This window comes from Arthrobacter sp. WCS2018Hpa-7 (assembly GCF_031843805.1).
GTDB lineage: Bacteria > Actinomycetota > Actinomycetes > Actinomycetales > Micrococcaceae > Arthrobacter.
On the sequence record NZ_JAVTJB010000016.1, the window covers coordinates 56,908 to 112,934 of the forward strand.

Annotated in this window: 57 protein-coding genes (2 of these 57 only partly in view); 41 read left to right on the forward strand and 16 right to left on the reverse strand. The window is 63.0% G+C overall.

Features of this window, described 5'->3' with window-relative positions:
* Both dapB and RQH14_RS16465 read left to right on the forward strand, forming a co-directional pair.
* Positions 1–371, forward strand: the 3' end of a protein-coding gene (gene dapB / locus RQH14_RS16460; protein ID WP_311214232.1) for a 4-hydroxy-tetrahydrodipicolinate reductase. Its footprint begins 388 nt before the window's first position; 371 of the gene's 759 nt are visible here — the last part of the coding sequence; its start codon lies beyond the left edge, outside the window; its stop codon occupies positions 369–371.
* A 4-nt stretch (positions 372–375) separates the two neighbouring features.
* Positions 376–864: a hypothetical protein gene (locus tag RQH14_RS16465; protein WP_311214233.1), complete on the forward strand. Its 489-nt coding sequence runs from the start codon at positions 376–378 to the stop codon at positions 862–864.
* On the opposite strand, the gene RQH14_RS16470 is transcribed toward RQH14_RS16465, so the two are convergent.
* Complete coding sequence (locus RQH14_RS16470; protein ID WP_311214234.1) at positions 840–2,075, reverse strand: heparan-alpha-glucosaminide N-acetyltransferase domain-containing protein; 1,236 nt, start codon at positions 2,073–2,075, stop codon at positions 840–842. The two genes, RQH14_RS16465 and RQH14_RS16470, sit on opposite strands and share 25 nt — an antisense overlap.
* 55 nt (positions 2,076–2,130) lie before the next feature.
* Between RQH14_RS16470 and RQH14_RS16475 the strand changes: the two genes are divergently transcribed.
* From RQH14_RS16475 to RQH14_RS16515, 9 genes are all read left to right on the forward strand, one after another.
* The gene (locus RQH14_RS16475) at positions 2,131–3,120 is read left to right on the forward strand and encodes a GDSL-type esterase/lipase family protein (protein WP_311214235.1); all 990 of its coding nucleotides are present in this window, start codon (positions 2,131–2,133) and stop codon (positions 3,118–3,120) included.
* Between the two features lie 114 nt (positions 3,121–3,234).
* A complete protein-coding gene (locus RQH14_RS16480; protein WP_311214236.1) occupies positions 3,235–3,570 on the forward strand; it encodes a hypothetical protein in 336 nt (111 codons plus the stop codon).
* 113 nt (positions 3,571–3,683) lie between these two features.
* On the forward strand, positions 3,684–4,637 hold the full coding sequence (locus RQH14_RS16485; protein WP_311214290.1) for a carbon-nitrogen hydrolase family protein: 954 nt from the start codon (positions 3,684–3,686) through the stop codon (positions 4,635–4,637).
* Between the two features lie 58 nt (positions 4,638–4,695).
* Positions 4,696–5,607: a 4-hydroxy-tetrahydrodipicolinate synthase gene (dapA, locus tag RQH14_RS16490; RefSeq protein ID WP_311214237.1), complete on the forward strand. Its 912-nt coding sequence runs from the start codon at positions 4,696–4,698 to the stop codon at positions 5,605–5,607.
* A 27-nt stretch (positions 5,608–5,634) separates the two neighbouring features.
* Positions 5,635–7,326: a ribonuclease J gene (locus tag RQH14_RS16495; protein ID WP_311214238.1), complete on the forward strand. Its 1,692-nt coding sequence runs from the start codon at positions 5,635–5,637 to the stop codon at positions 7,324–7,326.
* A 12-nt stretch (positions 7,327–7,338) separates the two neighbouring features.
* Entirely contained in the window at positions 7,339–10,263 is a 2,925-nt protein-coding gene (locus RQH14_RS16500) for a DNA translocase FtsK (RefSeq protein ID WP_396136318.1), read from the forward strand.
* A gap of 38 nt (positions 10,264–10,301) precedes the next feature.
* The gene (pgsA, locus tag RQH14_RS16505; RefSeq protein ID WP_311214240.1) at positions 10,302–10,904 is read left to right on the forward strand and encodes a CDP-diacylglycerol--glycerol-3-phosphate 3-phosphatidyltransferase; all 603 of its coding nucleotides are present in this window, start codon (positions 10,302–10,304) and stop codon (positions 10,902–10,904) included.
* Entirely contained in the window at positions 10,901–11,413 is a 513-nt protein-coding gene (locus RQH14_RS16510) for a CinA family protein (RefSeq protein ID WP_311214241.1), read from the forward strand. The genes pgsA and RQH14_RS16510 overlap by 4 nt, the downstream gene beginning before the upstream one ends.
* Before the next feature lie 137 nt (positions 11,414–11,550).
* A complete protein-coding gene (locus RQH14_RS16515; RefSeq protein WP_014921288.1) occupies positions 11,551–11,985 on the forward strand; it encodes a helix-turn-helix domain-containing protein in 435 nt (144 codons plus the stop codon).
* Between the two features lie 98 nt (positions 11,986–12,083).
* Here RQH14_RS16515 and RQH14_RS16520 read toward each other — a convergent pair whose 3' ends face one another.
* Complete coding sequence (locus tag RQH14_RS16520; RefSeq protein ID WP_311214242.1) at positions 12,084–12,635, reverse strand: MarR family transcriptional regulator; 552 nt, start codon at positions 12,633–12,635, stop codon at positions 12,084–12,086.
* 68 nt (positions 12,636–12,703) lie between these two features.
* Here RQH14_RS16520 and RQH14_RS16525 point away from each other — a divergent pair, with 68 nt between their 5' ends.
* The 6 genes from RQH14_RS16525 to dapF all read left to right on the forward strand — a co-directional run bounded on the left by RQH14_RS16525 (position 12,704) and on the right by dapF (position 18,200).
* Positions 12,704–12,901: a DUF3046 domain-containing protein gene (locus RQH14_RS16525; RefSeq protein ID WP_235036351.1), complete on the forward strand. Its 198-nt coding sequence runs from the start codon at positions 12,704–12,706 to the stop codon at positions 12,899–12,901.
* 247 nt (positions 12,902–13,148) lie between these two features.
* The gene (gene recA / locus RQH14_RS16530) at positions 13,149–14,189 is read left to right on the forward strand and encodes a recombinase RecA (protein WP_089594401.1); all 1,041 of its coding nucleotides are present in this window, start codon (positions 13,149–13,151) and stop codon (positions 14,187–14,189) included.
* Positions 14,179–14,721: a regulatory protein RecX gene (locus tag RQH14_RS16535; protein ID WP_311214243.1), complete on the forward strand. Its 543-nt coding sequence runs from the start codon at positions 14,179–14,181 to the stop codon at positions 14,719–14,721. Before recA ends, RQH14_RS16535 begins: the two co-directional genes overlap by 11 nt.
* Complete coding sequence (gene miaB, locus RQH14_RS16540; protein WP_311214244.1) at positions 14,721–16,250, forward strand: tRNA (N6-isopentenyl adenosine(37)-C2)-methylthiotransferase MiaB; 1,530 nt, start codon at positions 14,721–14,723, stop codon at positions 16,248–16,250. Before RQH14_RS16535 ends, miaB begins: the two co-directional genes overlap by 1 nt.
* A gap of 17 nt (positions 16,251–16,267) precedes the next feature.
* Positions 16,268–17,194 carry a tRNA (adenosine(37)-N6)-dimethylallyltransferase MiaA gene (miaA, locus tag RQH14_RS16545; RefSeq protein ID WP_311214245.1) on the forward strand — a complete coding sequence of 309 codons (927 nt, stop codon included), beginning with the start codon at positions 16,268–16,270 and terminating at the stop codon, positions 17,192–17,194.
* 37 nt (positions 17,195–17,231) lie between these two features.
* A complete protein-coding gene (gene dapF / locus RQH14_RS16550; protein ID WP_311214246.1) occupies positions 17,232–18,200 on the forward strand; it encodes a diaminopimelate epimerase in 969 nt (322 codons plus the stop codon).
* On the opposite strand, the gene RQH14_RS16555 is transcribed toward dapF, so the two are convergent.
* The gene (locus tag RQH14_RS16555) at positions 18,181–18,795 is read right to left on the reverse strand and encodes a methyltransferase (protein WP_311214247.1); all 615 of its coding nucleotides are present in this window, start codon (positions 18,793–18,795) and stop codon (positions 18,181–18,183) included. The genes dapF and RQH14_RS16555 overlap by 20 nt on opposite strands.
* 520 nt (positions 18,796–19,315) lie before the next feature.
* Between RQH14_RS16555 and hflX the strand changes: the two genes are divergently transcribed.
* Complete coding sequence (hflX, locus tag RQH14_RS16560) at positions 19,316–20,878, forward strand: GTPase HflX (protein WP_311214248.1); 1,563 nt, start codon at positions 19,316–19,318, stop codon at positions 20,876–20,878.
* A complete protein-coding gene (locus RQH14_RS16565; RefSeq protein ID WP_311214249.1) occupies positions 20,871–22,931 on the forward strand; it encodes an ATP-dependent DNA helicase in 2,061 nt (686 codons plus the stop codon). Before hflX ends, RQH14_RS16565 begins: the two co-directional genes overlap by 8 nt.
* On the opposite strand, the gene lexA is transcribed toward RQH14_RS16565, so the two are convergent.
* Positions 22,928–23,671, reverse strand: coding sequence for a transcriptional repressor LexA (lexA, locus tag RQH14_RS16570; RefSeq protein WP_311214250.1), 744 nt, complete (start codon positions 23,669–23,671; stop codon positions 22,928–22,930). The genes RQH14_RS16565 and lexA overlap by 4 nt on opposite strands.
* Positions 23,672–24,016: 345 nt before the next feature.
* Here lexA and RQH14_RS16575 point away from each other — a divergent pair, with 345 nt between their 5' ends.
* The 8 genes from RQH14_RS16575 to RQH14_RS16610 all read left to right on the forward strand — a co-directional run bounded on the left by RQH14_RS16575 (position 24,017) and on the right by RQH14_RS16610 (position 30,218).
* Entirely contained in the window at positions 24,017–24,376 is a 360-nt protein-coding gene (locus tag RQH14_RS16575; protein WP_311214251.1) for a LysM peptidoglycan-binding domain-containing protein, read from the forward strand.
* 77 nt (positions 24,377–24,453) lie between these two features.
* The gene (locus RQH14_RS16580) at positions 24,454–25,572 is read left to right on the forward strand and encodes a histidinol-phosphate transaminase (protein ID WP_311214252.1); all 1,119 of its coding nucleotides are present in this window, start codon (positions 24,454–24,456) and stop codon (positions 25,570–25,572) included.
* A 46-nt stretch (positions 25,573–25,618) separates the two neighbouring features.
* A complete protein-coding gene (gene hisB / locus RQH14_RS16585) occupies positions 25,619–26,245 on the forward strand; it encodes an imidazoleglycerol-phosphate dehydratase HisB (protein ID WP_089594411.1) in 627 nt (208 codons plus the stop codon).
* Complete coding sequence (gene hisH / locus RQH14_RS16590) at positions 26,242–26,994, forward strand: imidazole glycerol phosphate synthase subunit HisH (RefSeq protein WP_311214253.1); 753 nt, start codon at positions 26,242–26,244, stop codon at positions 26,992–26,994. Before hisB ends, hisH begins: the two co-directional genes overlap by 4 nt.
* The gene (locus RQH14_RS16595; RefSeq protein WP_198318392.1) at positions 26,995–27,153 is read left to right on the forward strand and encodes a hypothetical protein; all 159 of its coding nucleotides are present in this window, start codon (positions 26,995–26,997) and stop codon (positions 27,151–27,153) included. It abuts the gene before it with no gap.
* 47 nt (positions 27,154–27,200) lie between these two features.
* On the forward strand, positions 27,201–27,944 hold the full coding sequence (gene priA, locus RQH14_RS16600) for a bifunctional 1-(5-phosphoribosyl)-5-((5-phosphoribosylamino)methylideneamino)imidazole-4-carboxamide isomerase/phosphoribosylanthranilate isomerase PriA (protein ID WP_311214254.1): 744 nt from the start codon (positions 27,201–27,203) through the stop codon (positions 27,942–27,944).
* Entirely contained in the window at positions 27,944–28,864 is a 921-nt protein-coding gene (locus tag RQH14_RS16605) for an SseB family protein (RefSeq protein WP_311214255.1), read from the forward strand. Before priA ends, RQH14_RS16605 begins: the two co-directional genes overlap by 1 nt.
* A gap of 49 nt (positions 28,865–28,913) precedes the next feature.
* Complete coding sequence (locus RQH14_RS16610; RefSeq protein WP_311214256.1) at positions 28,914–30,218, forward strand: MFS transporter; 1,305 nt, start codon at positions 28,914–28,916, stop codon at positions 30,216–30,218.
* 82 nt (positions 30,219–30,300) lie between these two features.
* On the opposite strand, the gene RQH14_RS16615 is transcribed toward RQH14_RS16610, so the two are convergent.
* Positions 30,301–30,702, reverse strand: coding sequence for a DUF1844 domain-containing protein (locus tag RQH14_RS16615; RefSeq protein ID WP_089597300.1), 402 nt, complete (start codon positions 30,700–30,702; stop codon positions 30,301–30,303).
* Positions 30,703–31,109: 407 nt separating this feature from the next.
* Between RQH14_RS16615 and infC the strand changes: the two genes are divergently transcribed.
* From infC to RQH14_RS16640, 5 genes are all read left to right on the forward strand, one after another.
* On the forward strand, positions 31,110–32,201 hold the full coding sequence (infC, locus tag RQH14_RS16620) for a translation initiation factor IF-3 (protein WP_396136317.1): 1,092 nt from the start codon (positions 31,110–31,112) through the stop codon (positions 32,199–32,201).
* Between the two features lie 121 nt (positions 32,202–32,322).
* A complete protein-coding gene (rpmI, locus tag RQH14_RS16625) occupies positions 32,323–32,517 on the forward strand; it encodes a 50S ribosomal protein L35 (RefSeq protein WP_011774324.1) in 195 nt (64 codons plus the stop codon).
* Positions 32,518–32,636: 119 nt separating this feature from the next.
* On the forward strand, positions 32,637–33,311 hold the full coding sequence (rplT, locus tag RQH14_RS16630) for a 50S ribosomal protein L20 (RefSeq protein WP_089594417.1): 675 nt from the start codon (positions 32,637–32,639) through the stop codon (positions 33,309–33,311).
* A 25-nt stretch (positions 33,312–33,336) separates the two neighbouring features.
* A complete protein-coding gene (locus RQH14_RS16635; protein ID WP_311214257.1) occupies positions 33,337–34,248 on the forward strand; it encodes an RNA methyltransferase in 912 nt (303 codons plus the stop codon).
* 100 nt (positions 34,249–34,348) lie between these two features.
* Complete coding sequence (locus tag RQH14_RS16640) at positions 34,349–35,275, forward strand: cation diffusion facilitator family transporter (RefSeq protein WP_311214258.1); 927 nt, start codon at positions 34,349–34,351, stop codon at positions 35,273–35,275.
* Positions 35,276–35,382: 107 nt separating this feature from the next.
* Here RQH14_RS16640 and RQH14_RS16645 read toward each other — a convergent pair whose 3' ends face one another.
* Positions 35,383–36,591 (reverse strand): MFS transporter, encoded by a 1,209-nt coding sequence (locus RQH14_RS16645; RefSeq protein ID WP_311214259.1) that lies wholly within the window; start codon positions 36,589–36,591, stop codon positions 35,383–35,385.
* Positions 36,592–36,725: 134 nt separating this feature from the next.
* On the opposite strand from RQH14_RS16645, the gene RQH14_RS16650 reads away from it, so the two are divergent.
* Positions 36,726–37,160, forward strand: coding sequence for a (deoxy)nucleoside triphosphate pyrophosphohydrolase (locus RQH14_RS16650; RefSeq protein WP_311214260.1), 435 nt, complete (start codon positions 36,726–36,728; stop codon positions 37,158–37,160).
* Positions 37,161–37,170: 10 nt separating this feature from the next.
* On the opposite strand, the gene RQH14_RS16655 is transcribed toward RQH14_RS16650, so the two are convergent.
* Entirely contained in the window at positions 37,171–38,259 is a 1,089-nt protein-coding gene (locus RQH14_RS16655; protein WP_311214261.1) for an Rv2578c family radical SAM protein, read from the reverse strand.
* Positions 38,260–38,351: 92 nt separating this feature from the next.
* On the opposite strand from RQH14_RS16655, the gene pcp reads away from it, so the two are divergent.
* Entirely contained in the window at positions 38,352–38,993 is a 642-nt protein-coding gene (pcp, locus tag RQH14_RS16660) for a pyroglutamyl-peptidase I (RefSeq protein ID WP_311214262.1), read from the forward strand.
* On the opposite strand, the gene RQH14_RS16665 is transcribed toward pcp, so the two are convergent.
* Positions 38,990–39,619, reverse strand: coding sequence for an SIMPL domain-containing protein (locus RQH14_RS16665; protein ID WP_311214263.1), 630 nt, complete (start codon positions 39,617–39,619; stop codon positions 38,990–38,992). The two genes, pcp and RQH14_RS16665, sit on opposite strands and share 4 nt — an antisense overlap.
* Positions 39,616–40,065 carry a hypothetical protein gene (locus RQH14_RS16670; RefSeq protein WP_311214264.1) on the reverse strand — a complete coding sequence of 150 codons (450 nt, stop codon included), beginning with the start codon at positions 40,063–40,065 and terminating at the stop codon, positions 39,616–39,618. Before RQH14_RS16670 ends, RQH14_RS16665 begins: the two co-directional genes overlap by 4 nt.
* A 105-nt stretch (positions 40,066–40,170) precedes the next feature.
* Here RQH14_RS16670 and RQH14_RS16675 point away from each other — a divergent pair, with 105 nt between their 5' ends.
* From RQH14_RS16675 to RQH14_RS16690, 4 genes are all read left to right on the forward strand, one after another.
* A complete protein-coding gene (locus RQH14_RS16675) occupies positions 40,171–41,097 on the forward strand; it encodes an LppM family (lipo)protein (protein WP_311214265.1) in 927 nt (308 codons plus the stop codon).
* A 192-nt stretch (positions 41,098–41,289) separates the two neighbouring features.
* On the forward strand, positions 41,290–42,351 hold the full coding sequence (gene pheS, locus RQH14_RS16680; RefSeq protein WP_311214266.1) for a phenylalanine--tRNA ligase subunit alpha: 1,062 nt from the start codon (positions 41,290–41,292) through the stop codon (positions 42,349–42,351).
* Between the two features lie 2 nt (positions 42,352–42,353).
* Entirely contained in the window at positions 42,354–44,897 is a 2,544-nt protein-coding gene (gene pheT, locus RQH14_RS16685; RefSeq protein WP_311214267.1) for a phenylalanine--tRNA ligase subunit beta, read from the forward strand.
* A gap of 185 nt (positions 44,898–45,082) precedes the next feature.
* Complete coding sequence (locus tag RQH14_RS16690) at positions 45,083–45,949, forward strand: serine protease (RefSeq protein WP_311214268.1); 867 nt, start codon at positions 45,083–45,085, stop codon at positions 45,947–45,949.
* A gap of 374 nt (positions 45,950–46,323) precedes the next feature.
* On the opposite strand, the gene RQH14_RS16695 is transcribed toward RQH14_RS16690, so the two are convergent.
* The 4 genes from RQH14_RS16695 to RQH14_RS16710 all read right to left on the reverse strand — a co-directional run bounded on the left by RQH14_RS16695 (position 46,324) and on the right by RQH14_RS16710 (position 48,140).
* Positions 46,324–46,716 (reverse strand): hypothetical protein, encoded by a 393-nt coding sequence (locus RQH14_RS16695; protein ID WP_311214269.1) that lies wholly within the window; start codon positions 46,714–46,716, stop codon positions 46,324–46,326.
* Between the two features lie 132 nt (positions 46,717–46,848).
* A complete protein-coding gene (locus RQH14_RS16700; protein ID WP_311214270.1) occupies positions 46,849–47,244 on the reverse strand; it encodes a hypothetical protein in 396 nt (131 codons plus the stop codon).
* A gap of 276 nt (positions 47,245–47,520) precedes the next feature.
* Positions 47,521–47,847 carry an alpha/beta hydrolase gene (locus RQH14_RS16705; protein ID WP_311214271.1) on the reverse strand — a complete coding sequence of 109 codons (327 nt, stop codon included), beginning with the start codon at positions 47,845–47,847 and terminating at the stop codon, positions 47,521–47,523.
* Between the two features lie 158 nt (positions 47,848–48,005).
* Positions 48,006–48,140 carry a hypothetical protein gene (locus tag RQH14_RS16710; protein WP_311214272.1) on the reverse strand — a complete coding sequence of 45 codons (135 nt, stop codon included), beginning with the start codon at positions 48,138–48,140 and terminating at the stop codon, positions 48,006–48,008.
* A 161-nt stretch (positions 48,141–48,301) separates the two neighbouring features.
* Here RQH14_RS16710 and RQH14_RS16715 point away from each other — a divergent pair, with 161 nt between their 5' ends.
* The 3 genes from RQH14_RS16715 to RQH14_RS16725 all read left to right on the forward strand — a co-directional run bounded on the left by RQH14_RS16715 (position 48,302) and on the right by RQH14_RS16725 (position 49,950).
* On the forward strand, positions 48,302–48,583 hold the full coding sequence (locus RQH14_RS16715; RefSeq protein ID WP_311214273.1) for a hypothetical protein: 282 nt from the start codon (positions 48,302–48,304) through the stop codon (positions 48,581–48,583).
* A 92-nt stretch (positions 48,584–48,675) separates the two neighbouring features.
* Positions 48,676–49,119: a barstar family protein gene (locus RQH14_RS16720; protein ID WP_311214274.1), complete on the forward strand. Its 444-nt coding sequence runs from the start codon at positions 48,676–48,678 to the stop codon at positions 49,117–49,119.
* Positions 49,120–49,308: 189 nt separating this feature from the next.
* Positions 49,309–49,950 carry a 4'-phosphopantetheinyl transferase superfamily protein gene (locus RQH14_RS16725; protein ID WP_311214275.1) on the forward strand — a complete coding sequence of 214 codons (642 nt, stop codon included), beginning with the start codon at positions 49,309–49,311 and terminating at the stop codon, positions 49,948–49,950.
* Here the strand turns inward: RQH14_RS16725 and RQH14_RS16730 are convergent.
* The 3 genes from RQH14_RS16730 to RQH14_RS16740 all read right to left on the reverse strand — a co-directional run.
* Positions 49,947–51,290, reverse strand: a complete 1,344-nt coding sequence (locus RQH14_RS16730; RefSeq protein ID WP_311214276.1) for a M1 family metallopeptidase — start codon at positions 51,288–51,290, stop codon at positions 49,947–49,949. The two genes, RQH14_RS16725 and RQH14_RS16730, sit on opposite strands and share 4 nt — an antisense overlap.
* An 11-nt stretch (positions 51,291–51,301) precedes the next feature.
* Positions 51,302–55,258 (reverse strand): Pls/PosA family non-ribosomal peptide synthetase, encoded by a 3,957-nt coding sequence (locus RQH14_RS16735; protein ID WP_311214277.1) that lies wholly within the window; start codon positions 55,256–55,258, stop codon positions 51,302–51,304.
* Positions 55,259–55,378: 120 nt separating this feature from the next.
* On the reverse strand, positions 55,379–56,027 hold the 3' portion of the coding sequence (locus RQH14_RS16740; RefSeq protein WP_311214278.1) for a quinone oxidoreductase. The gene runs 317 nt beyond the window's last position; the window shows 649 of its 966 coding nt (coding positions 318–966); the start codon falls outside the window, past its right edge; it ends in the stop codon at positions 55,379–55,381.

The following is a 56,027-nucleotide window of genomic DNA, read 5'->3' on the forward strand; positions in this document are numbered from 1 at the left end:
TTGAGATCATCGAGTTGCACCACCCGAACAAGGTGGACGCCCCCTCCGGCACGGCGGTGCGTACGGCGCAGCTGATCGCTGATGCACGGCAGGCAGCCGGAGTTCCAGCAAGCCCGGACGCCACGGAAACGTCGTTGGACGGAGCCCGGGGCTGTGACGTGGAAGGTGTCCGCGTCCACAGTGTCCGGCTCCGCGGTTTGGTAGCCCACCAGGAGGTCCTTTTCGGCGGTCCGGGCGAGCAGTTGACGTTGCGCCATGACTCCTTTGACCGGGCTTCCTTTATGCCTGGCGTCCTGCTGGGCTTGCGCAAGGTGGCAGCGCACCCCGGCCTCACAGTCGGCTTGGACGGCTACCTGGATCTGGGGCTCTAGGTTCATGGGAAATTTCTGGACTTCCTTGAAGAAGAACCGCACCAAAATCTGGGTCGGCGCCATCACCCTGCTGTTGGTGCTGTACCTGGTGGTGTCGGTACAACGCTCCTTCCTCCTCCTCGGTGACCCCAACCTGGTAGCGAAGGGCATCGGTGCGGCCTATCTGGTCCTGCCCATCGTCGGTGCGTGGGCGCTCATCCGCGAGCTCCTGTTCGGTGCCCGCACCGAGCAGATGGCCAAGGTCCTGGAAGCCGAAGGCGGTTTGCCCGAGGACACCCTGCCCCGAACGCCCGGCGGGCGGATTGTCCGGGCTGCCGCGGATGCGGAGTTCGAGAAGTACCGCGCCGAGGCCGAGGCAGCGCCGGAGGATTGGCGTTCCTGGTTCCGGCTGAGTTGCGCCTATGACGCCTCGGGGGACCGCAAGCGCGCCCGGGCATCAATGCGCGACGCCGGGAAGCTGTTCCGCTCTCAGCCCACCGCTGCGGGACGGTAGCTGCCCAGCTTCGACGCCGTATGGGCCACCCACTCCAGCGGTCCGCGGCGCCGGAGCAAAGCGAAGCACACACCGATTGCCACGGCGCAGAGTGCCTGGGTCCAATACATGCCCTCTTCTGTCCACCCTGCAGGAAGCGGCTGGTTGGTGAACCCCGAAACCACCCACACATGGGCGGAGTAGAGGCTGAGCGTCATGGCTCCCGGCCCGCTGAGCACTATCAGGATATTGACCTTGATGCGTTCGGTCACCGTACCCAGCAGCAGGAAGAAACCCACCACTGCAGCAGCTGTTCCGCCGGTGTGCAGCAGGTCCAGCGTGGTCCCTGCATGGGGGGAAGCCGTGGCCAACCACCACCACGAACCGGTTTGCTCCAGCCCGGTCAGATTAACCTGGAGCATGCTTTCCAGCGGGTACCCGCGCGTTCCGGGGAGCGCCTCCAGCGCCGCCCGGCCGCCCCACGCTTCCATCGCAAGGAAACCACCCAGCTTCGCCGCCGCAGCCACAGCGATTCCGCCGCCTAAAAGCAGCAACTGCACCTTCGCCGTCGTGAGTGCCAACCGGCCAATCACCAGTCCGATCAGCAGATAAGAGATCCACTGGAACACCGGGTAGTAGCCAGTGAAGAAGAGGTCTGCGAGGAGGCGTGCAGGTGTCCCCAGGTCCTCGCCGTTGGGGTTGTGACCCAGTTGCAGGGGAGGAGCGGCGTCCAACAGCAAGGGCCGGACCAGGTAGGCCAGCACCGGAGATAACAGAACCCAGCCCACCGCCCAGAAACACAGTGCCTGGAGCCGGAGGCCAAGGAACGGCAGGACGCACAGGAAAAGTACGGCGTAATGCACCAGGATGACGGCGACGTTGACGTCCAGCCCTCCCAGAGTGAGACCGACGACCGCAATCACCAACGCGCGCATGGCCACGCCGCCCCTGGCGGACCAAAGATCGCTGCCTGCGCGGGGTTCCTGCTTACCCGTACTCAGCGCCAGTCCAATGCCGGCAAGGACAGCGAAGAGTGCAGCAGACCTGCCCGAGAATACCAGTCCCACATATGTCGGCTCCCACGACGGGGAGGGCCCAAACGTCGGCAGGAGGTGCGTGGACATCATGCCAAGCAACGCTGCGCCCCTGGCGGCGTCGATCCCTGTGAGCCGTGAGGAGATCTGGCCGCCGTCGCCCGCTTTCCGCGGAGGCGCAGTCTCTTGCGAAGTCATGCTGCGATGGTCTCACAGCCAACTGTGAGCTGGACCGGCGGTAGAGTCCTATGCCATGGAATCCGTCAACGCCCAGTGGGCCGGAGCATTCACCATCATCCACGACGCCGATGGCTGGCAGCAGTTCCGACGCCTTGACGGCGGACTCTTCATGCCACCGGCCACAGATGGCCTGGAGGAGCGCGCCCGGATGTGCGCCGGGATCCATGCAAGCTGGTTGGCAACGTCCGGGCACTTGATCATCGAAGCCGAAGGCCCCGAGGACGGGTCGCCCTTCGATGTCCTGGTCAACGGCGTCCTCAGGCATCGTGTCTCGGGCGCCGGCCGCGTCAGTCATGACCTCGATCTTGGCTCCATGCCGGCACAATCAACTGTTCAACTGTGGTTGCCGCAGTACGGTCTCCTCAGAGTGCTGGAGGTGTCGTTGAAGGGCGAAGACGTCAAGGCCGCCGGGGGATCCGGCAAACGATGGATCACCTACGGCAGTTCCATCACGCAATGCAGGCAGGCCGATGGTCCATCCGAGGCGTGGCCGGCTGTGGTGGCCAGGCAATACGGCTGGCAATTGCAATCCCTGGGCTTCGGCGGTGAATGCCAATTGGACCCGGCGGTGGAGAGCACCATCTGCCAGCTGCCGGCAGACTTCATTTCCTTATGCCTGGGAATCAACACCTACAACGTGGCCGCCTTTTCGGGCCGGACCTTCGCGAGCCAGGTATTGGGCTTCCTCAGCGCTATCCGGCGGGCACACCCGGAAGTGCCCATCGCGGTCATCTCTCCAGTTCTTTCCCTTCCCCGCGAGGAGGCGCCCAATGCGGCCGGGTGGACGCTCGCCGACTACAGGAAGGCCGTGGCAGATGTGGTGCGGATAGTCCGCGAGCGGGGGGATAGACGCACTCACCTGGTGGATGGCGAAGCGGTGTTTACCCAGGCCGAGGCAGCCGCCCTGATGCCCGATACCTTGCATCCCAACAATGCCGGCTACCGGCTCATGGCCGACAGGCTGGGTCCACAGTTGGCGGCCGTCGCCAACGCGCACAGCTGACCGGGCTACAGCGAGCTCCGGCTGTGGGCTGTGGGGCTGCCCGTCTGACGGGTTCGGCCCGGCCGTCGCCTTCATAGCCTTGTCTTCGAATATATGTTCGAATAGCATGGCAGGATGAACGATGTTCCTACGCCACCCGAAGGTCTCGCTGGACCCATGAAAGCGATGAGTCCCGGCGTGGTCGACTTCCTGTTCAGGCAACTCGTGGCGGGCGAACCTCCTGAAGACACCCAGTGGCGCCGCGAAGGAACTGTGCTGGCCGAGCAGCCGCCAGGGGCCGAACTCGCCCGGCGGCTGTCCGAGGCGGACCTGGATTCCCTGACACCCCTGGAACTGTTCGAGTACGTACGCGCTTCCCAGCGGTTGGTGACATGGGCCGAACACCTCAAGGAGCGGGCCGTGGCGCAATATTGCTCGGAGCAACCTGCACGGACGTCCGGTCCGGCCTAGCCCGCCCGGACTGAGAGGGCCTGCTGGGGCTGGGAGCTCCCGCCGGGCCTGCAACGTTCCGCCGTGCCCACCCGAAGCTGCGCCCGCCGGAATAGGATGGCGTGGTGACTCTGATGCCCCCGCATGTCCCAACCCAAAAGCCGGCCCAGGACCTTGATGCCACGTCCGTTGAGAGCCCGCTCGCTGGCAGCGCGCCCGCTGGGCCCGGTTTCGTTGAAGTCCGGCGCCGCCCGGGAGACGAGTCCGGCGACCTGACACAGCTTCGCGCCGCCGTCGTTCAGTATGAAGCGCTGCTGCCAGGTGCAGGTGCAGGGGGAGCGGCCGTGGAAGCAAACGTCGCGGCCCATGTTGTGCTGGTGGAGCAGGCCTGCAAACGCGGCGCACGCCTGGTGCTTTTTCCCGAGCTTTCCTTGACCGGGTACGAACTCACTGCATTTGAAGTCCCCGGCGAAGCAGGAAGTCCTTCGCAGGCCGGCCAGCAATCGGCGTGGTTGACCGACGGTGACCCGCGGCTCCGACCCCTGCAGGACGTCTGTGCCCGCACGGGGGCGGTGGTCGTCGTTGGGGCAGGGTGGCGGGAGGCGGATCAGACGCCCCGGCTGGCCTCGCTCATCGTTGGCCCGGACGGTGCTGTAAAGCCGGTCTTCAAAACTCATTTACACGGGCCGGAGCGGGAGCTTTTTGTCCCTGGGAGCGGCCCGGTAGTGGTTGATGTTCACGGATGGCGGGTTGCCTTTGCCGTGTGTGCTGACGCCGCGCATCCTGCCCACGCCGTTGCTGCTGCCGAAGCGAAGGCCGACGTGTACGCCGTGTCTGCGCTGTACACGCGGGGCGATGAACTCAGGCTTGGACTGCACCTGGGCGCCCGTTCCATGGACCACCGGATGTTCGGATTATTGGCGAACCTTGGAGGGAAAACGTCGTTGGGTCCCTCTTGCGGCCTCAGCGGGGGGTGGAGCCCCGACGGCGCTGCCCTGGTCCGCGCAGCCGGTACCGGAACGGAAGTCGCCATGGTGTCGTTGGATCGGTCCCGCCTTGATGCCTACAGATCCGCAGCAGGGGAATGAGGACCATCACGCGGAACCCATTCTTGTAACGAGCCTGTGACAGGGTAACGTTTTTCTTATGTCTGACTTGCGCGCCCATGCTCCCGCCCTTGGTACCCTTCTGACCGCTATGGTCACCCCGTTCACCGAGGACGGCAAGGTGGACTACGACCAAGCCGCTGCATTGGCAGAGAAGCTTGTCCAGGATGGTTGCGATGGGCTCGTAGTGACCGGCACCACCGGGGAGACCTCAACCCTCACAGACGACGAGAATCTTGGTATGTTCCGGGCGGTCAAAGAAGCCGTCGGCGGCAAGGCTGCCATTATTGCCGGAACCGGCACCAACGACACCGCGCACTCTGTGCACCTTTCCCAGCGCGCGGCTGAGGTTGGCGTGGACGGCCTGCTGATCGTCACGCCTTACTACAACAAGCCCAGCCAGGCCGGAGTCCGCGCGCACTTCGAGACGATTGCCTCGTCAACGGATCTGCCCGTCATGCTTTACGACATCCCCGGCCGCTCCTCCATTGCGATTGCTCCCGAGACCATGATCGGCCTGGCCAAGCACCAGAACATCGTGGCCGTCAAGGACGCCAAGGCAGATTTCGCCGCCGCTACGCGGGTCATGGCTGAGACTGACCTGGTCTTCTATTCCGGTGATGACGGATTGACCCTCCAGTGGATGGCGCTCGGCGCCGTCGGCCTGGTGGGCGTCACCACCCACGTGGCCACGCGTCGCTTCCGCGAACTGATCGACGCCGTGAACGCCAGCGACCTCGCCACTGCGAGGGCCATCAACTTTGAACTGGAACCCGTCATTCGCGCAACCATGACGCGGGTCCAAGGCGCAGTAGCCGCCAAGCAGATTCTCAAGTGGCAGGGAGTCCTGCCCAACTCGGTTGTCCGTTTGCCCCTCGTGGAGCCGGACGCGGCCGAGATCGACATCATCCGCGGGGATTTGGCGGAAGCCGGAATGGACTTCAACGTCTAGGACGGTTCCGCCGGAAAGTAGCACAATATGACCCAAACCGCCCTTCCCGGACTGGTTACGCCGCCGAAACTGCCGAAAGGCACGCTGCGGATTGTTCCTCTTGGTGGCCTGGGGGAAATCGGCCGCAACATGGCCGTGTTCGAAATCGACGGCAAGCTGCTGGTCGTTGACTGTGGCGTGCTCTTCCCCGAAGAGACCCAGCCCGGCGTAGACCTTATCCTGCCCGATTTCTCCTACATCGAAGACAGGCTGCAGGACGTGGTTGGCGTCGTGCTGACCCACGGTCACGAGGACCACATCGGCGCGGTGCCCTACCTGTTGCGCCTTAAGGCCGATATTCCGCTGATCGGGTCCCAGCTCACCCTGGCCCTGGTGGAAGCAAAGCTCCAGGAACACCGGATCAAGCCGTACACCCTCACCGTCACCGAGGGCCAGGTGGAGCAATTCGGCCCGTTCGAGTGCGAGTTCATCGCGGTGAACCACTCCATCCCTGATGCCCTGGCCGTTTTCATCCGGACCGAGGGTGGCACGGTCCTGCACACCGGCGACTTCAAGATGGACCAGTTGCCGCTGGATGGCCGTATCACCGACCTCCGCCACTTCGCCCGGTTGGGCGAAGAGGGCGTGGACCTCTTCATGGCCGACTCCACCAACGCGGACGTCCCCGGCTTCACCACGGCCGAAAAGGAAATTGGTCCCACTCTGGACCGCCTGTTCGGCCAGGCCAAGAAGCGCCTCATCGTCGCGTCGTTCTCGTCACACGTACACCGCGTCCAACAGGTCCTTGATGCCGCAGAAAAGCATGGCCGCAAGGTAGCTTTCGTTGGACGCTCCATGGTGCGTAACATGGCCATCGCCGCCAAGCTGGGGTATCTCGATGTGCCGGCCGGCATCCTGGTGGACATCAAGAACATCGACAACATGCCCGATGACCGTGTGGTCCTCATGTCCACCGGTTCCCAGGGCGAGCCGATGGCTGCCCTGTCACGGATGGCCAACGGCGACCACCGCGTCGTGGTTGGCCCGGGCGACACCGTCATTCTGGCCTCCAGCCTGATTCCCGGCAACGAGAATGCGGTGTTCCGCATCATCAACGGTCTCCTCAAGCTCGGTGCGGATGTGATCCACAAGGGCACTGCGAAGGTTCACGTCTCCGGGCACGCAGCGGCAGGGGAGCTCTTGTACTGCTACAACATCCTTGAGCCGCTGAACGCAATGCCTGTGCACGGCGAAACCCGTCACCTTATTGCCAACGGCAACATCGCGCAGGAATCCGGTGTTCCGTCCGAAGGCATCATTTTGAGTGACAACGGCACTGTGATCGACCTCAAGGACCACAAAGCCAACATCGTTGGCCAAGTGGAGGTGGGATTCGTCTACGTGGACGGTTCCAGCGTGGGTGAGATTACCGACGCCGACCTGAAGGACCGTCGCATCCTCGGGGACGAGGGCTTCATTTCCATCATCACGGTCATCAACCGCACCACCGGCAAGATCGTGTCCGGACCGGAAATCCATGCCCGCGGTGTTGCTGAGGATGATTCCGTCTTCGACGAGATCATCCCCAAGATCAACGCCGCACTGGAAGACGCTGTGCTCAATCATGCAGACCACACCAACCACCAGTTGCAACAGGTGGTGCGCAGGATCATCGGCACGTGGGTCAACCGCAAGCTCCGCCGCCGTCCCATGATCATTCCGGTGGTCCTGGAGGCGTAGCCCGAGGGCAACATGCACACCCAAGGGGGCCTGAAATCCGCGGATTTCAGGCCCCCTTGCGGTACCGTGGCACTTATGGCGACCCGTACTACCTCCACGCCACGTGGCAGCTCCAGCAGTAAATCCGGCGGCACAGGCCGAAGCGCAGCCACATCCAAAACCAGTGCCGCCGCGAGCAAAAGCGGGCGGGGCAGTACTGCCCGCACCAAGCAGGCAGCCGCCGTCGTTCCCCAGGCTCCGCTGCCACTGCGCATGCTTTCAGGTTTTTGGCAGGGGATCGGCCATGTGGTCGGCGCCGGCGTCCGCCGCATTGGGTATGACGTCAGCGATCTCGACCCCGCGGACCGCCGTGACGGCGCAGCCCTGTTCAATCTGGTGCTGGGCATCGCGATAGCCACCTTCGCTTGGTGGGGCCTGACAGGTTGGCTCCCGGACGTTGTCTACAGCGTGGTCAACGGGACCTTTGGGTGGATGGCCCTGATCCTGCCTTTCATGCTGTTTGTTTGTGCTTTCAGGTTGTTCCGGAAACCCCAGGACGGCCGCGGCAACAACCGTGTGGGCATTGGCTTTATGATCATGACCCTGGCCGGGTCGGCTTTGGCCCACGTCATCGGCGGCCTGCCCACCGTGGCCGACGGGTTCGATGGCCTCCGTAAGGCAGGCGGCATGCTGGGATTCCTCGCCGCAGCGCCGCTGGCCGCAATCCACGTCGCAGTGCCGGTGGTCCTCTACAGCCTGTTGGCGTTCGTCTCTTTCCTGATCGTCACTGCAACCCCGTTCGGGGCCATTCCCTCCCGAATCCGGGGTGCCTATGAGCACCTCATGGGCGTGGACCTCGTGGACGGTTCCGGCAAGGACGCCCACGACCGCAGCTACCTTTACGAGAACGACGCACCTGTCAAGCCCAAAAAGAAGCGCAGGCGCCTTTTCGGCAAGGACGAAGAACCCGAGGCAGGCCTGGAGGGCTACGTCGGGGACGAAGCTTTCGAACATGCAATAGTCGACGACGACGAAACTCCCGACGAGTCGGAACCGCGTGTTCCGCCGGGGGTTCGTCGCCCAACCCAGGCGGAGATCGCCGTCGGGAAGATCAAGACAGCCCAGGGCCTGGGCGCTGCACCCGGCATCGACAACCCCACCGAAGCCATTCCGGTCATCACTCCTGACATGACCGTGCCCGCGCCCGCTGTGGCCCAGGTCCCTGCGAAGCCTGCCGGTGCGCCGCTCCCGCAAACGCCGATTCCACAGCGCACGGAGCAGCTGTCCCTCGCCGGGGATGTCACCTACACACTGCCGGCCTCGGACTACCTGACGCCGGGCTCCATTCCGAAGGAGCGCACGGAAGCGAATGACGCCGTCGTCGCCGCCCTGACGGACACCCTGACACAGTTCAACGTTGACGCTGCCGTGACTGGCTTCAGCCGTGGACCCACCGTGACGCGCTATGAGATTGAGTTGTCGCCCGGTACCAAGGTGGAGCGCGTTACCGCACTGTCCAAGAACATTTCCTACGCGGTCGCGTCGAGCGATGTCCGTATCCTGAGCCCCATCCCCGGCAAATCGGCCATTGGTATCGAGATTCCCAACACGGACCGCGAAACGGTTTCCCTGGGCGACGTGCTGCGAAGCCAGAACGCCCGCCGGACCGACCACCCCATGGTCATGGGTGTCGGCAAGGACGTCGAGGGCGGCTACGTGGTGGCCAACCTCGCAAAGATGCCCCACCTCCTGGTGGCTGGGGCCACTGGTGCTGGTAAGTCGAGCTTCGTGAACTCCATGATCACCTCCATCCTCATGCGCGCCACCCCGGATGAAGTCCGCATGGTCATGGTGGACCCCAAGCGCGTGGAGCTCACCGCGTACGAAGGCGTCCCGCACCTGATCACGCCCATCATCACCAATCCCAAAAAGGCCGCGGAGGCCTTGCAGTGGGTGGTCCGTGAGATGGACGCCCGCTACGACGACCTCGCCAACTACGGCTACAAGCACATAGACGACTTCAACAAGGCTGTCCGTGCTGGCAAAGTGGTGCCGCCTGTGGACTCCAAACGCATCATCAAGCCCTACCCTTACCTTCTGGTGATCGTGGATGAGCTCGCCGACCTCATGATGGTGGCCCCGCGCGACGTCGAAGACTCGATCGTCCGCATCACCCAGCTTGCCCGTGCTGCCGGTATCCACCTGGTCCTGGCCACCCAGCGCCCGTCCGTGGATGTGGTCACTGGCCTGATCAAGGCGAACGTGCCTTCCCGCATGGCCTTTGCAACCTCGTCCGTGACGGACTCCCGTGTTGTGCTGGACCAGCCGGGCGCGGAGAAGCTCATTGGCCAGGGTGACGCGCTTTTCCTGCCGATGGGTGCGTCCAAGGCAATGCGTGTCCAGGGTGCCTGGGTGACGGAATCCGAGATCCACAAGGTGGTGGAGCACGTCAAGGGACAGCTCCAGGCCGTCTACCGCGACGACGTTGCTGCCGAAGCCCCCAAGAAGCAGATCGACGACGACATCGGAGACGACCTCGAGGTCCTGTTGCAGGCCACAGAGTTGGTGGTCACCACCCAGTTCGGCTCCACGTCGATGCTGCAGCGCAAGCTCCGGGTGGGCTTCGCCAAGGCCGGGCGACTCATGGACCTCCTCGAATCCCGCGGCGTGGTGGGGCCATCGGAAGGCTCGAAGGCCCGCGACGTCCTGGTCAAGCCTGACGACCTCGCGGCCGTCCTGGCAGCGATGAAGGGCCAGGAATCACCCGCTGCGCCCGACGCCCACACGGCGGCCCTGAGCGACAACGCGAACTCGAACATCGCCGTCGGCGGTTATGCGGAGGACCTGGTGCAGGCAGACCTGGACAACCGGACCCAGGCCGTTGAATATTACGATGGCGCTGACGGCCCCGATGACGACGACGGCGGCGAGGACGCCTGGTCGCTGACGGGCCGCTAGCTTCAAAGACGTCGGCCCAAAGACGGTAGCCTAGAGGGGTGACTACAGCCGAGGGTGATAACGCGACGTCCAGCAGCTCCGATGTCTGGAACCTGCCCAACATCCTCACGATGCTCCGCATCGTCCTCGTTCCGTTTTTCGTCTGGTTCCTGCTCGCCGACAACGGCGAGTACGGCCTGTGGCGCTGGGCAGCTGTGGTGGCCTTCGCGATAGCCATCTACACGGACAAGCTCGACGGCGACATCGCCAGGGCGCGCGGCCTCATCACCAACTTCGGAAAGATCGCAGATCCCATTGCCGACAAATTGCTGATCGGCTCCGCGCTGGTGCTCCTGTCCATCCTGGGGGAACTGCCGTGGTGGGTCACCATCCTCATCCTCGTCCGCGAGTGGGGGATTACCGCCCTTCGGTTCGTCGTGATCCGGTACGGCGTCATGCCGGCCTCCAGGGGTGGAAAGCTGAAGACGGTGGTCCAGACCGTGGCCATCTTCCTTTACATCCTTCCATTGAAGGCGATCGCCCCCTGGCTTGGTGACGTCGCCTTCTGGGTCATGATGCTGGCGCTTGCCATCACGCTGTGGACCGGTGTCGAGTACGTCATCCAAGCGCTCAAGCTGCGAGCAGCGGGGCGTCGCGCATGACGCCAGATGACGCCTCCGTCGTTGCGGCAGCGACCTCGACGGCGGTGGTCGCCGCGGCGATCGCGAAGAACCACACGGTGGCCACGGCTGAGTCGCTCACCGCCGGAATGGTAGCCGCCACCTTGGCCAACACTCCGGGCGCTTCAGGGATGCTTCAGGGCGGAGTTGTTGCCTATCAAAACTCCGTCAAGGCCGAGGTCCTCGGAGTTTCGGAGGAGCTGCTTGCCGACGTCGGTTCCGTTGACGGTGCTGTTGCCGGAGCCATGGCTGACGGTGCCCGGCGTGCCTGCGGTGCCAGCATTGGCGTATCCACCACCGGAGTGGCCGGACCTGATCCCCACGATGGCAAAGCCGTAGGAACAGTCTTTATTGGAATCGCTGCCGATGCCGGAACGGAAGCCTTCGAATACAGCTTTACGGGGGACCGCCAGTCCATCCGCGAGCAAGCCTGCGAGGCCGCCTTGGCGCGTCTGCTTGCCGTGCTGGAGGGGGTTGGTTACCGTTCGTAAAGCAGCCGGGAACAAAAACTGATTGCCAATAGTTGTGTCATTGTGTCGCTTCGGATGAGCCGGGGCGCCTAGGATGTAGAAACCAACCCGGTCCGCCCACCCGCGAACCGGATGAATGAGGGAGCAAGGCGATACAGATGGTAAAGCAGCCCGTATCCGTGAACGGCGTTGTCCGCTGGAAGGATGTGGGCTTGGCTGATCAGGCACAGAGCGAACAGAAGGAGCGCAAAATGGTTGTACTACGCCACGAGATCGGTGATGTACTGCGCGATGTCCGCCAGCGTCAGGGCCGTACCCTCCGCGAGGTTTCGCACAGCGCCCGCGTCTCACTTGGTTACTTGAGTGAAGTTGAACGCGGCCAGAAGGAGGCTTCTTCCGAGCTCCTGTCCTCTATCTGCACAGCCCTGGATGTTCCGTTGTCCCACATGCTCCGCGAAGTCAGCGACCGTGTGGCTGTTGCTGAGGGAGTTGCCGTTCCGGACACCGTTCCGCAGGAATTCTCCCAGCGTTACGGGCGCGATCTGGACCTCACGGACGACTTCCCGCAGGGAATGCTCTCCGGAGCCCGGTAACCGTTCCACCAGAATTCGGAGAAGGTCCCCAGCCAATGGCTGGGGACCTTCTCTTTTGTGTTCGCTGCTATGCCCTTCGTAGCCGGAGCCCGGGCCGATCAGGCCTCGGCAGGCTTGGTGAGATCTGCGGCAATGTCCGGTTCCCGCATAGTGACGTCCTTGAGTACGCCGTCGCCGTAGATCGCATTGAGACGGCCCATGTAGTCGGCAAGGGTCTGGACATCTTCAAGCGGCCATTCGCCCAGGCGTTCGCGGAACACCTGGCGCCGGGCATCCTGGACCTGGTGCATCTTGTCCTCACCCTTGTCCGTCAGGCGGATGGATTGTGCCCTGCCGTCCTGCGGGTCCGCTTCCTTGTAGACCAGGCCAATGCTCTCCAGGAAAGCGATCTGCCGGCTCACCGACGGCTTGCCAACGCCAATGCACGTGGCCAGGTCGGTCAGCCTGATGGGTCCTTCCCTCCGGATGACGGTCAGCAGCCCATAGGCGGCCGGTTCCATGTCCGGATGCACCTGGCGCGACAACTGATGGGAGATTGACCGGGCACGGCGCCAGAGCAGGCTCAGCTGGTGTTCCACCTGCTGGAGGGCGTCGTCTACGGCGTCGCCGGGCACGGCCTGACTGGGCGTGCTCTGGAGAGGATTGCTCATGGCAACCATTCTAGAGTCCGGCTCCGTGAGAGACTCTATCCGTGAGGGCAAGTGACTTTTGGCGATTGATGGACGATGAATTCGGGGCGGGCTATTCCCGGGTCCTCGCCGGCTCCTTGGTACTCGCAGGCGTGGGCGGGCGGACAGCCGTTGAGGCCCTTGCCTCCGGATACCACCCCCGCGAGGTGTGGTTGGCCGTGTGCGAAGTCCAGGATGTTCCGGCCGAACGCAGGCTGGGGCGGGACGTTAAACCGGCCTCCAGCTGAGGGCTGCACCGCCGCCCAGTCAGGGACACGCCGGGCCATTGTTCGAATATCTGTTCGGATAGGGATATGCTCCTGTGAGAGGAAAATTGATCCCGAAGGCCGCATTCCCGAGCATCCGGATTGCCCGGTTGTCCACATAGCCGGATTCGGCTCATAAAAATGTCAGCACGTCGTAATAGCGTCTGACATGACAGGAAAGCGGCCCTTCGGGCCACTCCACAGCGAGAAAGCATCAGAGGTGTGAACCATGGCGGCAACCCCGGATCGTGAAAAGGCGCTCGAAGCAGCGCTTGCCCAGATTGACAAGCAGTTCGGTAAAGGCTCCATCATGCGCCTGGGTGATGACACCCGGGCTCCCATCGAGGTCATCCCTACCGGCTCCATTGCGCTGGATATCGCCCTCGGCATAGGCGGCCTGCCCCGTGGCCGCGTGGTGGAAATCTACGGCCCGGAATCCTCGGGTAAAACGACCGTTGCGCTGCACGCCGTTGCCAGCGCCCAGCGCGCCGGCGGCATCGCGGCCTTCATTGACGCTGAGCATGCCCTGGACCCGGACTACGCTGCAAAGCTCGGAGTGGATACCGACGCACTTTTGGTCTCGCAGCCGGACACCGGCGAGCAAGCCTTGGAAATCATGGACATGTTGGTCGGGTCGGGCTCGCTGGACATCGTCGTCATCGACTCCGTGGCCGCGCTGGTACCCCGTGCTGAAATCGAAGGCGAAATGGGTGACTCCCACGTGGGCCTGCAGGCCCGCCTCATGAGCCAGGCCCTGCGTAAGATCACCGGCAGGCTCAGCCAGACCAAAACCACAGCGATCTTCATCAACCAGCTGCGTGAGAAGATCGGTGTCTTCTTCGGCTCCCCGGAAACCACCACCGGTGGTAAGGCCCTGAAGTTCTACGCTTCGGTGCGCATCGATGTCCGTCGTATCCAGACCTTGAAGGAAGGTGCGGACTCTGTTGGTAACCGCACCAAGGCCAAGATCGTCAAGAACAAGATGGCGCCGCCCTTCAAGATTGCTGAATTCGACATCATTTACGGCCAGGGCATCTCCCGCGAAGGCGGCATTATTGATATGGGTGTCGAGCACGGCATCATCAAGAAATCAGGCTCTTGGTTCACTTATGATGGCGATCAGCTGGGCCAGGGCATGGAGAACTCGCGGCGGTTCCTCCGGGATAACCCTGAGCTCGCCCAGGAGCTGGAGCGCCTGATCAAGGAAAAGCTTGGCGTTGGCGTCAAGCCGGAGGAAGACTCCCCAAAGCTGAAGGCCGTTGACGGTTAGGAGAGGGCCGGATCCGGAGTCGTCCGTATCCGCCGATCCCGAGCCTGATCCCGAGTCCGTGGCGCGTGCCATCGTCCTGAGGCAGTTGACGATGGCGCCGCGGAGCCGGCTCCAGCTTGCCCGCAAGCTCGCAGAACGCAAGGTGCCCGAGGACGTGGCCGAGGCAGTCCTGGACCGGTTCGAAGAGGTTCAGCTGATTGATGATGCTGAGTTTGCGAGGATGTGGGTCCGCAGCCGTTCGCAGAGCAAGAAGCTTGCCAAGGGCGCACTTCGTCGCGAACTGACGGACAAGGGAATCGAGCTGGAGGCGGCCGAAGAAGCCCTGTCGCAGCTCAGCGATCAGGATGAGGAATCTGCTGCTCGTGAGCTTGTTGAACGTAAGCTGCGTCCCGGTGTCGACCTGGCTGATCGGGCGGAACGGGACAAGTACACCCGTCGTCTGGCGTCGATGCTGGCACGGAAGGGCTACGCCCCATCCATGGCCTTTAGGATCGTCGGTGAGGTGCTGGCAGAAGCCGGTACCCTTGAGTAGTGAGTTTGACCATTCCTTCCCCAACAGTTTCCGCCACTCCTTCGGCTGAGCCCCGGACCTATCAGGTCCGCACGTTCGGCTGCCAGATGAACGTCCATGATTCAGAGCGCATGGCGGGTCTCTTGGAGGACGCGGGCTACGTGCCTGCGGACGGTGAGGTTGCCGACGTCGTGGTCTTCAACACCTGCGCTGTTCGGGAGAATGCGGACAACAAGCTCTACGGAAACCTCGGCCAACTCCGGCAGGTCAAGGCGGAGAACCCCGGCATGCAGATTGCTGTTGGCGGTTGCCTGGCCCAGAAGGACCGCGAAACCATCGTCAAGAAGGCGCCGTGGGTGGACGCCGTGTTCGGCACCCACAACGTTGGGGCCCTGCCAGCACTGCTGAACCGCGCCCGGCACAACAATGAAGCGCAACTTGAGATCCTCGAGTCTCTGGATGTCTTCCCGTCAACCCTTCCCACTAAGCGGGACTCTGTTTATTCGGGGTGGGTTTCGATTTCCGTGGGTTGCAACAACACCTGCACGTTCTGCATCGTGCCTTCGCTCCGCGGCAAGGAAAAGGACCGACGCCCCGGAGAAATCCTCGCGGAGATCCAGGCGCTTGTGGATGACGGTGCTGTTGAAGTGACTCTCCTCGGCCAGAACGTGAACTCCTACGGCGTGGAGTTCGGGGATCGGCAGGCTTTCTCCAAACTCTTGCGCGCATGCGGAGAAATCGAGGGCTTGGAGCGCGTCCGCTTCACCAGCCCGCACCCCGCAGCCTTCACCGATGACGTCATCGCCGCCATGGCTGAGACGCCCAACGTCATGCCGCAGTTGCACATGCCCCTGCAGTCCGGTTCGGACAAAATCCTCAAGGACATGCGGCGTTCCTACCGATCCAGCCGGTTCCTGGGAATTCTGGACAAGGTTCGCGATCGGATTCCCAACGCAGCCATCACCACGGACATCATTGTCGGGTTCCCGGGCGAAACGGAAGAGGATTTCCAGGCGACCCTGGATGTCGTGGAAAAGTCCCGCTTCGCCTCAGCCTTCACCTTCCAGTACTCCAAGCGGCCCGGCACGCCGGCCGCAGACTTGCCTGACCAGCTTCCCAAAGCCGTAGTGCAGGAGCGTTTCGATAGGCTGACGGCCCTCCAGGACCGCATTGCCGCTGAGGAGAATGCGCGGCAGCTTGGCCGGACAGTTGAAGTCCTGGTGACGGCCCAGTCAGGGCGTAAAGCCGAGGAAACCCACCGCTTATCCGGTAGGTCCAAGGACCAGCGCCTGGTGCACTTCTCCGTGCCGTCCGGCGCTGCTACTCCCCGTCCCGGTGACTTTGTCACAGTCACCATCACGGAGGCTGCTTCTTTCCACCTTGTGGCGGATCCGGCCACCGCCGGGGACTATGTCCTGCGCCGCTCCCGCGCCGGAGACGCCTGGGATCGTTCCCAGGCTGAGTCCTGCGGTGTTCCTTCACCGGGTTCGGCCCCGGGCAAGGCCGGGGTGTCCCTGGGCATGCCATCGTTGCCGGCTCGTCGCGCCTGACGTCGGACCAGGATCACGTGCCTACCTCCACCAAGGACGATTCCCTGCCCGTCATTGCAGTGGTTGGACCTACCGGTTCCGGCAAGTCGGACCTGGGTGTCAACCTCGCCCTCGCCCTCAACGGTGAGGTCATCAACGCGGATGCCTTGCAGTTCTATCGCGGGATGGACATCGGGACAGCGAAGATCAGCACGGGAGAGCGCAAGGGCGTGCCCCATCACTTGCTGGACACCATGGATGTCACCCAGGAGGCAAGTGTTGCGGACTTCCAGGCGGCCTGCCGAGGAGCCATTGCCGAAATCCGTTCGCGCGGAAAACGCCCCATCCTGGTGGGAGGTTCCGGACTGTACGTACGCGCCGCATTGGACGTCCTGGAGTTCCCCGGCACTGACCCCGTCATCCGTAAGGCCCTGGAAGACGAGTGTGACGCGCACGGCCTCGCGCCTCTGCGAACCCGTCTTGAGGAGGTCGACCCCGTGTCGGCAGCCCGTCTGGGTGACGCGCGGCGGGTGATCAGGGCCCTCGAAGTGCACCAGCTCACCGGACGCCCCTTCAGTTCGTTCATGCCGCAACGCGAGTATTTTCAGCCGGCAGTGCAGCTCGGCCTTTCGGTGGACCGTGAGGTGCTGAGGGAACGGCTGGCTCTCCGGGTCCATCGGATGGTGGAGGCTGGTCTGCTTGAGGAGGTTGAACGGCTTGATGCTGCCGGGCTCAGGGACGGTAAGACCGCGTCCCGCGCCTTGGGGTACGCGCAGTTCCTGAGGGTCCTGGACCGTCAAACCAACGTTGCAGCAGCGTCGGAGGAAACCATCGTGGCCACCAGGCAGTTCGCCAGGCGCCAGCTCACCTGGTTCAGGGCTGACCCCCGGATCACCTGGCTTGATTGGCAGGATCCTGAGCTCGTGGCCAAGGCTGTCGCAGCGGCTTCGAGCCGCCAGGATTGATTTCGGGCCGAACCAACGTGGAAGGTAGCCTAGTGGCATGGATGAAACCGCCGCAGTTCCCGCCCAGCAGTCCGCAGCTGCCGGTGCTACCGTGACCGACTCCAGCCTTGCAGGGCTGACGTTTTCCAAGGGCCATGGAACGGGCAACGACTTCGTCCTGATTGCCGACCCCGGCGATGCCCACGAGATCACGCCGGAGCAGGTTGCCCAATTGTGCGACCGTCATACAGGCATTGGTGGAGACGGCCTTATCCGCGCTGTCCCGTCGCGTTTCCTCCCGGAGGGCCGCGATCTTCTGGAACAGGATCCGGACGCCGAATGGTTCATGGACTACCGCAACGGTGATGGTTCCCTCTCGGAGATGTGCGGCAACGGCGTCCGCGTCTTCGTGCACTTCTTGATTTCCGAGAAATTGGTGGATCTTGGCCCGGGCGAAACCCTGACCATAGGTACCCGTGCAGGCGTCAAGAAAGTGGTCCGTACGGCCAATGGTTACGCCGTGGACATGGGCCCGTGGGAGTTCATCTTCCCCCAGGAAGCCACCAGCAAGGCCATGGACGCGCTTGTCAGCGCGGACGGCCTGGAGGTAGCCCGCCCCGGCCTCTCAGTCAGCATGGGCAATCCCCACACGGTGGTTGCTTTGGCCGAACTCAAGGAGCTGTCGGCCACGCAATTGTTCAAGGCGCCGGTGGTCGATCCCAGGCCTGCCAACGGGACCAACGTTGAATTCGTTGTTCCGGCCGAACCGTTGGTTGAAGACGGCGTCGGCACCATCACCATGCGCGTCCATGAGCGCGGCGTGGGGGAGACCCAATCATGCGGCACAGGAGCCTGCGCCGCCGCCGTCGCCATCCGTCATTGGGCCGGCAACACAGCGCCGAACGACTGGCACGTGAACGTGCCGGGCGGCGTCGTGGATGTTAAGTTCTTCCCCGGAGCAGGCGGTCGCGAACATGTAGAGCTCAGCGGCCCGGCCGTCATCGTAGCTACTGGGACGCTTTCCTGACCCGAATGATCCTGAAGGACTTGGACGTGCTCTCCCGGCTCACCGTGTAGGACTTGTCCAGCTCGCCGGCGAGCCACCGCTGGAGGGAGTCCGAGCCGAGGTTCTTTTGGACCACCAGCCAGGCGTTTCCTCCGGGCGCCAGGCGCGGCACCCACGTCAGCAGCAGGGTGTGAAGCTCGTCCTTGCCGATCCGGATGGGCGGGTTGGACCAGATGGTGTCGAACTCGACGGCGGGGTCTACCTCGTGTGGAAGGCTGGCCGTCACGTTGTCCAGGCCCAGGGCAACCGCGTTCTCATTGGTCAGCGTGATACACCGCTCGTTGACGTCCACGGCGTGCACCTTGGCATGGGGTGCCATCAGCCCCAGCGTCAAAGCGATTGGACCCCAGCCGCAACCGATGTCCAACAGGTTTCCCTGGGGTGACGGCGGCGGAACTTCGGAGAAGAGTATGGCAGTGCCCTTGTCCACTCCGTCAGGGCTGAAGATGCCGGAGGAGGTCTGCAACTGGCGTGTGGCTCCAGCGAGTTCTACCGTGAGTGGCTTTCGGGTGAACGGTCCGGCCGGTTGGGCGGTGAAATAGTGTGCAGACTCCATAATTTGCCAGATTAGTTGGCTATCGGCGCCATGGGAAACTGCCTGCTCCAAGGGGCGGCTTGACAGTGAATGATAGTGTGAAGCGCATGTTCTTGATCTTCGAGTAATAATGCCGCAATTCGCCTGAGCACTCAGGCGTCACACGGCACCGCCCGCGATGCAGCCCGGTCTTTGGCAGTTCAGCCAAGCCGCGGTCTTTCCGCCAGGCAGGTCCCACCGGCACATCCGTTGCCCCAATTTTCCCGTCACGGATGTTTTGAAGATCACACCATCCAACCCGGCCCACTGAACCGCCAGTACCTTGCGCGGGTCCAAGCAGGCCGGCAGTGCGATCTCCAATGGCCAGGAGCCTCCGCGCGGATCCCACCACGCCAGATCACAGCAACCGCCGTCCATTCAACGGGCGGCCGTTGAGCACAGGAGGCCCTCTTTGGCCCATGCCCGTCAGCCCAGCGCGAATAGCGCCCCATCGAACAGCAAACAGCACTATTCTGGAATAGCCGAACAGTCTAAGGAGACCATGACCACCCAGAAGCACTCCGGATCCGATTCCGACGCCCAGGACATGAGTCCTGAACAAATCCAGGCCGTCATCGACCGGATTCTTTCCAAGGATGTACCTGCGCAGGCATCCGATGACGACGACGCCGGTGGTGTATTCGGCAAGGCGCAGGCCATTTCCACCCTTGACCAGGAACACAGCATCTACGACGGCGACCAGGAAGACCTGGCCGAACGTCGTGCACTGCGCCGTACCGCTGGATTGTCCACGGAACTCGAAGACGTCACCGAGGTCGAATACCGGCAGCTGCGCCTTGAACGCGTTGTCCTCGCCGGTCTCTGGACTGAAGGGACACTGGCCGACGCCGAAAATTCGCTCCGCGAGCTCGCTGCCCTGGCAGAGACTGCCGGTTCGGAAGTCCTTGACGGTTTGGTGCAGCGGCGCATGAAGCCGGACCCCGGTACCTTCCTGGGTTCGGGCAAGGCCCAGGAGCTTAAGGACATCGTTGCCGCCACCGGCGCGGACACCGTCGTGGTGGACACCGAGCTGGCTCCTTCCCAGCGCCGAGGCCTTGAGGACATTGTCAAGGTCAAGGTAGTAGACCGCACTACGCTGATCCTGGACATCTTCGCCCAGCACGCCAAGAGCCGGGAAGGCAAGGCCCAGGTTGAGCTTGCACAGCTCGAGTACCTGCTCCCGCGCCTTCGTGGTTGGGGTGACTCCATGTCACGCCAGGCCGGTGGCCAGGTGGGTGGAGCAGGTGCAGGCATGGGCTCGCGTGGTCCTGGTGAGACAAAGATCGAACTGGATCGCCGGCGCATTCGCACACGGATGGCCAAGCTTCGTCGTGAAATCGCCGCGATGAAGCCGGCCCGCGAGACCAAACGCGCCAACCGCCGTCGTAATGCCGTTCCTTCCGTCGCGATCGCCGGATACACGAACGCCGGCAAGTCCTCGCTCCTGAACCGCCTCACCGATGCCGGTGTGCTGGTGGAGAACGCCCTGTTCGCCACCTTGGATCCCACCGTTCGTAAAGCCCAGACGCCGGACGGCATCGGCTACACGTTGGCGGACACTGTGGGGTTTGTCCGTTCGCTGCCGACCCAGCTGATTGAGGCGTTCCGCTCCACGCTGGAGGAGGTGGCGGATGCGGACCTGATCCTGCACGTAGTGGACGCCTCGCATCCTGATCCTGAAGGCCAGATCGCTGCTGTCCGGGCTGTCTTTACGGAAGTGGATGCCCGCAAGGTGCCCGAGATCATTGTCCTGAACAAGGTTGATGTGGCGGACCCCTTCGTGGTGGAGCGCCTCAAGCAGAAGGAACCCCGCCACGCAGTTGTCTCCACGCGTACGGGCCAGGGCATTGCTGAATTGTTGGAAGACATCAGCCAGTCCATTCCCCGGCCGGGCGTGCGCTTGGAGCTGCTCATTCCCTACGACCGTGGCGAAATGATCAGCAAACTGCACAGTTCCGACTCGGAAATCCTCACCCTTGAGCACGAGGAAAACGGAACCCGCGTTGTTGTCATGGTCCGCGAAGGACTGGCAGCCGAACTGGAGCCGTTCGTCACCAATGGTTGAGAAGGTGGCGGCGGGCGCCGTCGAGTCGTTGGGGGAGAAGACCACCCTCGAGTTGTTGGACCGGGCTGTTGCCGGCATGGGCGGTCAGAGCCGTGCCGGCCAGCACGAGATGGCCAGGCATGTCACCAGGGCCATCGAAACCGGGGAGCACCTGCTGGTCCAGGCGGGAACGGGAACGGGTAAGTCCTTGGCGTACCTTATTCCGTTGATCGCGCATTCGATGGACAGCGACAAACCGACTTTGGTGTCCACCGCCACCTTGGCACTCCAAACGCAGATTGTTGGCCGGGACCTTCCCCGGCTGTTGGAGACCATCAACCCTGCCCTTGAACGCCCCGTCAACGTGGCGCTCGTCAAGGGCAGGGCAAACTACGTCTGCCGGCAAAAGCTCGAAGGCGGGTTCCCCAGCGAGGAACCGTCCGAGGGACAGCTGTTCTCCTTGGGCGAGGACACCAGTGTCCCGCACTTTGCTGCGTCCATGGGGGGACCGCAGTCGCAGTTGGGCAAGGAAGTGGTCAGGCTTCGCGAGTGGGCGGACAAGACCGCCACCGGCGACCGTGACGAACTTATGCCCGGCGTCACGGATCGGGCTTGGCGACAGGTCTCCGTGACGTCCATGGAGTGTCTGGGCGCGCAGAAGTGTCCCCTCGCCGAGGAGTGCTTCAGCGAGTTGGCCCGGTCCCGCGCAGGCGAAGCCGACGTCGTGGTCACCAACCACGCCATGCTGGCCGTCAGCGCCTTTGAGGGGCTGGCTGTGCTGCCCGAATACGACGTCGTGGTAGTCGATGAGGCCCACGAGTTGCAGGACCGCGTGACGGGCGCTGTGTCAGGCCAGTTGTCCGTAGCGATGGTCCACGCGGCCGCGTCGAGCGCCCGCAAGCACACCGCCATCACGGTGGATGCCCTCAATGCTGCGGCCGACCGCTTGGATATGGCCATAGCGGGCGTGCCCAACGGTCTTCTGCCCAGCGGGCTCAATGACGAACAGCTCGATTGCCTGGACCAACTCCGGGAAGCCACACGCGCAGCACTGTCGGATTCGAAGACGGACTCTTCAAACGCGGTCGACGGCGGCAGGCAACTCGCGCGGTCACGGCTCATGCTCATTCTGGAGCTGTGCGAACGGATGCTCGCGGCCAAGGAGAACCGTGAAGTGGTGTGGTTTTCCCGCAACAGCACGTTCGATCCCCAGCAGGGATACTCGCAACCTGACGAGGCCGCTCCGGCCCTGATCAACATTGCGCCCCTGAGTGTGGCGGGACGCCTTCGTGAAGGTCTCTTCGCTGGTCATACAGTTGTGCTGACTTCCGCCACGCTGGCCATCGGCTCGGCTTTTGAACCGGCCGCAGGTGGCCTTGGGCTGATTGGCGACGGAGCACCAAGCTGGACAGGGATCGATGTCGGCTCGCCCTTTGATTACCCCAAACAGGGTGTGCTCTATGTGGCCAAGCACTTGCCCAAGCCTGGCCGTGGAACCTCGCCCGAGGCCCTGGATGAATTGGAAGACCTCATCCGCGCTTCCGGTGGGGGATCGCTGTGTCTTTTCTCGTCGAGGCGTGCGGCTGAGGAAGCCGCCGATGCCATGAGACTTCGCCTCGACGTCAGTATTCTCTGCCAGGGTGAATCCACCATGGCAGCCCTGGTGAAGCAGTTCGCCGACGAGCCCGATACCTGCCTCTTCGGCACGATGTCGCTGTGGCAGGGTGTGGATGTCCCCGGCGGTTCGTGCCGCCTTGTGGTCATCGACCGCATCCCGTTCCCGCGTCCGGATGATCCGTTGATGACTGCCCGCTCGCGTGCCGTGGCACAGTCCGGAGGCAACGGATTCATGGCTGTGTCAGCAACCCACGCTGCCATCCGTCTGGCCCAAGGGGCAGGCCGGCTCATCCGTTCCACGGGGGATAAAGGGGTTGTGGCGGTCCTTGACTCCAGGCTCTCAACAGAGCGCTACGGGGGCTTCCTCAGGGCAGCCCTGCCGCCGTTCTGGGCGACGACGGACCGAACCGTGGTGCGGGGCGTGCTGGAGCGCCTGGGCCCTGCCAAAGCCTCCTAGAGGGAGCGCAGGACCGAAACGACCTTGCCCATAATGGTGGCTTGGTCGCCGAGGATGGGTTCGTACTGGGTGTTCTGCGGAAGAAGCCATGTGTGGCCGTCGCGCTGGCGGAAGGTCTTCACCGTTGCTTCGTCGTCCAGCAGTGCGGCAACGATGTCTCCATTGACGGCGTCGTTCTGCCTGCGGACAACTACCCAGTCGCCATCGCAGATCGCGGCGTCGATCATCGAGTCGCCGGCTACCTTGAGCATGAACAGTTCGCCGTGTCCCACGAGTTGCCGGGGCAGGGGGATGACGTCCTCCACTGTCTGGTCAGCAAGGATGGGACTGCCGGCAGCGATCCGACCGACCAACGGGACCATGGCGGTGTCGCTGGCGCTGGCAAGCTCGGTCACGGCAAAGCCACCCGTGCTGCGGAGATTGGTGGGCGCTTCCACTCCCGGAATGGGGCCGCCATCGAGGGTCAATGGCATGAGGACTTCCATGGCCCGGGGGCGCTTTGGATCGCGGCGGAGGTAACCGAGCTTTTCGAGCTGGGAGAGCTGGTGCGTAACGCTCGACAGGCTGGCCAGGCCCACGGTGTCACCAATTTCACGCATGCTGGGCGGATACCCGTTGTCATTGACTGACCGCTGGATGGTCTCCAGGATCTTCTTCTGCCGGACGGTCAGGCTCTTGGGACTCTTTTGAGGCTGCTGGCTCCGCGGGGGTGCCCCGCCGCCGGTGGCTTTCGCTGCCATGTTCGCCAATGCCTTTCCATTCCGCCCGGAGTGTGCCCGGGGTCGTCGGGTCTGCAAAAAATGTCAGACCCTCCTGTTCCACTGAAACAGTGCTGTTTCTTCACTCAAACGTAGGGCAGCCACAGGCGTTTATCAAACATTTGTTCTAGCGAGTCTCGACACCGTTCGTTGATAAGTGCTAAAAATGTCTTAGCAAGGTTCGAATATGTGTTCTATAAACCTGGCGCTGACACCGGATGTTCGAACGAAGTGTTCGAACATCCGGGGTTGGACAGGGGAACGCACAGAATTGGCAGCCATGTACCGGGATCCGGCGCACGGCAATAGCTCAGAAGGGCTCAGCTCATGTCCGCCATCACTACGTTCGCTGATTTCCGCACCACCCAGGCGCCTGCGCGTCTCCGCCTGACCCGACGGGGACGGATGGTCTTCTTTGGCATCCCGGCCATGCTGCTGGTGGCTGCGCTGCTGAGCCTGGCTGGTTTTATCACGTCACCGGCCAAGGCCTCGGACTCCCAAACGCAACTCCAGCCGCCCGTCGCCGTCTCTGTCACGGTCCAGCCGGGACAGTCCCTGTGGGGCATTGCCGGAGCCGCTGCTCCCGAGCGGGATCCCCGCGATGTCATTACGGAGATCATTCAGCTCAACGACCTCCGTGGCGGCCGTATCCAGCCCGGCCAGCAGCTGTTCGTGCCCGCAAACTAGTGTGTTCCGTCCCCTGTGGGGCGGCCGCCCGGCGTCACAGTTAGTTCGGCAGTCCCGGCAGCCCTTAAACTGTGGTGGTGAGTGACCAGCTTGAGCGACTTGACCGACTACCCCTCCGGACCAACCTGCGTGGACTGAGCCCGTACGGCGCACCGCAGCTTGATGTCCCCATTTTGCTCAATGTCAACGAAAACACCCATGGCGTCCCTGCCGATGTGCAGGCGGCCATCACCGAGGCCGTGGCCGCTGCGGCCACGGGACTGAACCGTTATCCGGACCGGGAGTTCACCGAACTTCGTGAAGCCCTGGCCGAGTACCTTGGCCACAATCTCGCTCCGGACAACATCTGGGCAGCCAATGGCTCCAATGAGGTTCTGCAGCAGATCCTCCAAGCATTTGGCGGGCCCGGCCGGAAGGCGCTGGGATTCCCGCCCACGTACTCCATGTACCCCTTGCTGGCCAGTGGCACGGATACCGAGTACGTCCGCGGGGTCAGGGCTGAGGACTACGGCTTGGACGCTGCCTCCGCTGCTGCGCAGGTCCGCGAAACCGGTGCCAACATCGTGTTCCTGTGTTCGCCCAACAATCCCACGGGTACAGGCCTGGGGCTGGATGTCGTAGAGGCCGTTTATGAGGCCGGAGAAGCCAGCCAGGCAATAGTGATCGTGGACGAGGCCTACCACGAGTTCGCGCACGACAATACCCCCAGCGCCCTGACCCTGTTGCCCGGTCGCGAGCGTCTGATCGTTTCCCGCACCATGAGCAAGGCCTTTGCCCTTGCCGGTGCCCGGCTGGGCTACATGGCTGCAGCTCCCGAGGTCACGGATGCCATTCGGCTGGTCCGCCTTCCGTACCACCTGTCGGCTGTTACCCAGGCAACCGCCCTGGCTGCGCTCAGCCACCGGGAAGCCCTCATGGCCGACGTCGAGGACATCAAGGTCCAGCGCGACCGCATCGTGACCGAGCTTCTGCGCATGGGCCTCAAACCTGCGGAGTCGGACTCCAACTATGTTTTCTTCGGCGGACTCGAAGATCCCCACGCGATCTGGCAGGGCCTGCTCGACGCCGGCGTGCTGATCCGCGACGTCGGTATTCCCGGCCACCTCCGGGTCACGGCGGGAACCGAACCGGAAACCACGGCCTTCCTCGCGGCGCTGGAAGCGCTGCTGGACGGCCGGGCGTCACAGCCCGCCTAAACTTGTCCATAGACCCAACCCACTCTTCGTGTATAAGGACGTCCCAATGAGCGAAACCGGCGCCACGCCGTCCGCTGCCCGCACCGCGCGCATGGAGCGCACCACCAGTGAATCTTCCGTCCTGGTGGAGATCAACCTGGACGGATCAGGTGTCTCGGACATCAGCACCTCGGTTCCGTTCTACGACCACATGCTGACGGCCCTGTGCAAGCACTCGTTGATTGACATGACCGTGAAGGCCACTGGCGATACCCACATTGACGCCCACCACACCGTTGAAGATGTGGCCATCACCTTTGGCGAGGTGCTGCGCACGGCTTTGGGCAACAAGGCCGGCATCCGGCGCTTCGGAGAAGCCACGGTTCCTCTGGATGAGGCACTGGCTCACGCGGTGGTGGATGTTTCGGGCCGGCCATACCTGGTTCACGGTGGAGAGCCGGCCGGCCAGGAGTATCACCTGATTGGTGGTCACTTCACCGGTTCGTTGACCCGCCACGTTTTTGAGGCCATTACGCTGCATGCCGGGATTTGCCTGCACATGAACGTGCTCGCGGGCCGCGATCCCCACCACATCGTGGAAGCTCAGTTCAAAGCCTTCGCCCGGGCACTCCGTGCCGCGGTGGAATCCGATCCCAGGGTAGAGGGCATCCCCTCCACCAAGGGGGCGTTGTGAGCGTCCAGGTCCTTAAAGACGGGGCAGTGACCGACACCATCGCATCGGTTAAGCCCGAGTCCCCGGAAGGCAAGCCCACCGTTACGGTGCTCGACTATGGTTCGGGCAATGTACGTTCAGCCGTCAGGGCGCTGGAACGTGCCGGTGCCCATGTAGTGCTGAGCTCCAAGCCTGAAGACGTGCTCAACGCGGACGGACTGGTGGTTCCCGGGGTCGGCGCGTTCGAGACCGTCATGAAGGAGCTGAAGGCCGTTGATGGCATCCGGATGATCGGACGCCGGGTTGCCGGCGGCCGGCCCGTGCTGGCCATCTGCGTCGGTTTGCAGGTCCTGTTTGAAGCCGGTGTGGAACACGGCACCGAGTCCGAGGGCATGGCCGAGTGGCCAGGCAAGGTGGAACTCCTGCCTGCTCCCGTTGTCCCGCACATGGGGTGGAACACCGTGGACGTCCCGGAAGGCTCCAAGCTTTTTGCCGGCGTCGAGCAGGAACGTTTCTACTTTGTGCACTCGTACGGTGTGCAGGAATGGAACTTCGATGTTGTGCAGCCCCGCATGGCCCCGCCGCAGGTGACGTGGTCCGAGCACGGTGCACGGTTCATTGCCGCTGTGGAAAATGGCCCGCTGTGCGCTACGCAGTTCCACCCGGAAAAGTCGGGGGACGCCGGGGCGCGGCTGTTGCGGAACTGGGTGGACGGCCTCAGGAAAACCCCCACTCCAGCGGCAGAAGCCTCCGAAAGCGGTGCTGCCTAGATGTGGTCTGTAGTCCTCATGGGCCTTGCGGGCGTGCTGGTGGGCGGCGGTATCTCCTTCCATCAGCAGAAGAAGCCCCGCTGGGTTTCCATCTCTTTCTACGTGCTGGCAGGCTTGTCCCTGTTGGCCGCCTACCTCCTGACGCTGCCCGGTAACTGAGCCGGTCACCAAGAACCCGCGTCAAACCTCGAACTCCAAGGACCCACATGACCACCTCCGCCCAGCCCGTTCTGGAACTCCTTCCCGCCGTCGACATCGTTGACGGCCAGGCAGTCCGCCTCCTCCAAGGAGAGGCCGGCTCGGAAACCAGCTACGGAACGCCTCTGGAAGCAGCTTTGAACTGGCAGAATGCCGGTGCTGAATGGGTTCATATGGTGGACCTCGATGCCGCTTTCGGTCGCGGTAACAACGCGGACCTCATCAGTGAGGTAGTGAAGCAACTGAACGTCAGGGTAGAGCTGTCCGGTGGCTTGCGCGATGACGAATCGTTGGAGCGAGCCCTGGAACTGGGTGTCGCCCGGGTGAATCTTGGCACGGCAGCGCTGGAGAACCCCGAATGGACCCGCAGGGCCATTGACCGCTTCGGTGACAAGATCGCCGTCGGACTTGACGTCCGCGGTACCACCCTTGCCGGGCGCGGCTGGACCAAGGAGGGCGGCGACCTTTGGGAAGTCCTGGCCCGCCTTGAGGATGCCGGCTGCGCGCGCTACGTCGTCACGGACGTCACCAAGGACGGAACCTTGCAGGGGCCCAACGTGGAATTGCTGCGGCAGATGGTGGAGAAGACCGGAAAGCCTGTTGTCGCCTCGGGGGGCATTTCCAGCCTGGAGGATCTCCGCATCCTGCGTGAACTCGTTCCGCTGGGCGTAGAGGGTGCGATTGTGGGCAAGGCTCTCTATGCCGGTGCCTTCACGCTTCCCGAAGCCCTGGACGTCGCCGGTCGTCGCTGATGCCCCACGACGCCGGACACCCGCACGGTCACCAGGGGCACCCTGGTGCCGGGAGCCGGCACCTGCCGGGCCACATTGCTGCCGCCCTGGCCGGGGCCGGGGGAGCGACAGACTCTGCCGGCCAACCGTGGGCAGGCAGGAGCCTGAGTGGGGACGACGCCAGGATCCACAACTTTGAGGACGACGACGGAACTGCCGACGCCGGCTACGTCACCGCCCTTGCCGCGTTGATCAACGGCACCGGAACCGAGGCCGATGTTGTCGCCTCGCTGGCTACTGCACGGGTGTTTGTTCCCGTGGTTGCGCAGCTGGCCGAGGAAGCTGTTGGCGTTGACGGACTGCATGCTGACAAGCAAGCGGATATGGCATTGGTCACACTCAAGGCGCCCGATGGGCGCAAGGCCATGCCTGTGTTTACTTCGGCTGCAGCGCTCGAGGCTTGGCATGGGGACGCCCGTCCTGTGGCGGTTTACGCGGCCCGCGCTGCTCTTTCCGCGGTTTCCGAGGGTGCACAGTTGCTGGTGTTGGATCCAGGGTCGGACTTTGCGTTCGTGGTCCGCCGCCCGGCCATGTGGGCCCTCGCCCAACAGCGGGACTGGACGCCGTCATACCTTGATGATCAACTGGAGTCTGCTCTCGCTTCAACAGTGTCAGTTTTCCGGACTGTCCGCCGGCTGGAGACGCAGCCCGGCGCAGGCGTTGCGTCGCTGACGGCTGACGGACGGACGGTGTCCGGCGGTGGATCGGGTCCGGAGTTGCGGGTGGTGCTCTTCCTCGAAGATGGCCTCGACGCTGTGGCTGTGCAAACGCTGGTGGCCCAACTCAACGAGGCGTGGGCGCGGATGGAATTCTTCGCTGAGGGCGTTGACTCCATTGAAGTGAAATTGCAGCGTGCGGCGCAGGAGCCTGGGCCGCACTAACGGCAGCCGGTTCCCCGGCCTGCCCCGGGGGAACAAGAGGATTTAGCCAGTGAATTTCGCTCTCTACAAGGAGATGCTGTCCATCCGCCCTGTCCGGCGCTTGCTGGTGGTAGGAATGATCGCCCGTATTCCGCATTCTGCGGCCGGCATTCTCCTCACCCTGCACATCGTCCTGACTTTGGGCCATGGCTACGCCGCCGCCGGTGCGGCAGCGGCTGTGATGACTATTGGCATCGCCCTGGGTGCGCCGTGGCGGGGCCGAAGGGTGGACATGGTGGGCCTTCGGAAGGCCCTGATCCCGTCGGTGGTCTCCGAAACCGTGATCTGGTCGATCGTCCCGCACGTATCTTATGAATGGTTGCTGCCGCTGGTCTTTGTTGGCGGGCTCTTTACCCTGCCGATCTTCAGTGTTGTGCGTCAGTCACTGGGTGTCATGGTGGAGGGGGAGCAGCGCCGGTCTGCGTTCGCCCTCGATTCCATCGCCACGGAACTCGTCTTCATGATCGGCCCGGCCGTTGGCGCCATTGTTGCCACGAGCGGTTACTCGGCGATAGGTCTGACGGCGGTCGGGATCTCGGTTTCCGTGGCCGGGCTGTTCCTCATGTGGTTCAACCCGCCAACGCGAAGTGAAGCGGCCTGTACGCCGGAGGAGTCCGCGGACCGGGCAGCAGCGGACCTTGCTGCGGCGGAGGCGGCCATGGTGGCGTCAGCGCCTGCCCACGTGCAGGAAGCGGCATCGGAAATGGCGCCCTCAACCTCGCGCAGTGCAGCCCTCCGAAGCCGCGTCGCCAGGAATTTCACGTGGTTCACCGTCTCAGTGGCTGCTCTCTTCGCAGTGGCGGCGGGTTCAGGTATGGTGCTTAGCGGCTCGGATGTGAGCATCGTAGGCTTGCTGGAGCGCGGCGGGCACGAAAACGAAATCGGCATTGTGTTCTTCTTCTGGTGCGCCTCATCCGTGGTGGGCGGATTGATCTACGGCTCCATGAAGCGTTCCATTTCGCCCATGCTGTTGCTGTTGGGGATGGCCGCACTGACTATCCCCATGGGGTTTGCCCAGGACACCTGGACCCTGGCCTTCCTGTCACTCCTGCCGGGCTTGTTGTGCGCACCCGTCCTGTCCGCTTCGTCGGAGAAGGTCGCCGACCTCGTGGACGAGGAACGCCGCGGCGAAGCAATGGGCTGGTACGGCTCTGCCCTGACGGCCGGCGTTGCGTTGGGCGCTCCCTTGGCCGGCGTTTTCATCGACACTGTGGGTCCTTCAGCGGGATTCGCAGCCATCGGTTCGGCAGGCGTCGTGCTCTGTATCGCGGGCCTGCTTTTGACGTCGTTGCGTCGACGCTCCGCCCGCGTCTGACCCGCCAAGCAGAGGAAAGCACGACGGCGGGTCAACCACATGTGGTCGACCCGCCGTCGTTGAAACCTGTGGCAGTTGCCGGCTAGTTCACCGGACCGGTGAACTTTTCACCGGGGCCCTTGCCCGGAGCGTCGGGAATCAGCGATGCCTCGCGGAAAGCCAATTGCAGAGAGCGGAGCCCATCACGCAACGGGCCGGCGTGCTGTGAACCGATTTCCGGGGCGGCTGCGGAAACAAGGCCGGCAAGGGCCGTGATCAGCTTGCGGGCTTCGTCGAGATCCTTGAGGTCCTCGGCGTTGGGATCATCCGCCAGGCCCACCTTCACGGCAGCTGCGCTCATCAGGTGAACGGCGCCAGTGGTGATGACTTCTACGGCCGGAACTTCAGCGATGTCGCGGATCTGCTGGGAAACCCCGGCATCAGCGGCTGGGGAGGCGGCGTTTTCGCTGTAGGAGTTGCGGGAATTGCTGTCTTCAGTGCTCATACTGGTAAGCTTGTCACAGACCGACTGGAAGTCGTTATTCATGGCCAGAAGTTCACGGCCAACACCAGCAGTAATGCTCCCGCCACGTGCAATGTGCACTTGGTGGGTTGTTTCTGTAGAATTGTCTTTCAGTTTGCAAGCGGAGTTCTCTCCCACCCGCGTCAGCCGTTTCCCTCCAGGGACGTGATCCCTTTCGGGACAAGAGGTTGCCGGGTACCTGGTCGGACACGTGGGTGGCACAGCCACCCATAGTGCGTACTTCCCGTTAGGGGAGTGCAGCCGATCTTCGAGGCCTTCGATTGCACCAGCAATTGGGGGCCTTCTCTATTTGCCGGTGAAATCACCACAACCACAGGAGCTTTAACATTAGCGAGCCAAGAATCAATGAGCGTATCCGCGTCCCCGAGGTGCGGTTGGTCGGCCCTGCCGGCGAACAGGTAGGAATTGTCCGCATCGAGGACGCCCTGCGTCTTGCTGCCGAATCCGATCTCGATCTCGTTGAAGTTGCCCCGCAGGCTAAGCCTCCTGTTTGCAAGTTGATGGACTTCGGCAAGTACAAGTACGAGGCTGCAGTCAAGGCCCGCGAAGCCCGCAAGAACCAGACCAATACGGTTCTGAAGGAAATTCGCTTCCGCCTCAAGATCGACAAGCACGACTACGAAACCAAGCGCGGCCACGCACTTCGCTTCCTCGGTGCCGGTGACAAGGTCAAGGCCATGATCCAGTTCCGCGGTCGTGAGCAGCAACGTCCGGAGATGGGCATCCGCCTGCTCCAGAAGTTTGCTGAAGATGTTGCCGAGGTTGGCATCGTTGAGTCCAGCCCGCGCATTGATGGCCGCAACATGGTCATGGTGATCGGTCCGCTGAAGAACAAGGCCGAAGCGAAGGCAGAAGCCCGCCGTGCCGCCCAGCGTGCAGAAGCCAAGGCCCAGAATGAGGCCAAGGCGACGGGACGCGTGGACACCAATGGTGACCAGGCTCCCCTGACGCAGACCCTGGGTGACCTTCTTCCGGCCGGCCTGCTGGCTGGCGAGGAAGAGACCACGCAGGAAACTGTGGAGGCTCCCGAGGTTGAAACAGCCGTTGCCGAAGAGGCCCCGGTTGTTGAAGAAGCCCCGGCAGCTGAAGAGGCAGTGGCAGTCGAGGAAGCTCCTGTTGCAGAGGAAGCTCCGGCGCCTGTTGTCGAAGAAGCCCCCGTAGTCAAGGAAGCGCCGGCTCCCAAGGCTGAACCGGCCAAGGCAGCACCTGCAAAGGCTGCACCGGCTGAAAAGGCTCCGGCAACCAAGGTCGCTCCGGCAACCAAGACTGCTCCGGCCGAAAAGGCTCCGGCAGCGAAGGCTGCCCCGGCCGAAACGCCGAAGCCTGTGGTTGCGGCCACTCCGAAGCCCGCGGTTCCTGCGGTTCCGAAGCCTATGGCCAAGCCGGCAGCTCCCAAGCCGGCAGCTCGGCCCGCGGCCCCCAAAGCCGCGCCGAAGCCTGCTTCACGCAAGACCAACTAACTAGTTCAACGCCGCGGAGGCTCCGCCTCCACCGGCAAGCAACCAGCATGCCGGCCCTAGCAGGCCGGCTGCGCGAAAGAATCGCGGACTTGTCCGTGGATACGTAAGGAGATCGGTTCCCATGCCGAAGATGAAGACCCACAGCGGTGCTAAGAAGCGCTTCAAGCTGACCGGTACCGGCAAGCTGAAGCGTCAGCAGGCCAACCGCCGTCACTACCTGGAGCACAAGTCCTCCAGGCTGACCCGTCGCCTCGCAGGCGACAAGCTCGTCTTCAAGGGCGATGCCAAGGTCATCAAGAAGATGCTCGGCGTCTAAGTTCCAAGTTCTTTGGTTGCTGCCATCCGGCTGCGACCAACTACACCAAAAGCCTTCTCAGGCCGGCCGGGTTTCCGGCAGTAGCAGCTTGGGATAAAGATTTCTGAAGGAGTACGCACGTGGCACGTGTGAAGCGGGCGGTAAACGCCCACAAGAAGCGCCGGGTTGTTCTCGAACGCGCAAAGGGTTACCGCGGTCAGCGTTCGCGCCTGTACCGCAAGGCCAAAGAGCAGCTGCTGCACTCGTTTGTGTACAGCTACGGTGACCGCCGTAAGAAGAAGGGTGACTTCCGTCGCCTCTGGATCCAGCGCATCAACGCTGCATCCCGCGCCAACGGCCTCACCTACAACCGCCTGATCCAGGGCCTGAAGGCCGCTGAGGTTGAGGTTGACCGCCGCATGCTGGCCGAGCTGGCTGTCTCTGACGCCAACGCTTTCGCCGCTCTGGTGAACGTTGCCAAGGCTGCACTGCCGGCTGACACGTCCGCTCCGGCTGCCAAGGCCGTAGCTGCTCCGAAGGCTGCAAAGGTTGCTCCGGCCGCCGCTACGGCAACGGCTGTCAAGGCTGTCGTTTCCGAGAAGCCCGCCATCGATGGCGCAGTTGCCGCTGATGGCGACGAGGCTCCGGAAGGCTACGCCATCAAGGGCAACGCCGAGTCCAAGAAGTACCACGTTCCGGGTTCCACCTGGTACAACACCACCGCTGCTGAATACTGGTTCTCCACGGTTGAGGCTGCAAAGGCTGCCGGCTTTGAGCCTGCAGGTGGCGAAGCCCGCCAGCAGATCAAGAACTAGTCGCAACAGCCACTAAAGTTCTTATATGAACGAAACCGGGCGCCCGCAAGACTTTTCGATGACCAACCCCCGAGCTGATCGGGTGAGGGATGTCGCCAAGCTTGCCGGGCGCCCGGCGCGTTTAAAACGCGGACGCTTCCTCGCGGAGGGTCCGCAGGCGGTACGCGAGGCGTTGAGCCTGCACCGTGAGCGCACCGCGGCGGGAGGTTCCGCCGTCGTGCATGAAGTTTTTGCCAGCGAAGCGTGCCTGGACCGCCTCCCGGAGCTTGCAGACCTCGCGCAGGGTACGCCGCTCCGGCTGGCAAGCGACGAAGTTTTGGCTGCCATGGCGGATACGGTCAACCCGCAAGGGATTGTGGCGGTCTGTAGTTTTGTGGACGTGACCCTGGAATCAGTGCTGGACGCCAGTCCGCGCTTGATCGCGGTCATGTGCCAGGTACGGGACCCCGGCAACGCAGGCACGGTCCTTCGCGCAGCGGATGCCGCCGGTGCCGACGCCGTGGTTCTGACGGGTTCCAGCGTGGACATCTACAACCCCAAAGCTGTCCGATCCACCGCCGGTTCCTTGTTCCACCTCCCAGTGGTGCTTGGAGTCGATGTTGAGGATCTGGTGGTGCGCTGCAGGGAGCGCGGTATCGGTGTCCTGGCCGCGGACGGCTACGGAACCGTCAACCTGGACAAACTCCAGGACGAGAATGCTGCCCGGAGGCTCGGGAATGATTCTGTAGCCTCTGAGTACGCCCTTGAGGCGCCTACAGCGTGGCTGTTCGGCAACGAGGCTCAGGGTTTGTCAGACGACGAGCTGTCGCTGGCAGACCACCGCGTGGCTGTGCCGGTCTACGGGGCGGCCGAGAGTTTGAATCTGGGCACGGCGGCCACCGTGTGCCTCTACGCCAGCGCGCGTTCCCAACAGGGCGCCACTGTGGGGAATGTGTAAACAGTGCATCGCCGGGTACGGTAATGCTTGCGAGATCAGCCGATGACGACTCTTCTTGTCTCTTTCCTCAGTTTCCCTATCCCGAAGAGGTGAAGCTTTCGTGGCTGCAGGTGGCGGTACAAAAGCGATCGTGGCGGCTCTCGCCGCCAATCTGACCATTGCCGTTTTGAAGTTCATAGCATTCTTCCTGACGGCGTCGTCGTCCATGCTCGCCGAAGCCATCCACTCGGTGGCGGACTCCGGCAACCAGCTCCTTCTGCTGGTGGGCGGCAAGCGCGCCAAGCGGGCCGCCAGCCCGGAGCATCCGTTTGGCTACGGCCGCGAACGATACATCTATGCGTTCATCGTTTCGATCGTGCTGTTCAGCGTCGGCGGCCTTTTCGCCCTGTACGAAGCCTGGGAGAAGTTCCAGCACCCGCACGGCATCGAAGGTGACTTCTGGTGGGTTCCGCTGGCTGTCCTGGTGGGTGCCATCCTTGCTGAGTCGTTCTCTTTCCGCACGGCCATCATCGAATCCAACCACATCCGCGGCAAGCAGTCCTGGGTCAAGTTTGTCCGCAACGCCAAGCAACCCGAACTTCCGGTGATCCTTCTGGAGGACTTTGGCGCGCTCCTGGGCCTGTTGTTCGCACTCTTCGGCGTGAGCATGACCCTGGTCACGGGCAATGGTGTGTGGGATGCTCTGGGCACCGCCATGATCGGACTTCTGTTGGTGGCCATCGCTGTGGTCCTCGCGTTGGAAACCAAGTCCTTGTTGTTGGGGGAGTCGGCTACCAAAGAGGACGTCCAGCGCATAACCGACGCTTTGGAAGCGGGCGGCACCCGCATTATCCACCTGAAGACCCTGCACCTGGGGCCTGAAGAGCTGCTGGTTGCCGCGAAAATCTCCATGGGAGCCTCTGAGACCGGTGAAGAGATTGCCAAGGGGATCGACGACGCGGAGCAGCGGATCCGCGCGGCCGTCCCCATCGCGAGAGTCATCTACCTGGAACCCGACATTGAGAGGGTCCAAGCCCCGCAGGCCTAGGGGTACCTCGCCAACTGTTTAACAAAAATGGGCTCCGCAGGTGCGGAGCCCATTGTCGTTTCACTTTGGCTATTCAGGCTTTGCTGCCTGGGACACTGAGGATCGGATCAGGTGGCGAGTGGTCGTTTGCGTTCCAAGAGGCCGCTGAGCAGGGCCACGCCCAGGCCCAGAATGGCCAGTACCGCGCCTACAAGGGCGGGCGCTACGTAGCCCCAACCCCACGCGATCACGGTGCCACCCAGGAAGGCTCCGAGGGCGTTGGCGATATTCAGGGCCGAGTGGTTCAGCGACGACGCCAGGGATGCGGCTCCCGGGGCAGCGTCCAGAAGCCGGGTCTGCAGTGCGGGGGTCAGCATCGAACCGACGCCTCCCACAACGAACGCCATGATGAACGCCGCCCATGCCCAGTGCGCCGCAATGGCGTAGACCACCAGGGCTACGGCGATGCCCGGCATGACCCAGTAGATGGTGCCCATGACGGATTTGTCGGCGATGCGTCCGCCCACGATGTTGCCCACCACCATGCCCAGGCCGTAGAGGGCCACGACAGCTGGAATCAGGCTCTCGGGGATTCCAGCCACCGAGGTCATGGTGTGGGCAATGTAGGTATAAACGGCAAAGAATCCGCCGAAGCCGATGATGCCGATGAGCAGGGCCAGCCACACCTGCAGGCGCTTGAGGGCACCAAGTTCACGACGGATGCTGGCGTCCGGGTGGGCTGCTTCGAAGGGCACGAACTTCCACACCATGGCAACGGTCACGAGCCCGATGGCACCAACAATGATGAAGAGAAGCCGCCAGCCAAAGGTTTGTCCCACCCAGGTGGCCAAGGGCACGCCGATAACGTTGGAAACTGTGAGGCCGGCCATCACCATGGAGATCGCCCACCCGCGCTTGGTTGGAGCAACGAGCCCGGCGGCGATGACGGCGGCCACGCCGAAGAAGGCCCCGTGCGGAAGTCCCGAGGCGAAGCGGGAGAGCAGCATGAAGCCGTAGTCGGGTGCGATGAAGGATGTCAGGTTCGCCAGTGAAAGGAACAGCATGAGTCCCAAGGCGAGGTGCTTCTTGGGGAGCTTTGCCCCGAAGGCGGCGAAGATCGGTGCGCCGATGACCACGCCAAGGGCGTAGGCCGAGATCAGGTTTCCTGCCTCGGGTGTGCTGATGCCGAGTCCCTCCTCCACTTCCTTCAGGAGGCCCATCATGGCGAACTCGGTGGTACCTATGGCGAACCCGCCCATGGCCAGCGCCAGAATGGCCAGGCCAAGGTGGCGCCTTGTTGCTTTAACGGCGGTGGGCGGGGACACGGTGGTAGTCATAAACCTATTTCTTGAGGGTGCCTTGCGGGCTGGGGGAATGTGGAGAAAATCCGATATCAAGTTTAGTCCCGTGGCTTGTCCTTGACGCAGGAATGTGACGATGCCCATCAAACGGCCGCCCCTAGACTGGGGGAGTGACTGCACTGATAAACGTTGTTGGCGCTGCGATCGTCGACTCCCTCGAAGCACCCACCCGCCTTCTTGCTGCGCGCCGCTCAGCACCACCGCAGTTTGCCGGTATGTGGGAATTTCCCGGGGGCAAGGTGGAAGCCGGGGAGACTGCCGAGGCAGCCCTGCACCGCGAATTGGCCGAAGAGCTTGGCATTGAGGTTCAGCTGGGACACGAGTTGGAGTCAGGTCAACCGGAAGGGTGGGTCCTGAACGAACGGGCCGCCATGCGGGTCTGGTTTGCGGAACTGACAGCCGGCGAGCCCGCTCCGCTGGAAGACCACGACGAACTGCGGTGGGTGTCACTGCTGGGCGGCGACGAGGCTCTGAGCCTTCCCTGGATCCCGGCGGACTTCCCCATTGTCAGGGCTCTGCTGGACCGCGTAGTCGCACCTGCTTAAGAGGGTCAGCTTAGAACAGTGGCTGCTGTCCAGGAAGTGTGCCTGCGCCCACTTCAGGGGCAGAAGATTCCCGCGCCGGGCGGGCGTTGCGGTGGCTGAATCCTGAGGTCCGGGTGTAGCCGTACTTCGCTTTGAAGTGGGTGATGCGGCCGGTCAGCCAGGTGCTGTATTCCTTGGATACGTAAGAGCCTTGGCCGTAGAGGCGGCGGTACTTGCCTACGAGTTCGGGGTGCTGGGCCGCCAGCCACTGCATGTACCACTCCCGCGTTCCTGGCTTCAGGTACAGCGCTCCGGCGGTGACGCCAGTGGCGCCGGCTTTGGCGAGTTCGCTGAACAAGGAATCGAGGGCCTCGTCAGAGTCCGTCAGCCACGGCAGGATGGGCATCGCCATGACGCCGCAACCCAGTCCAGCATCCCGGAGCCGGGAAATCAGTTTGAGCCGCGCCCTGGGCGAAGGGGTGCCGGGTTCCACAAGCTCAGCGAGATCTTCATTGGTCATGGCGAGCGAGATTCCGAGGTCCACTGGCACCATGGTGGCAGCGTGCTTGAGCAGGGGGATGTCCCTCGCCAGCAGGGTGCCCTTGGTCAGGATGGAGAATGGTGTGCCCGAGTCCGCCAGTGCCCGGATGATTCCGGGCATCAGGGCGTAGCGGCCTTCGGCGCGTTGGTAGGGATCGGTGTTGGTCCCCAAGGCCACCTGATGCCGTTCCCAGGACGGTTTGGCGAGTTCCCTGCGGAGGACTTCGGCTGCATTGATCTTGACCACCACTTGGGAATCGAAGTCACGCCCGGCGTCGAACTCCAGGTAAGTATGGCTTTTGCGGGCAAAGCAGTAGACGCACGCCTGGCTGCAGCCGCGGTAAGGGTTTACCGTCCACTCAAACGGCATGGCAGAACCCGAAGGCACCTTGTTGAGCACTGACTTTGCGGTGACCTCATGGAAGGTGACTCCGGAGAATTCGGGTGTTGAGATGGAACGCACCAGCCCGGCCAGCGGCAGCAAGGCATCCATGGCCGGGGCAGGGCCTGGAGCTGACATGCCGCCATCGTCGGACGCCGGCCCACGGTTGGGTGAAAGTGCTTGTGCGTCCCATCTCATGGACTCCATTCGAAGGTATGTTCGAATAAATGTCAAGGACCCCCACAGCGAATTGCCACAAGCCGCGGGCTGGGCGTTGCTAAGGTTGGCCCATGATTCTGCTGACTGGCTTCGAACCGTTCGGCCGGGACGATGTCAATCCGTCCTGGCTCGCCGTGCGCCGCGCACAGGACATCCTCCGGGCTGAAGGCCTGGCCGTCGAAGCCCGGGAATTGCCGTGCGTTTTTGGCGAGTCAGCCCAAACACTCAGCGAGGCAATAGCCACCACTAGGCCAGCGCTCGTGATCTGTGTGGGCCTGGCTGGCGGACGCGCACGGATATCCCTGGAACGAGTGGCGATCAACTGCGATGACGCCCGGATCCCCGACAACAAGGGCCAGAAGCCTGTGGACGAGGAAGTGGTCCCCGGCGGCCCGGCAGCGTACTTCTCCACCTTGCCCATCAAGGCTGCGTTGCGGGACCTCCAGATTGCTGGAATCAAGGGCGAAGTTTCGCAGTCGGCAGGAACCTATGTGTGCAACCACCTTTTCTACGCCTTGATGCACCTGCTGGCATCGAGCCCAACCATCCGCGGCGGCTTCGTGCACATCCCCTATCTCCCGGAACAGGTGTCCCCGGAAAGCGATACCCCGTCCATGCCCCTGGAATCCATGGCGGAGGGTCTTGCCGTCGTGGTACGGACGGCCTTACGGACGCAAGTGGACGCTGCCTTCAGTGCTGGCGCCCTCCACTAGAGAAGTTCCCATTCCACGGTGACGCTGGCCGTGACGGAGGACTCTCCGGCCTCAACAGGCATCGATTCAGCGGAGAACGATGCCCTGACCATCCCGCCCAAGGGGATGGGGGCGCCATGTGCGGGCTCCTGGGCAATGGATTTCACCTGCCCCAGCCGGGCAGAAGCCAGCGATGCGTACTGTTGTGCACGGGCCAGTGCGTCCAGCCACGCCGCTTCCTGTGCCTGTGCGGTCACCGAGGTTGAATCGGCGAAGCCTTGCTCGATCCCATTGATCCTGATGTCGTCGCCACCGGCCGCAACGGCGGCCCCGATGGCTGCCGGTGCATCAGCGTGCGAACGAATTCCCACCTGCAGGGTAGTGGATGCTACATATGCCGTGACCTTCTGGCCTTGTCCTTCCACCCACACCAGCTCCGCCCGAAGGTTCAGGCCGCTGGTCCGCAGGTCGACGTCGGTGACGCCGCCCTCGCGCAAACTGGCCGCGACAGCCCCGGCCGCCTGACCGGCGTCGTCATAGGCCTTGGCGGCAGTGTCCCGGCGCGTTTCCACGCCGAGCGTCAAAGTGACCATGTCCGGAACTGCTGTGGCGCTCGCAGTCCCCGTAACAGTGATGGTGCGTTTCATGAGGCCTCGATTCCGTTGCCGGCAGGTTTGTCCCGCCGATGGTGGTCAGTGTCAATGTATCCGCCGGCCGCGAGCCCCGCCTGGCGCTCGAAGAAGTTGTTCGACGCCGGGTTGCCGCTGCGGAGCATGGACCAGCCGGCGGCGATGCCGTAGAGGGCAAGGAACGGCAGGCCCAGGCAATAGGCGTATTGGGTGCTGTGCCGTTCCTCGTGCCCCAGCAGCACGGCATCGCTGCCTGCCATCCCGTGGGGTGCGCGGTACAGAATGACGTTGCCCAGCGTGAACGCCCCGGCGTGAGGGAGCTTCCAGCGATAACCAGCCGCGATCAGGAGTCCGCGCGGCCCGCGCGACACCGTGGTTCGGGATGCGACGGCGACCATCAGTCCCAGCGGCGTGGACAGGTTCGCGACATTGGCGAGCTGTCGTAAGCGTTGCGCGGGTGTCATGAGGCCAATGCTAGACCCGCCGTGTATGGCACGGCGCGGACGGCAAGGTTACGCTGATCGGGCACCCGCCGGTGCAGGGGGAACCACTATGGGGGAAGAGGATTAATGAACGCGAAACGCGCCATGGGCGTCATCGGTGTCCTGATCGCGGTGATGGTGGCTTTGACCGGTTGCGTCAAGCTCAACATGTCCGTCAAGGTCAACAACGAAAAAAGCGTGGACTACGAGGTTGTCTACGCCATCCAAAAAGCCGTGCTGGGGGATAAGACCTTCGACGAGTTCATGGAGTCGAACGGAAGCGGCGGCGAAATGGACATCCCCGAAGGTTCCACGGTGGTGGACTACGAGGACGAGAAGTACAAAGGCAAGCGCATCACCGCAGCCAATCTCGATCCTGCCAAGCTCGCAGAATCTTCCAGTTCCGAAAATCCCTTCCAGTTGAAGAAGGAAGGCGACTTCTACGTCCTCACCATGGGTGGCGTGACAGGTGCCGACAATGGGGATCCGTCGGCGTCAAACATGGCAAAGTCCATGTTCGACGAAGCCTCCGTCAAGTTCACCTTCCCGGGCAAGGTTGTTGAGGCCCAGGGTGCCACTGTGGAGGGGAACACCGCGACGTTCGACATGTTGTCCGTGAAGGAATCAGTGGTCCAAGCCAAGGCCGAAGCCAATGCGGGCGTCCCGATGTGGATCATCTGGATCCTGGTGGCCGTGCTGGTGATCGCCGCTGGGTTGGTGCTCCTGTTCGTGCTGCTGCGCAGGAAGGCCGCGCAGCAAACGCCCGCGCTCGCAGGTGCTGCGCCCTACGCCCAACCGGCCGACGCGCTCCACCCAAGCGCCTACCCCCAGCAACCAACGCAGTCACCTCAAGCGGACTGGGCAGGGCAGGGCTACACCCCGGGTGCGCCGCCGGCCCAGGTGCCGCAGCAGCCTGTTCCCCAGCCCCCAACGCAGCAGCCGCCCGCGACGCCACCCGTCCAACGGTACGACGACGGTCAGTCGCCACCGCCGCCGCCGGCACCGCCCGCCTAGGGTCGGAGGGCACTCATGGCGACTTCCGTCGTCGTGCCGTTCACATAGCGGGACGCGCCTTGCTGGGTTAAATCCCGTCCGTGACGTTCAACTAGACTGGAGGGTAGTGCCTGCCGCCCGCGGCAAGCACTGCCCTTTCGTTTTGAAGGCCTGCCTTGCCGGCCGCTCCCTACTCGTAGCTAAGAACAGTAGATGACTGACACTTTGCCAGGCGCTGCCATCCCGAACCCGCTGGATGAAGCCGCTATCACCGCCGCCGTCGAGGACGCCATTGCCGCAATAGCGGCAGCCTCCTCCCTCGAAGAACTCAAGGCTGTCCGCCTCGCCCACACCGGCGAGAAGTCGCCATTGAGCCTGGCCAACCGTGAAATCGGTGGGCTCGCCAAGGAGCACAAGGCTGCGGCCGGCAAGCTCATGGGGTCCTCCCGTGGCCGCGTCAACCAGGCGCTCGCAGCCCGGACCGAGGTTCTGGAAGCAGAGAACGACGCCCGCATCCTGGTAGAAGAAACTGTGGATGTGACGGCCGCTCCGCGTCGTCGCCGGGCAGGTGCGCGCCACCCGCTGTCCACGTTGCAGGACCGCGTCTCGGACATCTTCGTTGGCATGGGCTGGGAAATCGCCGAAGGGCCCGAGGTGGAGTCCGAGTGGTTCAACTTCGATGCTTTGAACTTCAAGCCGGACCACCCTGCCCGCGAAATGCAGGACACGTTTTTCGTAGAGCCTCCTGAGGCGCACTTGCTGATGCGTACCCATACATCGCCCGTGCAGGTCCGCTCCATGCTGGAACGTGAAGTTCCCATCTACGTGCTGTGCCCCGGCAAGGTGTTCCGCACTGACGAACTCGATGCCACGCACACGCCCGTCTTCCACCAATTCGAGGGTCTTGCGATTGACAAGAACCTGAGCATGGCGGACCTGCGCGGCACGTTGGAGCACTTCGCCCGCCAGATGTTCGGCGACGAAGCTTCCATCCGGCTGCGCCCCAACTACTTCCCGTTCACGGAGCCTTCCGCCGAACTGGACATCTGGCACCCGGGTGCCAAGGGCGGTCCCCGCTGGATCGAGTGGGGTGGCTGCGGCATGGTCAACCCCAACGTCCTCCGGGCGGCCGGGATCGATCCGGACATCTATTCAGGTTTTGCTTTCGGCATGGGCATCGAGCGCACGCTCATGTTCCGCAACGAGGTCGGCGATATGCGCGACATGATCGAAGGCGACGTACGTTTCAGCGAGCACTTCGGGATGGAGATCTAACAGTGCGTATCCCACTTTCCTGGCTGCGTGAATTCGCGCAGGTTCCGGCCGATGCTACGGCCGAAGACGTCATGGCTGACCTGGTCAAGGTTGGCTTTGAAGAAGAAGAAGTCCACCGTCCCACGGATGAACTGACCGGCCCTGTTGTGGTTGGCCAGGTTCTGAGCCTGGTCAAGGAACCGCAGACCAACGGCAAGACCATCAACTGGTGCCAGGTCCGCGTCGTTCCCGAGGGTCAGGAGCAGACCCTCACCGGCAAGGGCATTGATCCTTCCGGCGTGCAGGGCATCATTTGTGGTGCGCACAACTTCGTTGAGGGCGACAAAGTGGTTGTCACCCTCCCCGGCGCAGTGCTGCCTGGAAACTTCCAGATCTCTGCGCGCAAAACCTACGGTCACCTGTCCGCGGGCATGATCGCTTCCGTCCGTGAGTTGGGCATAGGCGACGACCACGACGGCATTCTGGTCCTCTCAAGCATCGGCCTGGACCCGGAAATCGGCACCGACGCGATGGAACTCCTGGGTCTCTACGATCAGGCAGCGGAAATCAATGTCACCCCGGACCGCGGCTACGCCTTCTCCATCCGTGGCGTAGCGCGCGAGTACGCCCACGCCACCGGAACCACCTTTGTGGATCCGGCGTCGAAAGTCACGGCTCCGGCCACCCTGCAGGGTGGCTACGGCGTCAAGCTCAACGACGACGCTCCCATCTACGGCAAGCCGGGCTGCGATCGCTTCGTGGCCCGCACGGTCCGTGGTGTGGATGCTTCGCGTCCCACGCCGCCGTGGATGTCCGCCCGCCTTCGATTGGCCGGCGTTCGGTCCATCTCGCTTCCGGTTGATATCTCCAACTACGTGATGCTGGAGCTCGGCCAGCCGAACCACTGCTACGACCTCGACAAGCTCGCGGGCGACATCGTGGTGCGTCGTGCCGTGGCGGGGGAGAAGATCACCACCCTCGATGACAAGGAGCGCACGCTCGACGTCGAGGACCTGCTGATCACTGATGATTCGGGTGCCATCGGCATCGCCGGGGTCATGGGCGGTGCCCACACTGAGGTGTCCGATTCCACCACCAACATCCTGGTGGAAGCCGCCCACTTCGACGAAGTGTCGATCGCCCGTTCCCGCCGCCGCCACAAGCTGCCGTCCGAGGCTTCCAAGCGCTTCGAGCGCGGGGTGGATTGGCACGTCGCCAACATTGCCGCCCAGCGTGTGGTGGACCTCCTGGTGGAGCTCGCCGGTGGCACGGCAGATGAGGCCGGGACCGACGTCGGAACCGCTCCTGACGCGGTCACCATCGAACTGCCGGCAGAGTTCGCCGCTGCCCGGATCGGCATCGACTTCACTGAAGAGCAGATCACCACCTCGCTGGTGGACCTTGGGGCCACCGTGGAGAAGACCGCCACTGGCTACCTGGTGACGGCTCCAAGCTGGCGCAACGATCTTGAAACCAAAGAAGACCTTTCCGAGGAAATCGCGCGGCTGGTGGGCTATGACAACATCCCGTCCACCCTTCCGGTGGCGCCTCCGGGCCGTGGCCTGAGCCGCAGCCAGCAGCAAAAGCGCCGGGTTGTCCAGGCGCTGGCTGATGCCGGACTTACCGAGGTGCTGTCCTACCCCTTCGTCTCCAAGGCAGCCAACGACACGTTCGGTGTTGCTGCTGAAGGAGCGGCGCGTCCGGCGTTGAAGCTGGCGAACCCGATCAGCGAAGAGCAAGGTTTCCTTCGCACGTCCATCCTGCCGGGCCTGATCGAGGTTGCCCGCCGTAATCACTCGCGCGGATTCCGCGATCTTGCACTTTATGAGGCCGGTTCGGTCTTCCTCCCGGGCGAAACGCTGGGCACGGATTCCATTCCGCCGCTGGGCGTCAAGCCTGCCGATGAGGTTCTGGACGGACTGTACGACGGCGTTCCCCACCAGCCGCTGCACATCGCCGCTGTTCTCACCGGCCATGATTCGCCGGCCGCGGCTACCCATACGCCCCGTGCGTGGGATTGGGCCGACGCTCTGGACGTTGCCCGACTTGTCGCCGACGTGTTGGGTGTTGAACTGGTAGTTGGCCAAGGTAGTCACCAAGCCTTCCACCCTGGCCGTGCAGCCCAGCTCGCACTGCGCAACGGGGACGTTGTTGGATACGCCGGAGAGCTTCACCCCAAGCTCCTGGCTGCGCACGACATGCCGGCACGCTCCGTGGCACTTGAGGTCAACGTGGAAGCGTTGTTCGAAGCTGCTGCGGACGTGATTGTGGCCAAGCACATCTCAGGGTTCCCTGTAGCGACGCAGGACGTTGCCTTGGTTGTCCCGCAGGACGTGCCGGCGGACCAGGTCCTCTCGGCACTGCGTGAAGGTGCCGGCGAACTCCTCGAAGACGTCGCGTTGTTCGATGTCTACGTGGGTCCTGGCATCGAGGAAGGCAAGAAGTCACTGGCCTTCGGCCTCCGCTTCCGTGCGGATGACCGCACGCTGACGGCGGATGAGGCTTCCGAAGCCCGTGCCGCCGCCGTTGCTGTTGCCGCCGAGCGCTTCGGAGCCGTCCAGCGCTAGCACTCCGTTTATCGAGTGAATCCCCGGGACCTGATGGTTCCGGGGATTTTCTTTTTATTGAGATAGAGCTCCCAGCATCTTGACAGACCATTCACGCATGTATGACAGTTTTGTCATGCACATGTGAAACATGTGTATCACATCCCTCGCACGGTTCTCTCTGAGCCGTCCCTTGAAAGGTACCCATGAAGAAGCAGAACGTTGCTTTGCTTGTTGGAGCTGCAGTGATGGCTCTGACGTCCTCGCTTGGTGGAGCCGCTGTCGCGTCAGAGTCGACGCCGCAAGTAGCCGCTGCCGAGGTCCAACCTGTTTCGCACACTGTGGACCCGTCGCAGGCTTCGGGATCCACCGCGTCGCCGCTGGCAGACAAGTACACGATTGCCGCACCTTCCAAGAATGGCGGAGCGTCCACGGACTCAGTCATTGGTGCTGATGGTCGCGTCCGCATCACCAACACCACGGCGGCACCGAACAGGTCCATCGTTCAGATCGAGTTCAACGGCGGCTACATCTGCTCGGGTGCCTTGATTTCCGACGACACTGTGCTGACGGCGGGTCACTGTGTCCATGAGGGTGGAACGGGCTCCGAGGCCGACTACTCCTGGGGTGTCAAAGTGGCGCCAGGCCGCAATGGCTCGACGGACCCCTACGGTACCTGTGGTGCTACCAAGATCTACACCGATCAGCGGTGGATTGATGCTGCCAACACCAACGCTGACTGGGGCGTCATCAAGCTTGACTGCACCATCGGCAACACCACTGGCTGGCTCAACTACACCGGCACCACGGCAAGCCTGAACGGCACCAGCACCACAGTCCGTGGCTACCCGGGGGACAAGGCATTCGGCACCATGTGGTCCATGACCGGTCCCATTGAGAGCACCACCACCGAAAAGGTCTACTACAAGATGGACACTTTCGGCGGCCAGAGCGGCGCGCCCGTTTACAACAGCTCCAACACCATCATGGCCATCCACACAAACGGCGGCAGCTCCAACTCCGGTACCCGTATCACGCCCACGCTGGCGAACTACCTGACATCGGTGAAGTAGCCCAGTTGAGTTAACCCACCACCAAGTGTTCCCCGCAGCGTCTTCATGGCTGCGGGGAACACTTGCTTTGGCGAATAGGAGCCCGCCAGGCACAAGCTACATTTTGCAGGGGACAAAGTTCTCTATGGGGTAACGGGTGTGTGGATTGGACCGCGGGCGACCTTCCCTTGGCTGACCACGTTCTTGGCCTAGGCACCACCCACCCCTGTTAGTAACAAGTACTCCTGCCGAATGTTACATACCCATCTGATGCACGGTATTGACGGTGATTGGTTACAGCGGGCGACTCCTGTGCCTGAGCCAGGATTGGATCTGCATATGGACGGGATCTCGCAGTAGCCTCGGAACGCAGGGCCGTTCGGTGACAACGTTTCCTAGCGGAATTTGCCTTCAGGGTCGGCAAAGCAGCGGGTATTCCCACCGAGGGTAATGCCGTATTTTCCGGTGCCGAATCCCATGACAAATTTGCCGGGGCCGGACACGTCGGTGCTTCTGTTGAAGTTCGGGCTATCGTCGGTTTCTTGTTTGACGGTAAATCCGGTGGCCTCGAACAAGGTCTTGACCTTGTCGTGCAAAGCGTCCATTTCTTCCCGGCTCAGCGGACTCCTACTGGTATCGAAAGAGACCTGAGTGCCTTCCGTGCCGAGGGGACGATCACAGACCCACCCTGCTTTGCCTGGTGTGACTTTCGTCCAGCCGCCCGGGGCGAGAGCTTGAATCTTGTTGAAGAGTTCAAGGTACTCTGTTCGGGCTTCTTCCGGGTCCATGGCCTGCTCCGCGGTGCTGGTAGGTGGGTTGGTGCTCGGCGTTGCCGCGCACCCTGCAAGAGTGAGAAGAAGCATTGCCGCGGCGGGAAGGACGCGCCAGTACCGGCGGCGGTGCAGGATCGTCATCGTTTCCTACCGGAATTTGCCTTCCGGGTCGGGAACGCAACGGGTATTTCCGCCGAGGGAGATGCCATATTTGCCGGTGACGAATCCCATGACGAACTTGTCGGGGCCGAACACGTCCGTGCTTCTGATGAAGTTTGGGCCACCATCGGTCTCTTGCTTGACGGTGAACCCGGTGGCTTCGAAAAGTGTCTTGACCTTGTCGTGAAGAATGTCCATTTCTTCCCGGCTCACCGGGTCCCGATGGAGATCAATTGAGAATTGCGTGCCGTCAGACCTGTCCGGGAGCCGGCAAACATCGCCTTTGATGTCAGGGGGGATCACAACACCCCAGTCTCCTGGGGCTAGAGCTTGGATTTGGGTGAAGAGGTCGAGGTATTCCTTGCGGGCTTGTTCTGGGTCCATGGTTTGCTCCGCGGTGCTGGTAGATGGGTTGGTGCTTGGCGTTGTCCCGCACCCTGCAAGGGTGAGAAGAAGGATCGCAGCGGCGGGAAGGACGCGCCGGCATGGGGCAGGGGTTTTGGTTGTCATCGTTTCGCATTCGTGAGTTGGTCGACCAGGCCCAGGGCGATCCTGGCCTGGTTTTTACTTGACTCGGTTCTCCTGTCGAAGTACCCGTAGATGCCGTCCGTGCCACCGGTTTGTCCGTCGTGGGTTTTCGTGGGGTGCTCGATGGCACCATCAGATCCTGTGGTGCCAGCCGAGCCCATGCCCGACCTCAGCTACGTGGTCCCAGTCGTAGGTTCCCCGGTAAACGGTGCCGCCGGGGTTCAGGTGGAGATCGTTCACGGAGGTCACGTTATCAGGGGCTCCAACGTCCCCAACGAGAACGAGGTTATCGACCGGCAGCTCGGTTTTGGCTGCTTCCATGGCCCCGAGGGAACCCATGGAGTGCCCGATAGCTGTTGTCATGGCAGTGTTGTCGAGGTCCTGATGAACGGCGTTCACCCCTGTGACATAGTTGCGAAGGGCAGCCCCCACGACTTTTGCCTGGTCGTTGCTGAACACACCCAGACCCTGGGCCGGCTCAACTCGGGCATCGGGTCCAGGACCATGGTGGCGACTGTCACTGATGTTTTCGCGATGTCACCGGAGAGCAGTTGCTGTTTACGGATATTGTCGCGTTGCTGCCAGGCATCCATGTTCTTTTGCCGGGCTTTCTCTTGCTATGCCCTGTGCTTGGCCTCGCCGACATCCTCGGCCAGAGCCGCGAGGACACCTGCCAGCTTGCCGCGATCATCGGACCTGATGCCGCAGGCGTCCTTGAACAAGCGCCCGTAGCCGCCGTTGAAGTCCTGCACTGCCTGCTCCACGGCCCCGTACAGGAAGCCTCCCTCGGCACGCAGAACCTCGTCGGCGGAGTTCGCGGCACTGATCAGCGCGTCGCCGCGCCGTCATCAAGCAATTCCCATGCCCGCCCCCAAACCAGAACAATAAATCCAACGACTAGCATAACCGCTGTTTGTTCCGATCGGAGGTTCATGTCTTCTCCTTCGAACTCGACGCACTCCTGCCTGCACTGCTGGAACCAACTCTTCCCAACCCCACGCCTGAGTTTTGGTGGCCGGAGGACCGGGCGTGGGTTGTTTGGACTGACTGGGATCTGCTGGGATCCAAGGTCTTCGGCAGTAAAGAACTGATCGAGTCCCTTCGGCGGCACCCCGACCTCGAAACACTGGACTGGTTCCCGGTTCGAGCAGACCGCCAAACGCCCCTGGATCCTGTCAGGGAACAGCGAGCCTGAGTCGTGCTCGTGGACTGACCTGGCCGCCACCAAGAATGCCTGACAGGAGATGCTTCTCGTCTGTGAGGGAGCTCCGGTGTTAGGGCGGTCGAATGTTGGTCGATTTCTCGCTGCGGTGGAGCGCCCAAACATTCGTGGAGAATAGGCGGATGGACGGGGCATACGTTGTCGATTCAGTGACGAGCGAGACCGCGCCTTGGGTTCATGCGGCGACCCTGGAGCAGGCTCAGTTCGTGCGCCAGGCGCTCAGAGGAGCTGACGTTCTGGTTGTCGACTTGGATGGATCCAAAATGCCCACCCTGGATCAGCTCTTCGCAGAGTACAAGCAGAATTTTTCATTTCCGGACTACTTCGGTGGGAACTGGAGCGCCTTTGACGAGTGCCTGAAAGACTTGGAGTGGCTCCCTGTACGACGGTATTTGACCATCATCAGCCACGGTACGTCTGCTGCTCTGCACTTTCTCTGGACAGCACCAAACTCACCTGCTGAAAGGGGAGAGCTGAGGGTGTCGTCGGTAGACAAAAAGCCGGCTTAGATGTCCGTAATCGGACTTTTCTCTGTACAGAATGCCGCGGGTGGTTGCCTCGGCAGCGTGAGTCTTGCAGTTACCCGATTTGGGCATGGACACGGGGCGATGGCAGAGTCGTTTGAAGCCTCACAGAAGGGGAAATCCACCCATAGCTGATGCGACATTGGGCTGGGGACTTAGCCGTGAGAGGAGGGCATGATGCAGAATCCGGTGCTTGACCTGCGGAGGCTCGATGAGACGCCCGGCGCAGGAGACGCGCTTGAACTGCTCGGCCAGCTGGCCCTCGAGCGCGCCCTCCGCTACGCCAACCCCGCAGACCGTGAAGAGTTCATTGCAGGGCGGGTGGCCTTGCTGGACTTTGCCGCTGCGCTCCTCGAAGTGGATCCTGCTCGACTCGTTCCTGACTATCGCTGTCCGCGGTGCGGCCCCGGCCAGGACCATGGTCGCCCTGGGTTCATGCTCGACGGCGGCCCCGCACCTCTGGCGCTCAGCGCCTCCAGAGCGTCGGGCTGGGTGCTGCTGGCCGGCGTCGTACATCCTCCCGAAGAGCTCCGGCTGGGGGTGGACCTTGAATCGACTGGCAAAGCAACCTTCGAAGGCTTCGACGACGTCGCGCTGACCGAAACCGAGAAGCATTTCCTGGCGTCACTGCCGGAGCGTGAACAGACCAAACAGAGAGCGCGCCTGTGGGCACGCAAAGAGGCGTGGCTGAAGATGACGGGGGAAGGCCTGAGGCGCAACCCCGCAGAGCTGGAGGTGCTGGACCTGCCAGGCCTGCGTGATGTCACGGAAAGGGCACTGCCTGACGATTTGGTCGCAGCCCTGGCCCTCGGCTAACGCGCTGAAGGCAGAGGAGGAAGCGCGGCCTCGTAGAGCCATGGCCGGAGAATCGAGACGCAATCAAAGCCCGGAATGAACGAATCCGCGGCCTCAATGAACGCGTCCGTGGACACCGAGCTGTGCCGGTTGGTGGCCGTCCAGTGCTGCAGAAATCCGAAAAACGCCTCGTTGCCGGCCGCGATCCGCACGGCATGGACGGCCAGAGCTCCGCGCTTGTAGACGCGGTCATCGAACATCAGCTCCGGACCGGGGTCTCCGATCAGCAGATCCTGAGGCCCGGCGTCGAGCCTTTTCCACGCCGCCGTTGCCCGCGCAGCAACAGTCATGGTCCGGGATTCTTCGGACCACAGCCACTCCGCGTAGCAGGCGAAACCTTCATGGAGCCAGATGTCTTTCCAACTGCTCACGGTCAGCGAGTTGCCAAACCACTGGTGGGACAGCTCGTGGGCGATCAGGCGCTGGGCATCCCAGGACTCGCGCATGTGGTTTCGGCCGAAGATGGAGACGGTCTGGGCCTCCAACGGGATTTCCAGTTCGTCTTCAGTCACTACCGAGGTGTAGTCAGTGAACGGGTAAGGGCCGAAGCAATCCTCGAAGGTCCGCATCATGTCAGGCTGGCGTCGCAGACCTTGAAGAGCATCCACCGCCATCTCGGGCGTGACTGCTACGAACTGCGGCACCCGGTGATGGGTGTCGTCAACGTGCAGGGGAACCTTGACGTAGCGGCCGATCTGCACGGTAGCGAGGTAGGTGGCCATGGGTTCAGCGTGTTCGTAGACCCAGGTCTCCCTGCTCGACTTGCGGGAATGGGAGATCAACGTGCCGTTGCACACCGGCCGGTAGTTGTCGTCGGTGGTCACGGAAATGAGGAAGCTGGACTTGTGGCGGGGATGGTCATTGCAAGGGAACCAGGAGGCCGCGCCGTTGGGCTGGCCAGCGACCAGGACGCCGTCGTTCAGTTCTTCCCACCCCACATCGCCCCACAGGCCGCGGCGCGGCTGGGGATTGCCGTCATAGCGGATCTCCAAAGAGAACTGCTGGCCGGGCCTCAGCGGGGACGCGGGCGCAAGCACCAGATGCTCCGCCCGATGGCTGAACTTCTGGAGCTTCTTGCCATCCAGCTGGACCTTGCTGGCCCGCAGGCCCACCAGGTCAAGGACAACCTGCGCCAGGGGTTCCAACGCTGTGCATCGCAGGACCGCCTTGCCGATCAGCTTGTTGCTGCCCAGCCTGACATCGAGATCCAACTCGTACCGGTCCACACGGTAGCTGGTGCTGCCGTGGTCCAAAGTGTAGGGGTCGGCTTCGGTCATGGGGGTGGGGATTGGTGCGGCCATATCCGTCCAATCTACTTGAGGCGCGGCGCTTGTGCTGACGGACCCACCCACGGGCTCACCGGGTTGCCCATCCAGTACGTTCCGGCCGGCACTGTCTCACCACGCATAACCAACGACGCCGGACCAACAGTTCCGCCGTCGCCGATGCTGGCGGCGGGGAGGATGACGCCGTGCGGACCCATGGTGGCTCCGTTACCGAGCGTCACTGTGTCCAGGCTCATCACGCGGTCGTGGAACAGGTGCGTCTGAACGACGCAGCCACGGTTGACGGTGGAGTTCTCACCGAGCGTCACGAGGTCAGCTTCGGGCAGCCAATAGCTTTCACACCAGGTTCCACGGCCGATCTTCGCTCCGAGGCCGCGAAGCCACCACACCAAGGCCGGAGTCCCGGCGGCGGAGCGGGCAAACCACGGAGCGCTCACCATCTCGATAAAGGTGTCCACTACCTCGTTGCGCCAAATGAACGAGCTCCACAGGGGGTGTTCGCCTGAACGGATGGTGCCCACCAGAACCCATTTGGCCACGATGGAGCTGAGTGCTGCTGCTGCTCCTGCTGCCAGCATCACCACGCCACCCAGGACTGCCGCGAGCCAGTAGCCCCACCCACGTGCGATCCAGTCCAACACCAGCATCACGCTGACGGCGATAGCCACTGTGAGGATGACCGGTATCAGGCGGCACAGTTCCCAGAGCGCCCTCGCGATCTTCAGCTTGAGGGCAGGGCGGAAGGTACGGGTCTGATCGGCATCGACAGCGGTGCGGCGCAACCTGACAGGCGGACTGCCAAGCCACGAGGTGCCGGACTTTGCTTTGGCGGGCGTGGCAGACAGCACTGCTACGAGGGAATTCTTGGGCACGTTCCGTCCTGCGGCGGTCATGCCTGAGTTGCCCAGGAAGGAGCGCTTACCGATCTTGGCCGGCGCGATTTTCATCCAGCCGCCGCCCAGTTCGTAAGAGGCCACCATGGTGTCGTCAGCCAGGAAGGCGCCGTCACCGATGGTGGTCATTTTCGGAACCAGCAGGACGGTTGAGGCTTCCACGTTTTTCCCGACCTTGGCTCCCAGAAGGCGCAGCCAGATCGGTGTAAAGAGGCTTGCGTACACCGGGAAAAGAAGGTCCCGTGCCATGTCCAGGAGTCGTTCGGTAGCCCAAACCTGCCACCCGATACGGCTGCGCACCCGGTAGTAACCCTCTTTCAGTCCCAAGCCGAGGAGCCTGGCAACAATCAGAATCAGCACCAGGTTGCCCAAGAACCACACGAGGGCAGCCAGGGGAACGGCCAGGGCAATCTGTGGAAGAGCTGTCTCCAACGACTCGTGGCCTTGGATGAACGCCAGGACCACCAGGGCGCCGGCGAACGCCGAAACATAGGGGATAAGAGCCAGCAAAGCCGAAGCGCTGGCAAAGGCGGAGAACCAGAGCCGGTCAACCACGGGCCGCCTGGTGATTGTTTCCGGCCATTCGTGCTTGGCTTTTCCGCGGCGCTCCGCGGGGGAGCCGGCCACAAGGTGTCCGGCTTTCACTTTGCCCAGCACAGCGGATCCAGCGTCGACGTGGGCGCCCGCGCCGATGGTGGCTCCGGGCATCAGGGTGCTTCGGGCGCCGACTACTGCACCGGCTCCCACATGGATCTGGCCGATGTGGACGGAATCACCGTCAACCCACCAGCCGGAAAGGTCCACTTCGGGCTCGATGTTGGCTCCGCTGCCCAAGGACAGGAGACCGGTGACCGGCGGCAGCGAGTGCAGGTGGACGTCCTTGCCGATCTTGGCTCCGAGGGCCCGTGCGTAGTAAGGGACGAATGGGGCGCTGGCAAGACCGATGGCGCCCGACAGGTCTTGTATTTGCTCGGCCAGCCACAGTCGCAGATGGGTCTTGCCTGAACGCGGGTAGGTGCCGGGTTGGATCCTGCCAAGCAGCACCTTGGCTGCAACCACTGAGATCGCCATCCGGCCCAAGGGGCTGACAAAGATCAGCCATGACGCCGCGATCCACCACCAAGACACCACGGGTGCGGCGGCAAATCCGGCGAAGTCTGCCAGCAGCCTGTTGGCGGCCATGAGGTAGGTAAGCCAACGCATTCCCACCAGGATGTGCAATGGCACGCCCATCAGGACCTGGAATATCTGCGACTTCAACGCGGTAGGGCGGACAGTGCGCTCAGCAGCGGGCCCCGGCACGCCGCCGTCGGGGAGTGATTGCCGGGCGGCATCGATCAACGCGCCTACGCGCGGCGTGGCATAGATGTCCGCGACGGTGACGGTGGGGTACCGGACACGAAGGGCGGAAACGAGTTGGGCCGCAGCCAAGGAACCGCCACCGTAGGCGAAGAAGTCGGCGTCGAGGGAACTCACGGGGCTGCCCAGCACCGCCTCCCACTGCTCAACCACCCAACGGGCGTCATCGGGCAGGTTCAGCGGGGCGTTCCCGGCCTCGGTGGCGCCGGCTTCCGCCAGCGGCCAAGGCAATGCGTGACGGTCGACTTTTCCGCTGGTCTTGGTGGGGAGCGAATCCACCACGGTCAGCAGGGGGATCAAAGCGGCCGGAAGGCTTTCGCCCAACAGGCGGCGTGCCTCGTCCATGGACACGTCATGGCCGTCAACGGGGGCCAGGTATCCAACAAGGATCTGGTTGCCGGCGGCCGTGGTCTGCACTGCTGCAGCCGCGCCGGCGACACCAGGCAAAGACTGCAGTGCTGCATCCACCTCGCCCAGTTCGATCCGGCGTCCTCCGAGTTTGACCTGTTCGTCGGCACGGCCCATGAAGATCAGGCCTTCGGCTTCAAAGCGCACCAGGTCACCCGATCGGTAGGCCCGGTCCCATCCCAGCGTTGCCATCGGAGCGTACTTCTCGGCATCTTTGGCAGGATCGAGGTAGCGGGCCAGCCCCACACCTCCGATGATCAGTTCACCGATCTCACCTTCGGCTACCGGGACGCCTTGAGGATCGACGACGGCGAGGTCCCAGCCGTCCAGTGGCAGCCCGATCCGCACGGGGCCGGGTCCGCCCAGCGGAGCGGCGCAGGCGACGACGGTTGCCTCTGTGGGCCCGTACGTGTTCCACACTTCACGGCCGTCCACCGCCAAGCGTTCAGCGAGTTCGGGAGGGCATGCTTCACCGCCGAAAATCAGGAGGCGGACGTTTTCGAGTGCTTCGGCAGGCCACAGCGCAGCGAGGGTGGGCACGGTGGAAACCACGGTGATGCCGTGGTTGATGAGCCAGGGACCCAGGTCCATTCCGGTTCGAACAAGGGCTCGCGGTGCCGGTACCAGGCAAGCACCGTGGCGCCAGGCAAGCCACATTTCCTCGCAGGAAGCGTCGAAGGCCACCGAAAGGCCGGCCAACACCCGGTCCTGGGGTCCAATGGGCTCGGCTTGAAGGAAGATCCGGGCCTCGGCGTCAACAAACGCGGCCGAGGAGCGGTGTTGGACAGCAACGCCCTTGGGGGTTCCTGTGGATCCCGAGGTGAAGATGATCCAGGAGTCGTCCTCCAAGCCGGGGGTGGAAGGCAAGGAGACGGGTTCCCGTGCATCGCCGGAAAGGTGGATGTCCAGGCCCGCAGCGATGATGGCGCCCACCTTGGCTTCGCCAAAAACCAAGCGGGCGCGTTCGTCGGGGTCATCAGCATCCACGGGAACGTAGGCGGCCCCGGCCATAAGGATTCCCAGGATGGCAATGTAGAGCTCGTTGGTGCCGGACGGGATCCGGACGCCGATCTTGTCGCCGCGGCCAAGACCGGCAGCATTGAGCTGGGCAGAAAATCCCCGGACGGACTTGAGGAGATCGGTGTAGCTCAAGGACTGGTGCCCGTCGTCCAGGGCCGAGGCCTCAGGGAATGACGATGCGGTTTCTGTCAGGATGTCAACGAGGGTGCGCTCGGCCGGGGCGGCGGCGCCTCCCGGTAACTGGGGGCGGTATGTGGTCAAGGCAGGCGTATGCCCGGCCCCCAAAGGATGTTCTGTGCTCACGTTCGTCAGCTTTCCGCAGAAAGATGAACAAAAGGTGTCCGGCGTTTCCTGCGCGTCAGACTTTGTTGCACTGTTGTTTGCCTGCAGGTCACTGGCAGTTGGGAACCGGGCATGGGCAGTTTAGGGAACCAGCAGGACTTTGCCGGTGGTACGGCGGCCTTCGAGGTCCCTGTGCGCTTGGGCTGCTTCCGCCAGTGGGTACGTTGCGCCCACCCTGACAGCGAGGGTGCCGTTGGCGGCGGCGTCGAAAATCTCGGCCGAGCGCCACCTGCGTTCCTGCGCGTTCTGCACAAAGTGCCCCATGGTGGGCCTGGTCAGTGTGAGTGATCCGGCTGCATTCAAACGCTGGGGATCGAAGGGCGGCACGGGCCCGGATGCAGCGCCGAAAAGCACCATGGCGCCGCGGATGCGCAGGCTCTTCAGGGAATCGTCAAACGTGTCCTTGCCAACGCCGTCGTACACCACGTTGACGCCTTCGCCGTCAGTGAGTTCGCGGACCTTGTCAGCGAATCCGTCGTAGCGGAGTACCTCGTCGGCGCCGGCAAGAGTGGATAGATCGGCCTTTTCGTCCGAGGACACGGTAGTGATCACACGGGCTCCGCGGGCCTTCAGCAGTTGCGTCAACAGCAGGCCAACGCCACCTGCGCCTGCGTGAAGCAGAACGGTGTGGCCCGGCTCAACCCGGAAAGATGAGTTCATCAGGTAATGGGCGGTGATGCCCTGCAGCGGCAGGGCTGCGGCGGTGTGATCGTCGACGCCGTCAGGAACC

Excerpts from the sequence above, each read along its gene's own strand:
- RQH14_RS16500 (WP_396136318.1), top strand. The coding sequence starts at position 7,339 with ATGCACACCCAAGGGGGCCTGAAATCCGCGGATTTCAGGCCCCCTTGC.
- RQH14_RS16670 (WP_311214264.1), bottom strand. The coding sequence starts at position 40,065 with ATGACACCCGCGCAACGCTTACGACAGCTCGCCAATGTCGCGAACCTG.
- dapF (WP_311214246.1), top strand. The coding sequence starts at position 17,232 with ATGGATGAAACCGCCGCAGTTCCCGCCCAGCAGTCCGCAGCTGCCGGT.
- RQH14_RS16635 (WP_311214257.1), top strand. The coding sequence starts at position 33,337 with ATGAACGAAACCGGGCGCCCGCAAGACTTTTCGATGACCAACCCCCGA.
- RQH14_RS16520 (WP_311214242.1), bottom strand. The coding sequence starts at position 12,635 with ATGAGCAATCCTCTCCAGAGCACGCCCAGTCAGGCCGTGCCCGGCGAC.
- RQH14_RS16665 (WP_311214263.1), bottom strand. The coding sequence starts at position 39,619 with ATGAAACGCACCATCACTGTTACGGGGACTGCGAGCGCCACAGCAGTT.
- RQH14_RS16595 (WP_198318392.1), top strand. The coding sequence starts at position 26,995 with ATGTGGTCTGTAGTCCTCATGGGCCTTGCGGGCGTGCTGGTGGGCGGC.
- pheS (WP_311214266.1), top strand. The coding sequence starts at position 41,290 with ATGACTGACACTTTGCCAGGCGCTGCCATCCCGAACCCGCTGGATGAA.
- RQH14_RS16605 (WP_311214255.1), top strand. The coding sequence starts at position 27,944 with ATGCCCCACGACGCCGGACACCCGCACGGTCACCAGGGGCACCCTGGT.
- RQH14_RS16695 (WP_311214269.1), bottom strand. The coding sequence starts at position 46,716 with ATGGACCCGGAAGAAGCCCGAACAGAGTACCTTGAACTCTTCAACAAG.
- RQH14_RS16575 (WP_311214251.1), top strand. The coding sequence starts at position 24,017 with ATGTCCGCCATCACTACGTTCGCTGATTTCCGCACCACCCAGGCGCCT.
- RQH14_RS16720 (WP_311214274.1), top strand. The coding sequence starts at position 48,676 with ATGTTGGTCGATTTCTCGCTGCGGTGGAGCGCCCAAACATTCGTGGAG.
- RQH14_RS16525 (WP_235036351.1), top strand. The coding sequence starts at position 12,704 with ATGGACGATGAATTCGGGGCGGGCTATTCCCGGGTCCTCGCCGGCTCC.
- priA (WP_311214254.1), top strand. The coding sequence starts at position 27,201 with ATGACCACCTCCGCCCAGCCCGTTCTGGAACTCCTTCCCGCCGTCGAC.
- RQH14_RS16690 (WP_311214268.1), top strand. The coding sequence starts at position 45,083 with ATGAAGAAGCAGAACGTTGCTTTGCTTGTTGGAGCTGCAGTGATGGCT.
- RQH14_RS16475 (WP_311214235.1), top strand. The coding sequence starts at position 2,131 with ATGGAATCCGTCAACGCCCAGTGGGCCGGAGCATTCACCATCATCCAC.
- lexA (WP_311214250.1), bottom strand. The coding sequence starts at position 23,671 with ATGGCAGCGAAAGCCACCGGCGGCGGGGCACCCCCGCGGAGCCAGCAG.
- RQH14_RS16480 (WP_311214236.1), top strand. The coding sequence starts at position 3,235 with ATGAACGATGTTCCTACGCCACCCGAAGGTCTCGCTGGACCCATGAAA.
- RQH14_RS16515 (WP_014921288.1), top strand. The coding sequence starts at position 11,551 with ATGGTAAAGCAGCCCGTATCCGTGAACGGCGTTGTCCGCTGGAAGGAT.
- RQH14_RS16485 (WP_311214290.1), top strand. The coding sequence starts at position 3,684 with ATGCCCCCGCATGTCCCAACCCAAAAGCCGGCCCAGGACCTTGATGCC.
- hisB (WP_089594411.1), top strand. The coding sequence starts at position 25,619 with ATGAGCGAAACCGGCGCCACGCCGTCCGCTGCCCGCACCGCGCGCATG.
- dapA (WP_311214237.1), top strand. The coding sequence starts at position 4,696 with ATGTCTGACTTGCGCGCCCATGCTCCCGCCCTTGGTACCCTTCTGACC.
- rpmI (WP_011774324.1), top strand. The coding sequence starts at position 32,323 with ATGCCGAAGATGAAGACCCACAGCGGTGCTAAGAAGCGCTTCAAGCTG.
- RQH14_RS16465 (WP_311214233.1), top strand. The coding sequence starts at position 376 with ATGGGAAATTTCTGGACTTCCTTGAAGAAGAACCGCACCAAAATCTGG.
- RQH14_RS16615 (WP_089597300.1), bottom strand. The coding sequence starts at position 30,702 with ATGAGCACTGAAGACAGCAATTCCCGCAACTCCTACAGCGAAAACGCC.
- RQH14_RS16675 (WP_311214265.1), top strand. The coding sequence starts at position 40,171 with ATGAACGCGAAACGCGCCATGGGCGTCATCGGTGTCCTGATCGCGGTG.
- RQH14_RS16645 (WP_311214259.1), bottom strand. The coding sequence starts at position 36,591 with ATGACTACCACCGTGTCCCCGCCCACCGCCGTTAAAGCAACAAGGCGC.
- RQH14_RS16730 (WP_311214276.1), bottom strand. The coding sequence starts at position 51,290 with ATGGCCGCACCAATCCCCACCCCCATGACCGAAGCCGACCCCTACACT.
- RQH14_RS16700 (WP_311214270.1), bottom strand. The coding sequence starts at position 47,244 with ATGGACCCAGAACAAGCCCGCAAGGAATACCTCGACCTCTTCACCCAA.
- RQH14_RS16565 (WP_311214249.1), top strand. The coding sequence starts at position 20,871 with ATGGTTGAGAAGGTGGCGGCGGGCGCCGTCGAGTCGTTGGGGGAGAAG.
- RQH14_RS16655 (WP_311214261.1), bottom strand. The coding sequence starts at position 38,259 with ATGAGATGGGACGCACAAGCACTTTCACCCAACCGTGGGCCGGCGTCC.
- RQH14_RS16495 (WP_311214238.1), top strand. The coding sequence starts at position 5,635 with ATGACCCAAACCGCCCTTCCCGGACTGGTTACGCCGCCGAAACTGCCG.
- RQH14_RS16725 (WP_311214275.1), top strand. The coding sequence starts at position 49,309 with ATGATGCAGAATCCGGTGCTTGACCTGCGGAGGCTCGATGAGACGCCC.
- recA (WP_089594401.1), top strand. The coding sequence starts at position 13,149 with ATGGCGGCAACCCCGGATCGTGAAAAGGCGCTCGAAGCAGCGCTTGCC.
- pcp (WP_311214262.1), top strand. The coding sequence starts at position 38,352 with ATGATTCTGCTGACTGGCTTCGAACCGTTCGGCCGGGACGATGTCAAT.
- RQH14_RS16555 (WP_311214247.1), bottom strand. The coding sequence starts at position 18,795 with ATGGAGTCTGCACACTATTTCACCGCCCAACCGGCCGGACCGTTCACC.
- hflX (WP_311214248.1), top strand. The coding sequence starts at position 19,316 with ATGACCACCCAGAAGCACTCCGGATCCGATTCCGACGCCCAGGACATG.
- RQH14_RS16470 (WP_311214234.1), bottom strand. The coding sequence starts at position 2,075 with ATGACTTCGCAAGAGACTGCGCCTCCGCGGAAAGCGGGCGACGGCGGC.
- RQH14_RS16510 (WP_311214241.1), top strand. The coding sequence starts at position 10,901 with ATGACGCCAGATGACGCCTCCGTCGTTGCGGCAGCGACCTCGACGGCG.